This window comes from Pseudomonas sp. HMSC066A08, assembly GCF_001813025.1.
In the GTDB taxonomy this organism is placed as follows: Bacteria; Pseudomonadota; Gammaproteobacteria; order Pseudomonadales; family Pseudomonadaceae; genus Pseudomonas; species Pseudomonas aeruginosa.
Genome location: NZ_KV811290.1, coordinates 375,046 through 429,019 on the forward strand (window position 1 = coordinate 375,046; position 53,974 = coordinate 429,019).

A 53,974-nucleotide genomic window follows, 5' to 3' on the forward strand; every position below is an offset into this window, starting at 1 on the left:
GGTCGGAGGTTCGAATCCTCCTGAGTGCGCCATACCGAAAGGGCCTGCAGCAATGCAGGCCCTTTTTCTTTGCCCGGGATTTTTCGTCCGCCGGAACGCGGCCCCGTCGCCAGGCGGGGCGGGAAGGGGTCAGACCAGCACCGAGTACCAGAACACCCGGCCGATCACGTTGATGTGCTCGGCGGCTTCCTGGGGCTCGTAGCGCTCGTCCGGATGCTCGTCGCTGTTGAAGCTACGAATGCGCAGGCCGCCGCCCGGAAGGCGGTAGAGCAGTTTCACGCGCAGTTGGCCGTCGTGGTCGAAGGCGTACATGTCGCCGTCCTTGATCGTCCGCACGCTAGTGTCCACGCCTACCGTGCTGCCGTCCGGCAGCACCGGCTCCATGCTGTTGCCGCTGACCGTGACGCAGGCGGCGCTGGCCGGATCGATGTTCTTCTTGCGCAGGGTGTACTTGCCGAAGCGCAGCTTGCGCCCGCCGGTCTGCAGGATCACCGTGCTGCCCTTGCCGCCGGACAGCTCGATCTCCTTGTAGAAGGGCAGTTCGATCTCGTCGGCATCCAGGGGCGTTTCGTCGTCCCATGACTCCACCGCGCCGAGCCAGCTGGCGTTGGGTCCGGTCGCCGGCAGGGCGCGCGCACGGCCGGCGAGCATCTCGCCACGGCCTTCCGCCAGCCACAGCGGATTGACTCCGCAAACGCCGGCGATCTGCGCGGCGAAGCTGGTGGCCCGGGACTTGCCGCGCTCCAGATCGGAAATGGAGGTCTGGGTCATGCCTACCGCCTGGGCAAGCTGGACCTGGCTGAGGTTGGCATGCTTGCGCGCTGCCTTGATGCGATCTTTGAGTTCCATGGGGCGCAAGACTAAGGGTGTGCCTGTGCCATTGCAAGTGCTGCTATATGGGTATTACCATATTTTCAGCGCTTTCCCGTCCACAGTGATCGGGGTGGCGACGAAAACAGCCGGGCCACCGAGGGTGGCGATTGCGAGCGGCCAGCCAGGTGGGCCGGCCAAGGAGGGAATACCCATGTTTCAAAGTACCGAGCAGGCGCTGGCGGTGGCCTATTGGATGTTCGAGCAGCAGCCCGGACCGAGATCGTCGACGGCGATGGTGATCGACAGCCTGCGCGAGCGCTTCGATCGCAGCTTCATCGAACACCTGCCCAGCGGTTTGAGTCCGCACGAATGGCAGGCCCAGGCGGTGATGACCGTGCGTTTCGCCCAGCGCCAGCTGGCTACGCACCCACTGGAACTGGCGGTGGTGCGCGCCGAGTTCGCCCGCGGGCGGGATTTCGTCCTTGGCCTGGCGGCTTTGCGTGACTGGCTGAAGCCCGGGGCCGACCCGGTCGAGCAGCGGGCGACCCTGGCCTTGCTGATGCGCATGTTCCGCCGCCCGCCATCGAGCATTCGCGAGATCGAGCGCCTCAGCGGCCTGTCGAAAAGCACCCTGCAACGCTGGGACACGCAGTGGCGCGAGCGGGTGGCTGCCCTGTTGCGCCAGGCCTTGCAGCGACTGGAGGAACCGATGGCGGAGGTGGGGATCGTGTGCGAGCGCTAAAAAAATTTCTGTATGAAAACGGGTTTTCCCATATTGACGCTATGGGACGATAAAGGTATAAATTCTCCACGATTGAAATTCCTCTGGCCGAAGCCCGCCGATGCGAGCTTCGCCCGTTCCGGGCCCGCCTCTTCGGCGGGCCTTTCCATTTCCGGGAGTCATCCATGTCCGAGCCAAGCTCTGCGGCCTCCGCCGCCAGCGCAATGGCTGGCGTCGGCCTGGCCATGTACCTGCCGGGTATCGATGGCAACGCCTTGCTGGGAGGCTTCGGCGGCGCCATCTTCTTTGTCGTGTTCGCCCGCGACTACAACGCCCTGACCCGCCTCGGCTACCTGCTGGTGTCCTGGGTCGGCGGCTATTACGCCGGAATCGAGGCGCTCGGCCGTGGGTTGACCCAGACCAGCGGCATGGCCGCCTTCGTCGCCGCCACCCTGTGCGTGACCGGTGGCATCGGCATGCTCGAGTGGATGCGCGGCGGCGAGATTCCCAACTGGATGCGCGGACTGCTGCGCCGTCGGGGAGGGAAGTCCGATGGTTGATCCGTTGTCCACCCTGACCGTGCTGGTCTGCTCGGCAATCTGTATGCGCCTGATCACTTACCGCCGGGCCGGCGCGCGCTTCCGTCCCGGCGTTTCCCTGTGCGCCTACCTGCTGGCGCTGTGCACCGGCTGCCAGGCACTGGGGATCCTCGCCGGGCTGTACCGCGCCGAGCATCTCTCGCCCTGGATGCTCGGAGTATTGCTGGTGCTGCTGGTCCTGCTGTTGCAGGCGCGCGGCAATCTGGCGCGGGTCCTGCGCCTGTACTGATCGAAGATCGAACGCTTTTCCCTTCGGGCCGGCACGGCGCTCGCTGTCGCCGCGCATGCGCCTGCCCGCCATCCATCCACCTAGAAAAAGGAGTTCGCCATGTCCAGCGCACCTACGCGCCTGGATCACGCCGCCCTGCGTGAAACCCTGCGGCAGTTGTTCGACCTGCCCGCCGGCGGCGTCGTCGACGCCGACCAGGCGCTGGCGCCGCCGGCTACCCCCTATGTGAGCCTGCGCCTGGAAACCTCGAATCTGCTTGGCAACGTGCGCCGGGAGTTTTCCGCCGCCAGCGAGCAGGAATCCCTGCTGGCCAGTTGCGAAAGCATCTTTCGCCTGACCTGGCATGGCCCCGAGGCGCACCAGCGCCTGCAGGACGCCCGCTGCCTGCTGCAGTCGAGCGCCACCATCGATGCCCTGCGTGAGCTGAAGGCCAGTCTGCTGCGCCTGACGCCGGTGGAGAACCTCTCCGCCGCGACGGGCGGCCAGACGCTCGGACAGGCTCGTTTCGACCTGGTCATCGGCCACGAGCACGTGTTGGTCGTCGACCTCAAGCGCATCGCCCTGGCGACGTTGCAGGCCCACGGCAGTTCGGGCCTGTCCGCCGCCGTTACCGTTCAATCCTCGGAGACCTGATATGTCGCTCCCCCTTTCCCAGATCGTCAACGTTCAGCTGAACGTCACCCCGGTATCTTCGCCGCGCCGTGACTTCGGCCTGTTCGCCCTGTTCACCCCGGAAGCCGGCAACGCTTTCGTCGATGCTTCCACCCTGTACATCAATTGCGCCAGCCAGGCGGATGTCGAAGCGGCGTTCGGCAGCCAGTCGGAAACCGCTGCCGCCAGCCGCCCGTTCTTCGCCCAGTCGCCGCGTCCGCGGCAGATGATCGTGGCGCGCTGGCTGAAGAGCGCGCGCGCGCTGCCGGCGCTCAAGGCGGCGTTGGCCGGCGCCCCGCTCAGCGCCGGCCTGGCGCAGTTCAAGGCTATCGCCGACGGCCAGCTGTCGCTCAGCGTCGACGGTGTGCGCGTGGATGTCGCCGGCCTGGACTTCAGCGAAGCCGCCGACCTGCCTGCGGTGGCCGCGACCATCAAGGCCAAGCTCGGTGCCCAGGCGCTGGACTGCCGCTACGACGAAGTCGCCGGCCGCTTCATTCTCGAAGCCAGCGCCGCCGGCAGCGGCAAGTCCATCGGTTATGCCGAGAACCGTATGCTGCCGGGAACCTACCTCGGCGCGCTGCTGCGCCTGGAGGACGGCATGGCGCGGAAGATCGCCGGCCGCGACACGCTGGACCTGCCGGCGCAGAGCCTGGGCGAGGCGTTCGCCGCACTCACCGAAGTCAACCCCGGCTGGTACGCCGCCAGCGTCGCCGCGGCCCTGAGCGACGCGCAGATCCTCGAAGCCTCCGCCTGGGTGCTGGCTGCGGACAAGAAGATTTTCGCCGTCACGACCCATAACGCCGCGCATCTGGAAGCGGTCGCCGGCAATCCCTTCCAGCAACTGCGCGATCGGCAGAGCTACCGCACCGTGGCGGTCTACGACAAGAACGACGCCTATGCGGCGAACAGTTGGCTGGCGCGGGCGCTGGCGGTGAATTTCGCGGCGAACAACTCGACGCTGACGATGAAGTTCAAGCAGTTGCCGGGCATCAGCGCGGACAGCCTGACCCTGAGCGAAGCCGACAAGTGCCGCGCGCTGGGCATCAACTTCTACACCTACTTCGACGACTCGGCGATGGTCGCCGAGGGCACCGTGGTCGGCGGGCGCTTCTTCGATGAGGTGCACATCCTCGACTGGTATGTCGACGCGGTGCAGAAGGAGGTCTTCGCCACACTGTACGGTTCCAGCAGCAAGATTCCGCTGACCGACGCCGGGGTCGCGCGCCTGCTGGCGGCGGTGCGCAAGGTCTGCCGCGAGGGTGTGAACAACGGCGCCTTCGCCCCCGGCGTCTGGAGCGGCGACGGCTTCGGCAACCTGGCCAGCGGCGAGCGTCTGGAAGACGGCTTCTACGTCTGGGCCGACAGCGTCGACAACCTGTCCACCTCCGACCGCGAACTGCGCAAGGCGCCGCCGATCCAGGTGGCGCTGAAGATGGCCGGTGCCGTGCACTCGGTCGACGTACTGGTGAACTTCACTCGCTGATCCCCCTGGCGAACCCTTTGGCCCCGCCCGCACCCTGCGGGCGGGGTTCGTTTTTTCGACGGAGAACCTCATGGCTATTTACGACCACAACCAACTGTCCGTGCTGCTCAACGGCTACGAGATCAAGGACTGGGCCGACGGCGCCGACACGGTCAAGTTCGCCTTCGCCAAGGACGCCGGCGAGATGCTGATCGGCGCCGATGGCGGCGGCGTGTTCGTCGCCAGCACCGATCGCTCGGGCAAGCTGACCCTGAAGGTCAGGCAGCATTCCGAGGACAACAAGTACCTAAACCGCCTGCGCGCCCTGCAGGACGGCAACATCAAGGCCTTCGTGCCGCTGACCCTGGAGATCCGCGACCTGCTCAACGAAGACCTGGTCAGTGCGACCAAGGGCTACTTCACCACACGTCCGGAATACACCCGTGGCGCCGGCCACAACGCCACTACCTGGACCATCGTCTTCGAGCGCGCCAGCGTGAACCTGGAAAAAGGAGTGGCCTGAACATGAACCAGGAGCATCGCCTCACCCTCGACCAGGTCACCTACCTGATGCGCCCGGCCAACGCGCTGCCGGCCTGGAACGCCCTGAAGAAGGCCGCGCGCCTGCTGCAGGGATTGGAGCTGGGCGAGGGCAGCGAGTCTGCGGCGCTCGGCGCGATCCTCGGCAATCTCGGCGACCCGGTGGTGGCCGAGGTGGAGCAGTTGGTCCTGCAGCACATCAACGTGCAGCCGCAGGACGGCCAGGCATTCCGCCTGGTGGATCGCCTGGATACGCACTTCAACCAGCATCGCGCGCACCTGCTGCCGCTGCTCATCGAGGGCGTGAAGTACCAGTTCGCGGATTTTTTCGGCGCCGCCATGCCGGCGCTGGCGAAGGTCCTGCCGGTCCAGGCGCAGGCCTGACCGACTGGTTCGTCTTCGCTCCCGTCATGCGCCAGCTCTGCACGCTGCACGAGCTGCGCGCGCTCTACACCCTGGCCGACCTGTGCGACTTCCACGACGCCCTCAGCGAGTGGGACGAAGCCCAGCGGCAGGCCTACGAGAGACCGCATCATGGAGTCGACTAATCAACCGACCGCCGGACAGGCCAAGGCCTTGCAGGAATACCTTCGGGAGTTCCGCGAGGCGCTGGGCCAGGTCCAGTCGGTCGCCAGGACCGTGCAGGGAACGGTGGCTGCTCTGCTCGGGGGGCTGACCGGCTACCTCGACGACTCGCTGAAGGGGCTGGAGGACCTCGAGGAGGGTGAAGACGCGCTGGGGCCGATCGGTCCCGACGCGATCCGTTCCGCGCAGGACTATCGCCAGGCGGTGCAGGACGTCGATGCGCTGGTCGAGGCGCTGAACCTCCGCGTCGCCCTAGGGCTGGCACCGACCATCGGCAACCTCGCGGAGCGCTTCGAGCGCTTCGTGCAAGGCAACCGCGAGGCGCTGCTCGAAGGGGTGGGAAAGGCGCTGGAAGTGATCGCCCAGGCCATCGACGCGCTGGGTAACTTCGTCTGGGCGCTGGACGAGGTGGTGGGCGCGACCCTCGGTTGGCGCACCACCCTGACCCTGCTCGGCGGCACCTTGCTGTGGCTGGGACGCACGGCACTGCTAGCGTTCGCCAGCAATCCCTTCTCTCTGGTGATCGCCGCCCTGGCGGTGCTGATCCTGCTGGTGGACGACTTCGTCACCTATCTGCGCGGTGGCGACTCGCTGTTCGGCGGCTTCTGGGGAGGGCTGCGTGACGCGGTGGCCGGCGTCAGCGCCTTCATCGAGGAAAACCTGCAAGGCGTGCTGGCGGTGGCGACCTTCGTCGGCACCGCCCTGCTCACGGCGGTTCCGCTTTCCAGCTGGGGAGCGGGTCTGGCCAGGCTGCTCCTTGGCGCGAACCTGGCCATCGGCGGCCTGCTGGGCGGCATCGGGCGCTTCGGCGCGGCGTTGCGCGGTGTCGTGACGGTCATCGGCCTGCTCGGCAATGCGTTGCGCATCGCCTTCCTGGCCAACCCGGTAGGGCTGCTGATCGCCGCGGTGGTCACCCTGGCGGTACTGGTGGCGTTGAACTTCGAGCGGATCAAGGCCGTCGCCGCTGCCGCCTGGGATTTCATCGTGGCCAAGGCGGTCGCTGTATTCGTTGCCTTGCAGGAACTCTTCGCGCCGCTGCTGCAGTGGTACGGCAACCTGTTCGGCCTGGTCGGCGACCTGCTCGGTGGCAATTTCAGCGCCGCGCTGGAGCGCGTCCGGGCGTTGTGGGAGCAGGTACTGGGCTTCTTCCAGAGCGGTATCGAGGCGATCGCCGGCCTGTTCGGCGGGCTGGGCGATTACCTGAGCCTCGACCTGCCCGACCTCGACCCGCGCTCCTGGCTGGAGGCGTTGGGAGAGGCCGCCGCGGCGATGGCTGCGCTGCTCCAGGCGGCCCTCGGCGCGGCCTGGGACGCGTTGCTGGCCAAGGCCGGCGAAGTGCTGGAAGGGCTGCGTGGGCTGTTCGGCTCCTTGGGTGATTGGCTCTCCGGGCTGTTCGGCAGCGTCGGCGAAACGATAGTGCAGGCGCTTGGCGGCGTCTTCGGCAAGCTGCTGCAGCTCTGGGGCGACAGCCTGGCGAGTGCCTCCGGCCTGCTCGGCAAGGCCCTGGACGCGCTTGGCGGGTTGTTCCCGGCAAGCGGGGAGGGCGTGTCGCAGGAGGTTCCGCGCAGCCTGCGGGCGGTCGCCGCGCAGACGCTCGTGCGGGTCGATGCCGCGCAGGTCGGCGCCAGTCCCTACGTCAGCCCGCCGTCGGCCTGGGCGCCGGGTATCGCTCCGGTCGCCGGGGTCAGCCCGGTGAGCAACCAGAACGTGCGGATCGACATCGTCACCAGCGATCCGGTGCAGGCCGGACAGACCGCCGCCGCGGAAATCCAGCGCCTCAATCAGCGCGCCACCCGCAATTACGCCAATCGTTTCAAACAGTGAGGTGAATCCATGGTCATGCTGATCAATCGCCATGTCGGTACCGTGCGTCTGGACGCGGTGATTTCCGAAAACCACGTGTCTACGTTGAAGACCACCGCCAACCCGGTGGAGTCGGGAGCGCAGGTGATCGACCATGCGGTGCTCGAACCGAAGACGATCACTATCACCGGGACCCTGGTGGATCACGCGCCACCCGGAGAACCGCTGCCTTCCCTGTTGGCGGCCGGGGCTCGCCGCGCGCCGGACTTTCTCGACCAGGTGGCGCCGGCCGGCGCTCCCGGTTCGCTCACCGAACAGGCCCGGCGCTATGCCGCCCGCCAGTTGCAAAGTTGGCTGGCGCCCACCGGCCGTCGCGCGGCCGAGGAACTCGCGGCCTGGCTACCGAGCCTGGCGCCGCCGTCGGTCGGCGACCTGTCGCTGAGCAGCCAGCGGGTCCAGCAGATCCATTCCAGCCTGCTGGACTTGCAGAAGTCGGGGGAACCGCTGGACATACAGACCGGTTTCCATCTCTACCGCAACATGCTGCTGACCAGCATCAGCGCGGAACAGGTGGTGGACGGCGCGTTGAAGCTGACCATCGCCGCCCGCGAGTTGCATCTGGTGGAAACCCGCACCATGCGCGTGCCCAGTGCCGGCCGCAGCGGCTCCGGCCGCGCGGCGCGGCAGGCGGCGCCACGCCAGGCGCGCGGGGCGACGCGGCCGGAGCCGGCGGACAAGAGCCTGCTGAAGAGCATCGCGGGGCTGTTCAAATGAACCTGTTGCCGATCGACGACAGTCCATTGCAGGAGCAGCGTTTCGAGTTCGCCGGCCAGCGCCTGCGCCTGACCCTGCGCTACAACAGCGTCGGCGACCACTGGGGACTGGACCTGTTCGACGAGCGCTCCCAGGCCTGGATCGCCCAGGGGTTGGCGCTGGTGGTCGGGGTACCGATGCTCTGGCGCAGCAGCGTGCCGTACTACTTCTGGCTCACCGACGAGAGCGGTGCCGGTCTCGACCCCATCGGCGGGCAGGACCTCGGTAGCCGTTGCCGGTTGTACATCGGCGAGAAATCGGAGGTGGCGCCATGAGACTTTACGGCCGGCGCTACCGGCTGGAGCTGAGCAAGGTCGACGAATACCTGGTGGTGGAAAAGCTGCGGATCGCCTTCGAACTGACCAAGAGTGCCGACAGCGCGCCGAACGAGATCAAGGTGAGTATCTGGAACCTGTCGCGCGAGCGGATCGACCAGTTGCTGCGCGGCGATTTCCAGTCCGCGCGGCTGTGGGCCGGCTACGAGGAACTGCGCCTGCTGTTCCTTGCCGACATCATCAAGGTCGGCGTCAAACGCGAGGGTCTGGACTGGATCGTCGAGCTGGAGTGCGGTGATGGTGATCGCGATTATCACCAGTCCTATGTCAGCCAGACCTTGTCCGCCGGAACCTCCCGCGAGCAGATGGTCGGTGTGGCCCTGGCGAGCATGCCGGACACCTCGGCCGGCCAGCTGGAACTGCCGCGCCCGCAGCGGCTGCCACGGGCGCGGGTGCTGTTCGGGCCGACCCGTGACGTGCTCACCGACCTGGCCGGCTGGCAGGACGCCGACTGGTCGATCCAGGACGGCCAGTTGCAGATGCTGCCCCGTGACCGGGTGCTGGACGACGAACTGATCCTGCTCTCCGAGGAGACCGGCATGCTCGGCTCGCCGCAACTCGGCGACGACGGCCTGACCATCACCTGCCTGCTCAACCCGGCGCTGCGGGTTGGCGGACAGGTGCGCCTGGTGTCGCGCCTCGACTGGCTCAACGGCGACTACAAGATCGTCCGCATCCATTACAAGGGCGATGCCCTCGAACAGGACTGGAAAAGCACGGTCACCGTGGTCAACCAGCAGATCCGTGGCAAACCGGGCAAGGAGCGTGGCAATGACTGATTACGATTGGCAGATGCCTTCCGCCGAACGGACCATGGCACGAGCCCTCGACAGCCGGATCAAGCGTCTGCATACGGCGTTGCCGGGCCGGGTGCTGAGCTTCGATCCGCAGTGGCAGACCGCGAGCGTGCAACCGCTGATCGACCAGGTACTGGTGGACGGTACGCGAGTGGCTTTGCCAGTGCTGGCTGACGTGCCGGTGCAGTTTCCGCGTGGCGGCGGGTTCGTCCTGACCTTTCCGGTGCGGCCGGGCGACGAATGCCTGTTGCTGTTCAACGAACGCTGCATCGACGGCTGGTGGCAGTCGGGCGAGCCGAGCGAGCCGCTGGACTATCGCCAGCACGACCTGTCCGACGCGGTGGCGATCATGGGCATCAGCTCGCAGCCGCAAGCGGTACCCGACTTCGCCGGCGACGCCACCGCATTGCGCCGGCTGGACGGTTCGGCCTTCGTCAGGATCGACGACGGCGGCACGGTGACCATCGATGGTAGCAGGCTGCAGATCAACTGCCCGGTGGTGTTCGCCGCCGGCATGCGCGGCGAGGGGGACGTGGTGTCCGCCGGGATCAGCCTGGAACGGCACCTGCACGGCCAGGTGATGCCGGGCAACGGAGCAACGGGGGTTCCACGATGAGAGTCAGACGAATAGACGAAGAGGGCGACTGGCTGTTCGGTCAGGGCCGTAACAACTACGCCGATACCGGCGAGTCGGTGATGCAGCGGGTCTGCACCCGCCTGCGCTCGTTCGAGGGCGACTGGTTTCTCGACCTCGAGCACGGTCTGCCCTGGTTCGAGCGCATGGCGCGGCCCGCCGACCTGGCCGGCCTGGAGGCCGACCTGAAGCGTTGCATCCTGTTGACCGATGGGGTCAGCGAGATCCTCGACTTCCAACTGGCCGTCGATCCGCGGGACCGTCGGCTGAAAATCGCCATCAGCCTGCGCGATCGCTACGGCGGCACGCAGGCGGCGGAAATCCTTCGCTAGGGGCCTGCGCGGCCGGTCCGCGCAGGCCGCTGGACCTTTCAATCCGAAGCCTCTCGTCCCTTGCGGTCCGAGGGGCTTTTTTCTGGGAGCCCAAACCATGGGACAACTGACTGACAAGGGCTATGTCGGGCAGCGCCTGGACAGCATCCTCGAGGAGCTGGACCGGGGTTTCCGCGCTATCTACGGCAACGATATCGACCTTGCGCCGGATAGCCCGGACGGGCAGATGCTCGGACTGATCGCGCAGATTCGCGCCGATCTCGAAGAGCTGGGCGAGGTGATCTACCGCGCCCTCGACCCGGACCACGCCAGCGGCGCCTGGCTCGAACAGCGCGCCGCGTATGCCGGACTGCTGCGCCGCCGGGCGCGCTACAGCTACCTGCGCGGGGTGCTCCTGAGCGGGCGCCCGGGGGCGGTGCTGCCGGCTGGCGCGGTAGTGCGTGATATCAACCAGGGCCGTTGGCAACTGATCGGCGAAACCCTGCTGGGCGGCGACGGCTCCGCTCGCGGCGACTTCCGCAGCCTGGAGCTGGGCGCCTTTCCTTTGCCGGCGGACAGTCCGCTGACGCTGGAAACGCTGGCGCCGGGCTGGAGCGCGGCGCGCAACCGGCAGCCGGCCGAGGTCGGTGTGGAGGAGGAGACCGACGCCGAACTGCGCGCACGCTTCTTCCGCAGCCGCGCCCGACCGGCGCAGAACAGCCTGGACGGGATGGTCGCCGAAATCCTGCAGTTGGCGGACGTGCGCGAGGTGGTCGGCCTGGAAAATACCGGCAACCAGGCCGACGCCAACGGCGTGCCGGCGCACAGCCTCAACCTGATCGTCGATGGCGGCGACGAGCAGGCCATCGCCACCGTGATTTTCCAGCGCAAGACCGCCGGTACCGGCTTGCATGGCGATGTCGAGGTGACGCTCGCGGACAGCCAGGGCATCGCCCGCAGGCTGCGTTTCGACCGCCCGCAAGTCATCGCTTGCCGGGCACTGATCGAAGTGCAGCGGGATGCGGAGTTCAGCGCGGTGGATGGCGCGGCGATCAAGTCCGCGCTGGCCGCCAGTGATTTCGGCATCGGCCAGGATGTACAGCTTTCGCGGCTCTACAGTCCGGTGAACACGGTCCAGGGCTTCTGGGTCAGCCAACTGAAGATCGCCCGCGTCGGGCAGACCCCGGTCGCCGCCAATATCGAGATCGGCGTTCGCCAGCGGGCACGCTTCGATCCCGCCGATATCGAAGTGGTGGTGCTATGAGCTACGAGCGCCTGCTGATCTGGCAATACCAGGCGCGGCCGCGGGCCGCCGCCACGGCGCAGTTGCTCGACGCCCACTTCGGCAGGACCCGCGAGGGCCTGGCGACGCTGCCCGCGGCGCTGGACATCGACAGTGCCGAAGGCGCCAACCTCGACCTGGTCGGCAAGCACGTCGGCCAATCACGGGTGCTGCGCGGACTGGCGCCGCGCAGCCTGTTCGGCTTCGAAGCGACTCCGGCCGCCAAGGGCTTCGGCCGCAACCGAATGGGCGGCGGCAAGTGGTATCGGCTGGGCGATCCGTTGCGCGATTCGGTGGTGCTCGACGATGACGACTACCGTTTCCTGATCCGCTGCCGGATCGCCCGCAACTACCAGCTCGGCACACTGGCGGACATCACCGCCGCCCTCGACTTCATCTTCGACGGCCAGTCGGTGGCCTACGACCAGTACGACATGACGCTGTCGGTGGTGATCCGCAGCGACGGCATCACCGACTTCAAGCGCTACGCGATCACCACCCTGGATATCCTGCCGCGCCCCGCCGGGGTCGGCATCCGTTTCTATCTCGCCGCCCCCAACCGCGCCTTCGGCTTCCGTGGCGCGCCGGGTGCGCTGGCGTTCAACCAAGGCAAATTTGCGAGGTTCCTATGACTCAGTACAAACGCCCCGATGAAGCGGTGTTCGCTTCCGGCGCCAAACCCGGCGAACTGGAGGCGTTCCCCGATATCGCCCGTGGCTGGGGCGTGGCCTTCGAGCAGACCGCCGGGATTCCGCCGATGGAGTGGTTCAATGCGTTGTTCAAGCGTACCGACGAGGCGATTCGCTACCTGATGCAACGGGGGGTCGCCGAGTGGTCGGCGACCGAGGACTATCCTATCGGAGCCCTGGTCAAATCGGCCGGCAGCCTGTGGTCCGCTCGCCAGGCTTCCATCGGACAACTGCCGGGGAGTGATTCCGTCTACTGGCTGGAGTACGGCAGCAACACCATCGGCACCTACGCATCCGTCCCGACGTTGTTGCGTGAGCGCGTCATCTACGTACCGCCCTATGGTCTGATGGAGTGGCAGACCTCCCAGTCCGGATATCGCTCGCAGCGTTGTGGCGAAATCCTGCTGCAGGCGGCTCCTGTCGCCAAGGCCGGGACGGTGAAAGCCAATGGCGGCACGTTGAGCAAGAAGAACTATCCAGGGCTGTGGGGCTGGGCCGTGGACATGGGGTTGGTCGTCAGCGCCGCCGCCTGGGCTCCGGGCAACCTGGCATATGCCGATCTGGGCGGCGATTCGTTCAGGGTGCCCGACCTGCGCGGGGAATTCCTCAGGGCCTTCGACGATGGACGAGGGGTGGATGCTGGGCGTCGATTCGGGGAGGCGCAGCAGGCGACCGACATTCCTGTCATGACCGTTGCACGGAAGGAAAGTGATCCGAGCACGGGGGTACTGGTTACTCCTCTGTTGTCATCGCTGAAGCCAGATGGAAACGGCCTGATGCCTACCAATGCGGATGGTTTCAAATCCGGTGGTAGTGGTCCCTATCTGGCAGCTCCATTGAGCGCAAGCGGTACGACATGGGCATCGACCTTTACCACTCGCCCAAGGAACTGTGCATTACTGGCGGTGATCTTCGTCTGATCGAGAATTAGCCCTCGATGTGCGTCGGCGGTAGAGGTATCAGCTGCTTCTACCGCCGATAAGGGGGAGGTAAAGGCGGTTTTTTCATTAATTGGATGGCCGTCTTTTCGGACGGCTGCTTCCGGAATCCGCTTTGCCCTTCACACACCCCTCCTGATCGAAGCTCACGCTTCTCGCTCCCCGTCGCTTGTCGGCCTTGTACCGATAGGTCACCTCTGCATTGTTCCCGCTCACCTGGTCCGGCTTGCCCAACGCGCGTTCCACGTCGGCACGGGTCATGCCCGCGACTATCCGTTGCTCCACGATGGCCTTGCGCCGTTCCTGCTCGCCCAGGCGAGCGCCACACTTCTCTTTTCCTTCCCCCACGACCACCACCGACGGAGCCTCCCGCCTGAGGGGCGCGGGTGTGGCCATCGGCGTGACGCTGGTTCCGCCCGGCGGCGGGTTGTCTGCCTCGATGCGTTCGCCGGCCTGCGCGTTCGGACAACCGAGCTGGGTGAAGGTGACATGGCCGCTGGCGTCTTCGCAGCGGAATACCGTGGCGGCCTCGCCGGCGGGGGCGAGCGACAGGGCGAGGAGAAGGGGCAGGGAACGCATGGGCGGCACTCCGGGTCCGATGAGGGTGAGTGCAGGCTAACGCCTTGCCTTTTTCCGCGGGGCCGAGTGTCCTGAGTGAAATTTCCGGCGTCGCAGTCAGGCGTCGAGTGACGATGAACTTTGTGCCGCAAGCGCTTGTTCTTGCCGCCATTTTGTAACGCGCAAAACGCAAGCGGAGTGTTATCATTATCCGTATCTGCCCCGAGAGGGCCCTTGGAACACCCCCATGGACTTACCCAGTAGAAACTCGAACAGTTTCCCGTTTGACCAATCACGTTTCTGATTGACCCCTTTGGCGTGCTCCGCTACTGGGGGTGGAGCGCGCTATGACCGAAGTAGAAGCCAAGAAGCCGCAGGAAAGCCTGCAGGACCGCCTAGCGCAGGTGGTCGAGCTGCTGCATCGCCACAAGGTGGTGGAAGACCTGACCCATCGTCAGGAAGGCCAGCACCATGACCGGGTGGAAAACCTCGTCCACCGGCAGAATCTCGTAGAGCTCCAGCGCAAGCTGGAGGAACTGCACCCCGCCGATATCGCCCACATCCTCGAATCGCTGCCGTTGGACGACCGCCTGACGGTCTGGCAGCTGGTCAAGTCCGAGGACGACGGCGACATCCTCCTCGAAGTCTCCGACGCGGTCCGGGAAACCCTGATCGCGGACATGGATGACCACGAGATCATCGCCGCGACCAAGGACCTGGACGCCGACGAACTCGCCGACCTGGCGCCGGAACTGCCGCGCGACGTGGTCCATGAACTGATGGAAAGCCTCGACGCGCAGCAGCGCGAGCGAGTGCGTTCGGCGCTGTCCTACGAGGAGGACCAGGTCGGCGCGCTGATGGACTTCGAGATGGTCACCATCCGCGAGGACGTCAGCCTGGAAGTGGTGCTGCGCTACCTGCGCCGCCTGAAGGAATTGCCCGGGCATACCGACAAACTGTTCGTGGTCGACTACGACGGCGTGCTCAAGGGCGTGCTGCCGATCAAGCGCCTGCTGGTCAACGATCCGGACAAGCAAGTGCTGGAAGTCATGGCCACCGACCCGGTGACCTTCCACCCGGACGAGGACGGCTACGACGCCGCCCAGGCATTCGAGCGTTACGACCTGATTTCCGCGCCGGTGGTGGATAAGGGCGGCAAGCTGATCGGTCGTCTGACCATCGACGAGATGGTCGACCTGATCCGTGAGGAGAGCGAAAGCGAAGTCCTCAACATGGCTGGTCTGCGTGAAGAAGAAGACATCTTCGCCTCGGTCTGGAAGTCGGTGCGCAACCGCTGGGCCTGGCTGGCCACCAACCTGATCACCGCCTTCGTCGCCTCGCGGGTGATCGGCCTGTTCGAAGGCTCCATCGAGAAACTGGTGGCGCTGGCCGCGCTGATGCCGATCGTTGCCGGCATCGGTGGCAATTCCGGCAACCAGACCATCACCATGATCGTCCGCGCCATCGCGCTCGACCAGGTGCAGCCGACCAGCAACAGTCGCAACCGCCTGCTGCGCAAGGAGCTTGGCGTCGCGCTGGTCAACGGCCTGGCGTGGGGCGGAGTGATCGGCGTGGTGGCCTTCTATCTCTACGGCAACTGGGAACTGGGCGTGGTGATGACCGCCGCGATGACCCTGAACCTGCTGCTGGCGGCGATGATGGGAGTGCTGATCCCGATGACCCTGCATCGTTTCGGACGCGATCCGGCGATGGGCTCCAGCGTGATGATCACTGCGATGACCGACAGCGGCGGTTTCTTCATCTTCCTCGGCCTGGCGACGATCTTCCTGATGTAGCCGGAGCGCCACGCAAGAAGCCGCCCACGGGCGGCTTTTTTCATGGCGGTCGGATCACAGCGGGGAAACCTTCGGTGGCGACCAGGACAGCACGCTCAGGCAGCGATCGCCGCCATTGACGAAATACTCGTCGACGGCCTTGGTCTCGCGGGCGACGAAACCCTCGCGACGGCATTCCTGGTCCAGCCAGCCGCCTTGCTCGACCCGGTACAGCCAACCCTCGGACGTCGCGCAGGCTGGCCAGAATTCCAGCAGGTCGGCAGCGTCGAGCTGGCGCAGGCCTTCGACTTCGACGAACTCGACGCGCCAGGTGCGCTGGTTGGCGAGGTCGCGGACGAGGATGGTGAGGCCGGCGCGATCCTGGTGGCGCTCCAGGAACCAGGGGGCGACGCAGGGCGGCGCCTGGAGCAGAACCGCCAGCAGCGGCTCCGCGCGTTCAGCCACGGACGCGCAGGGTAAGGCCCTTGAGGAAGTTGCGCAGCAACTGGTCGCCGCAGGTCCGGTAGTTGCTGTGGCCGGGCTTGCGAAACAGGGCGCTCAGCTCGGGTTTGGAGACCGGGAAGTCGACGCTGGCGAGGATGGCATGGAGGTCTTCCTCCTTGAGTTCGAAGGCGACCCGCAGCTTCTTCAGGATCATGTTGTTGCTCAACGGCAGCTCCAGCGGCGGTAGCGGACGCGACTCGTCGCGTCCGCGGCGCTGGATGATCAGTCCGTCCAGGCAGCGCGCCAGGTAGCGGTCGGGGCAGGCCTGGAAGCCGTCTTCGTCTTCCTTCTTCAGGTAAGCCTCGAGCAGGTCCGCTTCGACTTGCTCGCCGAACGGGGCGGCCAGTTCGGCCAGATGTGCGTCGGGAAGATCCAGCAGGTAGCGCAGGCTGCGTAGTACGTCGTTGTTGAGCATCGTGCTCTCCGGAACGGTTGGCGATGAAAAAGCCCCGCGGGGCGGGGCTCTTCAGGGGGGGCTCAGACCAGCTCGGCCCAGAGGTCGTACTCGTCGGCATCGGTGATGCGCACGCGGACCTTGTCGCCCGGCTTCAGCTCGTCGCTGTCGACGAACACGTTGCCGTCGATTTCCGGAGCGTCGGCCCAGGAGCGGCCGACCGCGCCCTGTTCGTCGACTTCGTCGATCAGCACTTCGATTTCCTTGCCGACCTTGAGCTGCAGGCGAGCGGCGGAAATCGCCTGCTGGTGGGCCATGAAGCGTTCCCAGCGGTCCTGCTTGACCTCGTCCGGCACCGGCTCCAGGCCCAGCTCGTTGGCCGGAGCGCCTTCGACGGGGGAGTACTGGAAGCAGCCGACGCGGTCGAGCTGGGCTTCCGTCAGCCAGTCGAGCAGGTACTGGAAGTCTTCTTCGGTTTCGCCCGGGAAGCCGACGATGAAGGTCGAGCGGATGGTCAGTTCCGGGCAGATCTCGCGCCACTGCTTGATCCGGGCCAGGGTCTTGTCCTCGAAGGCCGGGCGCTTCATGGCCTTGAGCACCTTCGGGCTGGCGTGCTGGAAGGGGATGTCGAGGTACGGCAGGAGCTTGCCGGCGGCCATCAGCGGGATCACGTCGTCGACGTTGGGGTACGGGTAGACGTAGTGCAGGCGAACCCACACGCCCATGCTGCTCAGCGCCTCGCAGAGTTCCTTCATGCGGGTCTTGACCGGCTGGCCGTTCCAGAAGTCGGTCTTGTACTTCAGGTCCACGCCGTAGGCGCTGGTGTCCTGGGAAATCACCAGGAGTTCCTTGACCCCGGCCTTGACCAGGCGCTCGGCCTCGCTCAGCACGTCGCCGACCGGTCGGCTGACCAGCTTGCCGCGCATGGACGGGATGATGCAGAAGCTGCAACTGTGGTTGCAGCCTTCGGAAATCTTCAGGTAGGCGTAGTGGCGCGGGGTCAGCTTGACGCCTTGCGGCGGGACCAGGTCGACCAGCGGGTTGTGTTCGGTCTTCGGCGGTACCACTTCGTGCACCGCGGTAACCACCTGCTCGTACTGTTGCGGGCCGGTGACCGCCAGTACGCTGGGATGCACGTCGCGGATCGCGTGCTCTTCCACGCCCATGCAGCCGGTGACGATGACCTTGCCGTTCTCGGCGATGGCTTCGCCGATCACTTCCAGGGACTCGGCCTTGGCGCTGTCGATGAAACCGCAGGTGTTGACCACCACGACGTCGGCGTCTTCGTAGGTCGGGACGACCTCATAGCCTTCCATGCGCAGCTGGGTGAGGATGCGCTCGGAGTCGACCAGCGCCTTGGGGCATCCAAGACTGACGAAGCCGACTTTGGGAGTGGGGGTGGACATGGCTAACCTCGGTAGGCGGGCGCGCTTGCTGGCGCCTCTGATCAAAAAGTGCGCAATTCTAGCGGCAGCGCCGCGGCTTTTCCAGTCTCCCGTGCAGCTCTTTTCCGGCCCTGGAAAAACTCTCCGCGGGCGCTCGGCAATCGGCTCCCCGGCCTTCTATAGTCATAGCAGTCCGTGGCCTCGGCGCTTGCATCGCGGACGGCATGGGCGCAGCATTTGCCGAATTTTTCCGGGGGAAAGCGTTTCATGAGTGATGCAGCGACGCGTGCCGAGGAGACGTCGGAGGGGCATTCCAGCTCTGCCATCGGCCTGATGGTCGGGGCGGTTGGCGTCTGCTATGGGGATATCGGCACCAGCCCCTTGTATACCCTGAAAGAGGTCTTCATCGGCGGCTACGGGGTGCAGGCCAACCACGATGGCGTCCTTGGCGTACTGTCGCTGATCTTCTGGTCGCTGGTCTGGGTCGTTTCCATCAAGTACGTGATCTTCGTCCTGCGTGCCGACAACCAGGGCGAGGGCGGGGTGATGGCGCTGTCGGCGCTGGCGCGCCGGGCGGCGGCGCCGTTCGGCAGGCTGCAGACCTTCGTGGTGGTTGCCGGCCTGATCGGCGCGGCGCTGTTCTACGGCGACAGCATGATCACCCCGGCGATCTCGGTCCTGTCGGCGGTAGAAGGGCTGGAGATCGCCTTCGACGGCCTGGAGCACTGGACGGTACCGCTGGCGCTTATCGTGCTGATCGGCCTGTTCCTGATCCAGAAGCACGGCACCGCGCGGATCGGCATCCTGTTCGGCCCGGTCATGGTGCTCTGGTTCGGCGCCCTGGCGGCGCTGGGCATCTACGGGGTGATCCAGCAGCCGGAAGTGCTGCAGGCGATGAACCCTGTATGGGCCGTGCGTTTCTTCAGCTCGCATCCCGGCATCGGTGTCGCCATCCTCGGCGCCACCGTACTGGCGCTGACCGGCGCCGAGGCGCTGTACGCCGACATGGGCCACTTCGGTCGCAAGCCGATCGCCCGGGCCTGGTTCCTGCTGGTGCTGCCGGCGCTGGTGCTGAACTACTTCGGCCAGGGCGCGACCATCCTTTCCAACGCCGAGGCGGCGCGCAACCCCTTCTACCTGCTGGCGCCGGGCTGGGCGCTGCTGCCGATGGTGGCGCTGTCCACCCTGGCCACGGTGATCGCCTCCCAGGCGGTGATCTCCGGCGCCTTCTCCCTGACCCGCCAGGCCATCCAGCTCGGCTACGTGCCGCGGATGACCATCCAGCACACTTCCAGCCACGAGCAGGGGCAGATCTACATCGGCGGGGTGAATTGGGCGCTGATGGTCGGCGTGGTCCTGCTGGTGCTCGGCTTCGAGTCCTCGGCGTCGCTGGCGGCGGCCTACGGCGTGGCGGTGACCGGAACCATGCTGATCACCACCCTGCTGATGGGCGTGGTGATCTGGCGCCTGTGGAAATGGCCGCTGTGGCTGGGCGTCCCGTTCTTCTGCGTGATGCTCGCGGTGGACAGCCTGTTCTTCGCCGCCAACCTGCCCAAGGTGATCCAGGGCGGCGCCTTCCCGGTCATCGCGGGTATCGTCATCTTCATCCTGATGTCCACCTGGAAGCGTGGCCGCCAACTGCTGGTGGAGCGTCTCGACGAGGGCTCGCTGCCGCTCTCGGTGTTCATTTCCAGCATGCGCGTGCAGCCGCCGCACCGGGTCCAGGGTACCGCGGTATTCCTTACCGCGCGTACCGACGCGGTGCCTCACGCGCTGCTGCACAACCTGTTGCACAACCAAGTGCTGCACGAGCAGGTGGTGCTGCTCACCGTGGTCAACGAAGACAGCCCACGGGTCCCACCGGATCGCCGTTTCGAGGTCGAGGCCTATGGCGACGGGTTCTTCCGGGTGATCCTGCACTTCGGCTTCATGGAGGAGCCGGACATCCCGGCGGCCTTGCGCCTGTGCCATCTCAACGAACTGGACTTCAGCCCGATGCGCACCACCTACTTCCTCAGCCGGGAGACGGTGATTCCATCCAAGCGCATCGGCATGGCGCGCTGGCGCGAGGGGCTGTTCGCCTTCCTGCTGAAGAACGCCAACGGCAACCTGCGCTATTTCAACCTGCCGCTCAACCGGGTGATCGAGTTGGGAACCCAGGTCGAGATCTGATCTGTTCCGCTGCAAAAAAGCGCGCCCGATTGGGCGCGTTTTTTTGCACGTTTCTCAGCGCCGTTGCGGCAGCATCCGTACCAGGGTGTTGTCGCGGCTGACGAAGTGATGGAAGAGCGCCGCGGCGGCGTGCAGGCCGATCAGGAAATAACCGGCGTTGCCGATGGTTTCGTGCCATTCCTTGATTTGCCCGGCGAGGTCGGGGTTCTTGTCGACCAGCGGCGGTAGCTCCAGGCCGAAGAACGGTATCGGCTTGCCGGCGGCGCTGAGGATCAGCCAGCCGGCGAAGGGCAGGCCGATCATCATCAGGTAGAGGGCGTAGTGCATCAGCCTGGCCAGCGTCGCCTGCCAGGCGGGGATGGCGGGCTCTATGCGCGGGGTAGGGCTGGCCAGGCGCACCAGCAGGCGCAGCCAGACCAGCAGGAAAACGCTCAGGCCAAGCATGAAGTGCCATTGCTTGAGCAGTTCGCGGGTTTCGCTGCCCTTGGGGAAATTGCCCTTCAGTTCGATACAGGCGTAGACCCCGGCGATCAGCAGCAGGGTCAGCCAGTGCAGGGCAATGGTCAGGCTCCCATAACGGGATTCGGTGTTTTTCCAGCTCATCACGGTTCCTTCTCTTCGGCTCTCGGGAGCCCGCTCTGCGGCGGGTCGGCCGGTATTCTCGGCGGCTCCGCTGAAGCCAGCCTGAATGCCCCCGGCAGGCTCAGTCTAGCTGGTGCCGGCCGGGGACAAGAAGGGCGGAGCGGTGAGAGCTTGATCGCGATCAGGCGTCGGGAGCGTTCTCGCGGTCGCGGATGGCCTGGAGCATCTTCTTCGCCAGGGACAGGTAGTCTTCGTCGAAGTGGTGGCCGCCCGGCAGTTCGAGCTTCTCGCCGACGGCCTGGGGTTGGGTACAGCCGCTTTCGTCCTTTTCTTCGGCGCCATAGATGCAGAACACCTTGGCCGCCGGCAACCTGGCCATTTCCGGGCCGGTGGCGGCTTCCTCGCCGGCCTTGCCCAGCCAGCCTTCCACTTCGATCTCGAAGCTGCCGGTCCGCGCCAGCGCCAGCAGCAGCATGGCTTTCACTTGCTGCTGGTCCTTTCCGGGCAGGCGGTTGTAGATCGCCGGCAGGATGTCAGCGCCGAACGAGTAGCCGGCCAGGACGAAACGTTTCGCGCCCCACTTCTCGCGGTAGTGTTGCATCAGCTTGGAGAGGTCGGCGGCGCTCTGTTCCGGGCTCTTGTGTTGCCAGTAGTAGCGCAGGGTGTCGATGCCGACCACCGGGTAGCCCATGCTTGCCATGTGTTCGGCGGAATCCTTGTCCAGGTCGCGCCAGCCGCCGTCGCCGGAATAGAAGAGGGTAACGATGTCCGACGGCTTCGCGGCCGGTACTTCGAGCACCGGCAGGGCTTCGGCGTTGCCTTGCAGTTGCAGGCGCAACTGGTGGGCGAGTACGTCGGTCAGCGGGGTGTCGTAGTCGCTGATGCTGGTTTCCGCCCTCGATTGCTTGCGGACGAAGACCGCGGTGTCGTCGTCCGGGTTGTCGTTCCAGGCCAGCAGCCATTGGCCGTGCGCCGCCTGGTGCGGCAGCGGGGCATCGCAGTCGCGCTCGGCCAGGGCAATGTCGAAACCGACCGAGAGCGCCTTGGCCTTGTCGTCGTCCTGGCTGGCGAGCCAGCGCCAGGCGGTGGTCGAGCCCGGGCCGATGCCGGCAACCAGGTTCGGCTTGCCGCCGAGGCGGGTAATGACCGCTTCGAGCCGGGATTGCTGCGCCCTGCAATCGCCGTTTTCCGGGGGGAAGTACTGGATCACCCGGGCGGCGCTGTCGTGAGCCAGGTTCAGCATCTGGGCGTCGTTCAGTTGCTGTTCGGGGGCGGCGATCACCACCACCCGCGAGCGCGGCTTCTCGCCGGGTTCGGCAAGGGTGGCGTGGCCGCCGTCGTCGAGGTCCAGGGCTTCCAGTTTCGCCTGGGCCGCCGGTCGGCTCCAGAGCAGCAGGGCGGCACCGACGATCAGTACCAGGGCGGCGACCAGAAAACGGCGCCAGTGACGTTTCACGACAGACATATCAGCGTTTCACCAATCCAGTCAGGCCGCCGGCGATCAGCGCGGCGGTATCGGCCAGGGCCACCAGCGGGTCGAGCCCGGCTGGCACGGCCAGGTAGCGGGGTTCCCAGTCGGGCTGGAACTTGTCCTTGAAGCGTCGCAGCCCCTGGAAATTGTAGAACTGTTCGCCCCGCCGGAAGACCAGCGCGCCCAGGCGCTGGGTCAACGGCGCGCCGCGCCTTGGCTGGAGCCCGGCCAGCGGCACCATGCCGAGGCTGAAGCGGGCGTGACCCTGGGCCTTGTAGTGGAGGATGAGGCCGAGCATGAGGAACTCCATGGTCAGCTTCGGCGCCTCCGGGTGCACGCGCATCAGGTCGAGGCTCGCCAGTTCGCGGCTGTCGGTTTCCAGCAGGTTGGCGAAGGCCACCGGCTTGCCCTGGTGACGGACGATGGCTATGCGGAAGAAGTTCAGGTACTCCGGGGTGAAGCGGCCCAGGGAGAAGCCTTTCTCGCGCACCTGCTTGCCGCCCAGCCAGGCGTCCGATATCGCCTTCAGCTCGTCCAGCGGAGCCTGGCCCGGTTCATGGAACTCCAAGGCGAGGCCGTCGCGCTGGCCGCGGTTCCAGGTGTAGCGCAGGTCTTTCATTTCCTTGCCCTTGTTCTCCAGGTCGAAGCGTAGCAGGTCGACTCGCGCTTCTTCGCCGAGCTTGAGGGCGGTCAGGCCGATGTCCATGTAGAACGGCAGGTTCTCGGCACGCACCTGGTAGAACACCGGGCGGGCATGGTGCAGGTCGCAGAGGTCGCGGAACTGCCAGATCAGTTCGGCGCGCTGCATGGCCGGGCCGATCGGGTCGTACAGGGCGATCATGCTGCGACCGCGGCGGGCGTACATGAGGAAAGCGTCATCGCTCTCATGGAAGAGCAGGGCCTTGTCGCCGGTCAGGGCCAGGCCTCCATCCGGCTGGTCCGAGTGGCGGATGATCCGCGCCGCGCGCTGCAGCTCTTCCGCGTCCGGCTCGCGGATCGCCGGCGGTACTGCGCGCAACAGCCAGCCAAGGGCCAGGGCCAGGAGCAGCAGGCAACTGCCGAGGGCGGCGCGCAGGGCGCGCGGGGCGTCGGCGTCCAGGGCGAACTGCCACCAGAGCTGGTTGCTGTAATGCACGTCCTGGTTGGCGAACAGCAGCAGCCAGACCGAGGCGCCGACCACGCAGATGCTGGCGCCTACGTAAAGCGGCGAGAAGGGTACTTCCATCAGCCGGCTGGGACGGTAGAAGGAGCGGCGGAACATGGCGAGCAGCGCGGCGGTCAGGCTCAGCAGGCTGGCTTCTTCCCAGTCGAAGCCTTTCAGCAGCGAAAGCAGGGCGCCCACCAGCAGCAGCACCAGGGTCAGGGCCCAGGCGGCCGACAGCCGTCGGCGCAAACCTTGCGCGAGCAGGAGGCAGAGCACGCCGATCAGGCTGGCGACCAGGTGCGAGGCATCGATCAGGCGATGTGGAATGAGGAAACCGAGGTGCTCCAGGCGGGTGTCGATCGCCGGTGTGGCGCCGGAAAACAGCAGCACGACACCGGAGAGGAAGACCAGGATCGCCAGGATCGGTGCGGCGAAACCCGAGGCGACGCGGATCGCCTGGCGCGTCACCCACAACCGGCGCGCTTCGAGGAACAGCAACAACAGGCAGGCCAGCAGCAGCGGCAGTACCACATAGATCAAGCGGTACAAGAGCAGGGCCGCGGCCAGCGGCGCGGCGCCGAGTTGGCCGGCGAACGCGGCCAGCAGCACCGCCTCGAACACCCCGACTCCGCCCGGTACGTGGCTGAGTACGCCGGCGGCCAGGGCGAGCAGGTAGACCAGCAGGAACGCCGCGAAGGGTGGGGTTTCCGGTAGCAACAGATAAAGAACGGTAGCGGCGGCGGCGACGTCGAGGGCGGTGATCAGCAGTTGCAGCAGCGATAGGCGCAGGCCCGGCAGGCGCAGGCTGCGGCGGCCGAGGCGGACCAGCAGGCTGTCGGGGGACGGCCGTTCTCCTGGCAGGCGGTGCCGGGCCAGGAACGCCACCAGGCCGACAGCCAGCAACAGGACGGCAATCGCGATGATGGCGACCAGGGCGCGGGGCAGGTGCAGCGCCGACGCCGCATCGTCGAGGTCGCAGAGTGCGGCGAGTGCCGCCAGCACCGGCAGTGCGCAGCCCAGGGAAAGGCTGGCAAATAGCGTCATCCGGGCAATTTCGGCAGCGCCGATGCCATGCCGGGAATACAGTCGGTAGCGTACGGAGCCGCCGGAAAGCAGCGACAGGCCTACCGCATTGCCGATGGCGAAGGCGCTGAAGCCGCCGGTGGCCAGGCTGCGCATGGGCAGCGTGATGCCGGCGAAGCGGCTGGCCGACCACTCGTAGCCGAGCAGGATGACGAAGCCGAGGGCGGTCGCGCCCAGGGCGCCGAGCAGCGCCGGCCTGGGCACCTCGGCGATGGCATCGTGGAGGGCGCCGGGGTCGATCTCCCGCAGCAGGTGGTAGCAGGCCACCAGCGCCAGGCCGAACAGCAGCAAGGTGAAGACCAGGCCGATGGGTTGGCGGTAGGCGGTAATCCGATCGATCAGCCGGATGCGTTGTGGGGACGCGGGAGAGCTGGGTGGAGCGGGATGTTCTGGAACGGGAGCGTCGGTGCGCATCAGCCACCTCATGGGAATTTGCGCGACAGAGTATGGCCTCTCGGGCGAGTTCCCAAGTGGTCGCAGCAGATTTTTTCTGTGCGGGGCGGCGTCCTGTCACAGGGAGAAGACCGCCGGGTTTTTCAGGAGTTGCGTCGGCGAAGTGGCCGAAGGCCATTTGCTGGTATTCGTTCAGCGATGGTTCAGCTTGCCGTGGGCATAGTGGCGGCTTGCACTGTCCGACCATTTCCGAGGGGGGAAGGGTGACGATGATCCAGGCGGGCATTCATGTCGGCGCCGGAGTCGTGCTGGGCGTGGCCGCTGGATGGTGGCTGGGGGATTGGGAGCAGTCGTTGCAGGTCAAGGACTCGGTGGCGCGGGTCGATTGCCTGTTGTACGGCGCCCTGCTGGTGGTGTTGCTCCGCCACGACGGTTGGTTGCGCCGCCTGGGCCTGCTGGGCCTGGGGCTGTTCTGCGGTTCCCTGCTGGTCTATTCGGTGAATCCGGCAAGCCTGTTCGCTGCGAAAGAGTCCTGGAGCCTTGCGCGGATCTCCATGCGGGCCTTCGGTCCGCTGGTGATGCTGGTCGTGGGGATGGCCTGCGCGCGCCTGGCACACGAGTTGCGCTGACGCAGGCGTTGCGCTCACGCCGGAGTCAGGTGACGCGATTCCTCGCGGTATTCCTTCAACCAGCGCAGCACTTCCACGGCCTCCCAGCGAGAGGGGTCGTAAAGCGCATAGATCTCGCCCTGGTAGCCGACCACATCGAGCGGCCGGTGGAAGCCGGCGCGCTGGAACAGCGCCTCGATCTCGGCGAAGCAGGTGTTGAAGTGCACGCGGGTGAACGGCGTCTTGCCGTCGGTGACCAGGCCGTCCATCTGCAGTTCGTCCACTGCCTGGCGGATGTCGTCGAGTCCCATCCGGTTCACGCTGCGCTTCAATTGTTCGACGTTCAGCATCTGTCTGTCCTTTCCGTATCCGTTACCGAGCATTCATCGAAGGCTGAGCTGGCTGTACGAATATACAGTTAAATGTGCGATGATGCGAGCGAACGGAGGGTGAGGCGATGCAGTGCAGCACGAGGGACGGAATGCAAAAAGCCCCGGCGCTATCGCTAGTGCCGGGGCTTTTCGAATGTGGTTGCGGGAGCTGGATTTGAACCAACGACCTTCGGGTTATGAGCCCGACGAGCTACCAGACTGCTCCATCCCGCGTCTGTGTGGGCGCATTCTACGGACTCTCGTCGGGCTGTCAATCGATTTTTCGAAAAAAGTGTTTTTTCTTCAAATGCTTAGCGCTTGCCCAATGCTAGAATTCAGCGCTCCGGGGCAGGCCCGGCGGGGCTTGTAGCGAGATTCCGGTGCGGAAAATCATCCATATAGACTGCGACTGTTTCTACGCCGCCCTCGAGATGCGCGATGACCCCAGCCTGCGCGGCAAGGCGCTGGCGGTTGGCGGTTCGCCGGACAAGCGCGGAGTGGTCGCCACTTGCAGCTACGAGGCGCGGGCCTATGGCGTGCGCTCGGCGATGGCCATGCGCACGGCGCTCAAGCTGTGTCCCGATCTGCTGGTGGTGCGCCCGCGTTTCGATGTCTACCGGGCGGTGTCGAAGCAGATCCATGCGATCTTCCGCGACTATACCGATCTGATCGAGCCGCTTTCGCTGGACGAGGCCTACCTGGATGTCAGCGCTTCGCCGCATTTCGCCGGTAGCGCCACGCGGATCGCCCAGGACATCCGCCGCCGGGTGGCCGAGGAACTGCACATCACCGTTTCGGCGGGCGTCGCGCCGAACAAGTTCCTGGCCAAGATCGCCAGCGACTGGCGCAAGCCGGACGGGCTGTTCGTGATTACCCCGGAGCAGGTCGACGGGTTCGTCGCCGAGTTGCCGGTGGCCAAGTTGCATGGCGTCGGCAAGGTCACGGCGGAGCGCCTGGCGCGGATGGGCATCCGCACCTGCGCCGACCTGCGCCAGGGCAGCAAGCTGAGCCTGGTGCGCGAGTTCGGCAGCTTCGGCGAACGCCTGTGGGGGCTGGCCCATGGTATCGACGAGCGACCGGTGGAAGTCGACAGCCGGCGCCAGTCGGTGAGCGTCGAATGTACCTTCGATCGCGACCTGCCGGACCTGGCGGCTTGCCTGGAGGAGCTGCCGACCCTGCTCGAGGAGTTGGACGGACGCCTGCAACGCCTGGATGGCAGTTATCGGCCGGACAAGCCGTTCGTGAAACTGAAGTTTCACGATTTCACCCAGACCACGGTGGAACAGTCCGGCGCCGGGCGTGACCTGGAGAGCTACCGGCAATTGCTCGGCCAGGCCTTTGCCCGTGGCAATCGTCCGGTGCGCCTTATCGGCGTCGGCGTGCGCCTGCTCGACCTGCAGGGCGCCCACGAACAACTCAGGCTGTTCTGATGCTCCTCATGGCGTCAACGAAGTCGCGAGGCTCCGCGGCGACGGCTCTTCCCCTACCGGCAAGGCGCTGAAGCGGCCGAGATCCTGCAGCAGTTCCAGGCGTGCTGCACGGAGTGGGCCGCGTATGGCTTCCTGTTGTTCCACGTCGAGCGGGCGGTCGTCGCCATCGCTCACCGGACCGTGGTGACGGTCCGCGCCACGCAGTGGGAAGCTCACCTTGAAGCCTTCGCCCAGGTAGGCGATGCGCGTGGTATCGGCGCTCACCGCATAGTCGCGATGGTAGTCCGCTGCGAGCAGGTCCTGTCCCAGCGAGTAGTCGCGGGGCGGATTGCGTACGCCCAGCAGCGGCAGGAGCGTTGCGGGCAGGTCGATGTGGCTGGTGATGCCGCGGACGGCACGGGGCGCCTGTCCGGGAATGCTCAGCACGGCGACGGTGCCGGTCTGGTAGCGATTGAACTCGGTATTGTGGCCCCAGCGCGAGCGTTCCATGAACTCTTCCCCGTGGTCGCCGAGCACCACTACCACGGTGTTTTCCAGCAGGTGCTGGTTTTCCAGGTGCTGCAGCAGGCGGCCGATCTGTGTATCGACTTCGCGCACGGCATTCAGGTAGCGGTTCTTGATCAGCGGCATCTGCGCCTGGAAATCGGTGGTCAGGTAGTTGAAGTTGACCAGATAGGGGCGGATTTTCGCGGTTTCGTCGCGGAAGCTGTAGTTGGCGTGGCTCGACTCGAGGAACAGGCAGGCGAAGAACGGCCGGTCGGGTAGTCGGCGATCGACGAAGCGCAGCAGGTCGTCGGTGTTCCGGGCGTCGCGCTGCCAGGCAGGCTCCGGGCTATCCAGCACGTGCAGGTCCTGGGAGCGCAGGTTGACGAACACGCTGCGGTCGAAGGGCGGATAGCTGAAACGTTGCGCGGCATTGATCCGGAACTGGTAGTTCTGCTGCCTGAGTACCTCCATGAGCACCGGCGGTTGGCTGGCCTTCAGCACGGCGTCCCAGTAGCCGCCGTGCAGCCCGTAGAACATGCCGAAGACGCCCATCTGGGTCAGGTTGCCGCTGCTGTAGTGGTTGTCCAGGCGGATCGCCCGGTTGGAGAAGTCCCACAGCCTGGGCATGTAGCGCGGATCGAGCATGTCCCCGCGGAGCGACTCGGCGACGATCCAGACGATGTTCAATGGGTGCGCCGGGGCGCTGATCTCCAGCGGCCGGAGCGGATAGTGCAGGTCGCTCTGCTGCTGGAGCAGCTCGCGCTGGGTGGGTGTCGGCTGGATACCCAGGCTCCTCGCCAGGCTGCGGACGGTCAATGGCAGGTACAGCGGATAGCGTTCGCTGGCCAGCAGGATCGGCCGGTAGTCGCGCAGGGAGCTGAACGCATAGGCCAGGCGTTCGCCCAGGGCCAGGCAGAGGACGGTCGCCAACAGGTAGCGCCAGGCGCGCCGAGGGAGCGCGGGAAGGCGTTCGCGGCTGACCTGGCAGGCGCTGTAGAGCAGCACCTGCAGACAGAGCAGGGCCAGTGCCGCCAGGCTTGCGCTGAGCAGGGTGCCGTCGCCGCTGCCGAGGCTGGAGAGGCCGCCGGGCGAGACCAGCAGGCCGATGCTGAAACCGTTGAGGTGGAATCCGTACAGGTCGTAGAGGGTGCGGTCGGCGTAGAGCAGTATCTGTACCGCCGCGCTGCCGACGATGGCCAGCACGCCTGCCAGCCACGGACCGAGGCGCACGGGAAGGCGATCATGGAAATGCAGGAGCAGTCGGCAGGCGAGGTACACCGGGACTATATAAAGGAAGGCGTAGCTCAGGCTGGCAGCGACGCTCCAGAGCGGCAGCCAGGCGTCGTCGAAGACGATCCCGTCCTGCAGGCGCAGCACCTGCCAGAGCACCACCAGCCACGACAACAGAAAGAAGCGGTTGAGTGTCTCGGTGCTGGGTGGGGCGAACATCAAGCGTCTCCGGGCGAGGATGCGGAAGCCTAGGGACGTGGTGGTCAAGCGGGAATGAAATGGATGTCAAAAAAATGTAAACGGGCGGCGCCGGGTAGCGCCGCTTCGGGCTTCAGTCGTGCTCGGGGACCAGGCGCAGCGGCTTGCCTTCGGCCGGCCACAGGCGCAGCTCGTCGGTCGGCGAAATGTCCCAGTGCTGGACGCTCTGCAGCAGGGCCAGGAAGCGCCGTTCCTGCTCCATGATCTCCGCGGCGCACAGGCGGCGGGTACTGCCGATGGCACCGAACTGAAGGAGGTCATCCTGCAGGGTGTAGCTGGCGAACCAGTGGTTGCAGCCGCCATTGCCGAAGGCGCGGCCCTGGCCGTCGAAGGTCAGGCTGATGTGGCTGTAGTCCATTGTCGGTTGTGCCCCGACCCAGTCGACCTGGTAGGCCTGCTCGGTTTCCAGGGTGGTCTCCTGGCTGGCGCAACCGCCCAGGACCAGGGCGGCGGAGGCGAAGAGGGCGAGAGAGGGTTTCATGGCGTTTCCTTTGCGCATTTCGTACGGGCGATAGTTCACAGACCGTCGGTCGGACGGAGCGTTCGCCCTACTGGCATTTCGGGCACAGGTGCTTGCCTTCGCGGCTGCTCCAGCCCAGTTCGTGAATGCGCTCTTCGGCGGCCGGCGCCAGGGCCTTGCGACCGAGACTGGCGTCCACGGCGAACTCGAAGTCGAGACGAGCCTGGCACTGGTCGCAGTCGACCTGCCAGGTATGGATCGCCAGTTCGCGGAATGCCGGGCCACGGGCGACAGCAAGCCACTGGCCGGGCGGGTTGATCAGGTGGCGGACCTTTTCCACGCTCAGGCGCATGCTCAGGGTCTTGCTGCCCTTGAGGCTGACCAGCAGCACGTCGTCGGCCTTGATCGAGCCGCCGGTGCCGGTGACCTGGTAGCGCCCCGGGGAGAGCGCACGGCATTCGTTGAGGGTGTATTGCGGGTTGAGCAGGGTGTAACGGAAATCGTGTTCAGCCATGGAGCCTCCAATCAGCCGCGCATGCTACCACGCCATCAGGCCCGGACCCGATTGCGCGGCGACCCGTCCTGCCAGGCGGCGATGTTGTCCAGGGTGGTGTCGGCGATCGCCGCCAGGGCTTCGCGGGTAAGGAAGGCCTGGTGGGCGGTCACCACCACGTTGGGGAAGCTCAGCAGGCGTGCCAGCACGTCATCCTGGAGGGGCTGGTCGGAGCGATCCTCGAAGAAGATATCCGCTTCCTCTTCATAGACATCCAGGCCGAGGTAGCCCAGTTGTCCGCTCTTCAGCGCCTCGATCAGCGCCGCGGCGTTCACCAGGGCGCCACGGCCGGTATTGATCAGCATCGCGCCGGGCTTCATCGTCGCCAGGCGCTGCGCGTCGATGAGGTGGCGGGTGTCGGCGGTCAGCGGGCAATGCAGGCTGACGATGTCGGCCTCGGCGAGCAGGGCGTCGAGCGCCAGGTAGCGGCCGCCGAGCGCCTGGATACGCGGATTGGGATAGGGATCGTAGGCCAGCAGCTCGCAGCCGAAGCCGGCCATGATGCGGGCGAAGGTCTCGCCGATCTGTCCGGTGCCGATCACTCCCACGCGTTTGCCGTGGAGGTCGAAGCCGGTCAGCCCATGCAGCGAGAAATCGCCCTCGCGGGTCCGGTTGTAGGCGCGGTGCAGGCGCCGGTTGAGCGTCAGGATCAGGCCGACCGCGTGCTCGGCGACAGCGTGCGGCGAATAGGCCGGGACGTGCACCACCGGCAGGCCGAGCGCTTCGGCGGCGGCCAGGTCGACGTGGTTGTAGCCGGCCGAGCGCAGGGCGACCAGGCGCGTGCCACCGGCGGCCAGGCGCTCCAGCACCGGCCGCGAGAGGTCGTCGTTGACGAAGGCGCAGACTACTTCGAAGCCCTGGGCGAGGACCGCCGTGTCCGCCTGCAGGTGGGCCTGCTGGAAGTGCAGTTCGAAGCCGTGCCGGTGGTTGCTGGCCTGGAAGCTCTCGCTGTCGTAGGCCTGGCTGCTGAAGAACAGGATGCGCATGGTCAGAGTTCGCTGGAGTCGAGGCTGGTGGAGGACAGGTGGGTGGTGGCCGAGGCAGTGTCGGCCAGGGCCTCGATGGCCTTGTCCAGCTCGTCCAGGGCCGCGGCCGCCGCCGGATCGTTCTGCTTGAGCAGGGTTTCGCTGGTCTGGCAGGCCGCGCGCAACTGGGGCACGCCACAGTAGCGGGTGGCGCCGTGCAGCCGGTGGACCCTCTCGAGCAAAGCGGTGCGGTCGTCGTTGTCGCGGGCCTGGCGAATCGCCTGGCGGTCCGCCGCCAGCGAGGCCAGCAGCATCGCCAGCATGTCGGCGGCGAGGTCGGCCTTGCCGGCGGCCAGGCGCAGCCCTTCCTCGGGGTCGAGCACGCTCAACTGGCCGAGCTGCGGCGCACGGCTCATGCTGGCCAGCGACTGGCCCAGGCTCAGTCCGGTCCACTTCAGCACTACCTGGGCCAATTGCTGTTCGTCGATCGGCTTGGTCAGGTAGTCGTCCATGCCGGCCTGCAGCAATGCGCGCTTCTCGTTGGAAAGCGCATGTGCGGTGAGCGCGATCACCGGCACCGGGCTGACTTCCCGCTCGGCCTCCCAGCGGCGGATCGCCTCGGTGGCCTGGCGGCCGTCCATGCCGGGCATCTGCACGTCCATGAAGACCAGGTCGAAGCGCTCGCGCTGCACTACCTCGAGGGCCGCGTAGCCGCTGTCCACCGCGGTGACCTGGGCGCCGAGGTCGCTGAGCAGGGTCTGCACCAGCAGCAGGTTGGCCGGGTTGTCGTCGACGCAGAGCAGCCGTGGCGGTCGTCCGGAAACCATGGCGTGGGGCTTGTCGCTGCGCGTCGGGCGAACTTGAAGCAACTCCTGCAGCTTGCGTTGCAGCTTGCGGGTGCAGGCGGGCTTGGCCTCGACCTGTTCGTCGGGCAGGGTCGCGTGGTATTGCGCCTGCTCGGTGGTCGGGCAGAGCACCAGGGTCTTGCAGCCGAGCCGTTCGAATTCCCAGAACGACTGGCTCAACTCTTCCGGCGGATGGATCGCGGCCGAGACGCCGAGCACCGCCAGGCTGATCGGCAACTGGCCGGGCGGCGGGTTGCGCAGGCTTTCCTGGAGGCTGTCGAGGTCGGCGAATTCGCTCACTTCCAGGCCGAAGTCGGTGAGCTGGTGGTGCAGCGAGCGGCGCGTCAGTTCCTGCGGTTCGAGCAGCGCCACGCGTTGGCCCGCGGCCCAGGAGGCGCCCGGCTCCTCGTTGTCGTCGCGACTTTTCGGCAGACTCAGGCTGATCCAGAACTCGGCGCCTTCCCCAGGCGTACTGTCGACGCCGATCTCGCCGCCCATCTGCTCGATCAGGCGCTTGGAGATCACCAGGCCCAGGCCGGTGCCACCGGCTTGCCGCGACAGTGAGTTGTCGGCCTGGCTGAAGGCCTTGAACAAGGCCTGCTGGTCCTCCTCGGAGAGGCCGATACCGGTGTCCTGTACGCTGATCCGCAGTTGCGCGCGGTCGTCGCTTTCGTCCTCCAGCATGGCGCGTACGGCGACGGTGCCGCCCTGGGTGAACTTGATGGCGTTGCCGACCAGGTTGGTGAGGATCTGCTTCAGCCGCTGCGGGTCGCCCTGCAATTGGGTCGGGGTATCCCGGTAGACCAGGCTGACCAGTTCCAGTTGCTTCTCGTGGGCGGCCGGAGCCAGCATGGTCAGGGCGTCCTGGATCAGGTCGCGGAGATTGAAGGGGAGGTTTTCCAGAACCAGCTTGCCGGCCTCGATCTTCGAGAAGTCGAGGATCTCGTTGATGATCCCCAGCAGGCTTTCCGCCGATTTCTGGATGGTCGTGAGGTAGTCCTGCTGGCGCGGGCTGAGCTCGCTCTTCTGCAGCAGGTTGGTGAAACCGAGGATGCCGTTGAGCGGGGTGCGGATCTCGTGGCTCATGTTGGCGAGGAACTCGGACTTGATCCTGCTCGCCTCCAGGGCCTCCTTGCGCGCCAGGTCCAGCTCGATGTTCTGGATCTCGATGGTTTCCAGGTTCTGGCGCACGTCCTCGGTGGCCTGGTCGATGTTGTGCTGCATTTCCTCCTGGGCGCTCTGCAGCGTTTCCGCCATGCGGTTGATGCCGGAGGCCAGTTCGTCCAGTTCGTTGCTGCCCATCGGTGGCAGGCGGGTTTCCATGCGGCCTTCCTTGAGCTGGGCGACGCCCTGGCTGATCAGCTCCAGCGGTGCGTTGATCGCGCGGCTCATGCGCAGGGCGAGGAGGGCGGTGACGCCGAGGCCGGCGGCGATCAGCAAGAGGCTGGTGAACAGGCTGCGATATCCGCGCAGCAGGGTCCCGTGGTGCGACAGTTCCAGTTCGACCCAGCCGAGTACGCGCTCGTCGTCAGGCTCGGTGGCGCCGGACAGGCTGTGGTGGCGGCCAAGAACCGGTAGCAGGAAGTGCGTGGTGTCCAGTTCGGTGGACATGCTCAGATGGCTGGCGTCGCCGGCCGGGGCGACGGTGAGCATGCTTGGCCCGGCATGGGCGAGGCGTTCCTGGCGGGCGTCGAGGAAGGTCACCGCGCGCACGTCCGGTTGGTCCAGCGCCTCGTTGGCAATGCGGTTGAGCACGGCGGTATCCTTTCGCGCCAGTGCGGTGGCGGCCAGCGGTGCCAGTTGTTCGGCGATCAGTTGCCCGCGCTCGATCAACTGGGCACGCATGTCGGACAGCTGGACCCAGGTGAAGTAACCGCCAAGCACCATCGCCAGCAGGCTGGTGGGGAGCAGGGTGAGCAGCAGTACGCGCCCCTTGATGCCGAGATCCTTGAACACACGTCTCTCCGTCGAGCCAGATCGGGATGGCCGACGCTCCCCGGCCATACGTTTATCCCGCGCAGTTTAGCGGGTCGCGGAAGGGGAATCTGCACCGATGTGCGCAGCCCGGCGGATTCGGCTTGCGGCGAAGCGGAAAGATCGTGAATACTGGCACGATTGCTAATCAATCTTATTTGGCTGCCATGCTTCCATCCCTGACGCCCGACCCCCGACTGCTGGCCATCGAGGACGATCCGACACTGGGCGCACATCTGTTCCAGCACCTCAATGGCAGCGGTTTCGAGGTGACCTGGTGCCGAGACGGGGAAGAGGGGTTGGCGGCTGCGCGCAGCGGCGCCTATGACCTGATCCTGATGGACATCATGCTGCCAGGGCGCGATGGCCTCGATATTCTTCGCCAACTCCGCCAGGAGCAGGCGCTGCCGGTGATCCTCATGTCGGCCCTGGGCGCCGAGCAGGACCGCATCGCCGGGTTCAGCCAGGGCGCCGACGATTATCTGCCGAAGCCTTTCAGCCTGGCCGAGCTGCGGGTACGCATCGATGCCATCCTGCGCCGGATCGCCCTGGAGCGGGGGCTCGCGCCGAGCCGTTGCGCCGGACCGCCGGCGCGGCCCTCGTTGCAGTTTTCCGCCGATGTCTGCGATGTCAGCCTTGGCGAGCGGTTCGCCGGCCTGACGCCGACCGAGTACCGCCTGCTGGAAACCTTCCTCGCCGCGGAAGGCGAGACCCTGACCAAGGCCTTCCTTTACCAGCATGTCCTGCACCGTGGTCATACCCAGCATGATCGCAGCCTGGACATGCACGTCAGTCACCTGCGGCGCAAGCTGCAACGCCTCGGTTACGCCGGTCACCAGTTGCATACCGTCTGGGGCAAGGGCTACGTCCTGACACCGGCGCCATGATGCCCAACCGCCATTCGCTGTTCTGGCGCCTGGCCCTCGTGCTGGTGGCGTTCTTCCTGCTGTCGGTATGGCTGTCCTGGACCTGGGGACGCAGTGCCGAACTGAAGGGTTACTACCTGTCCGCCGAAGCCCGCTCCACCTTGGAGGATTATGCGCGGCGAGCCGAGCGTGCCTGGCTCGACGATGGCCGCGAGGGCATCGACCGTTGGCTGGCCGAGCCGCGCCAGCAGGCGCTGGACTGGGTGGTCGTGCTCGACGGGCGGCTGCAATCGCTGGGCAGTCGTCCGCTCTCCACGGAGGAAGCCGAGCGCCTGACTTTCCTGCGGGGCGTCGATTGGCCGATGAGTTCCCGCTCGCTGTCGCGGCCGTTCATCAGCCTGCGCTTCCCCGAACATCCGGAGCAAGGCCGGGTGGTCCTGCGTCTTCCCGCCGAGTTCGTCCCTCCCGGCTTGTCGCCGGCCAAGCGCCTGGTCACCCACGGCCTGGTGCCGGCCGGGCTGGCCCTGCTGCTGGGAGTGTTGCTGTATCGGCGCTGGATAGTGCCGCTGGGACGCCTGCGAGCGCAGGCCAATGCCCTGCGCGGCAACGACTTGACGGCGCGTACGCAGGCAGAGATCAGCCGGCGCAGCGACGAGTTGGGCGATCTGGGGCGGGCGTTCGACCATATGGCCGAGCGACTCGACGAGCACATGGTGTTGCAGCGCCAACTGCTCCGCGATCTCTCCCACGAGCTGCGCACGCCGCTGGCGCGCCTGCAGGTGGCGGCAGAGGGCACGCTGTCCGCGCAGCTCCTGCGCGAGCGCCTGGAGCAGGAGGTACAGGGTATGCAGCAACTGGTGGACAACACCCTGGAGCTGGCCTGGATGGACGCCGAACGCCCGGTATTGGCGCTGGAGGACATTTCCATCCCGGCGTTATGGGACCTGCTGGTGGAGAACGCACGCTTCGAAAGCGGCTGGGCCGTCGAGCGGTTCCGCAGCGATCTGTCCGAGGATTGTGTCGTGCGTGGCAACCTCAATGCACTCGCCCAGGCTCTGGAGAACCTGCTGCGCAACGCCATCCGGCATTCGCCGGAGGGCGGCGTGATCCGCCTGCATGGTCGGCGCGAAGGAAGCTGCTGGTGGCTTTGCCTGGAAGACCAGGGCGAGGGTGTGGCAGGGCACCAGTTGGAGACCATCTTCCGCCCGTTCACCCGACTGTCTTCGGCACGTACCGGCAAGGGCTTCGGCCTGGGACTGAGCATTGCCCGTCGCGCCGTGGTGCTCCAGGGCGGCCGCCTATGGGCGGAAGCCGCCGATCCGGGGCTGCGCCTGTGCCTGGTGCTGCCTTCTGCCTAGCGAGGCCCGGGTGCCTTTACATTTTGCCTGGATGTAAATGATCTTTACTCTCTTTTGTGAATGATTATCATCCGTGCCGATCTCCTCGGCCGGCCTTGTTCCGGGTCTGCGCCCTGTCCTGCCCGTGCCGAGACGTCACCCGCGCAACGCCGGCGACCCAGGCTTCAGAAAAAACGTCAACGTATCCCTCGTGGCTCGCCTGCTACCCGTTTTCCCTCGACAGGAGTAGTCACGCATGTACCCCCAATTCCGTCGCGGCCATCTCGCCGCTGCCGTCCTTTTCGCTTCATCGAGCCTGCTGGGCGGGCAGGCCCTGGCCGAGGACGAGCGCCTGGAAGAACTGGACGAACGTGCCGAATCGGTGGTCCAGCTGGGTGACGAGGTGGTGCTGGGCACCGCCGAACAGGAGCTCAAGCAGGCACCGGGGGTATCCATCATCACCGCCGAGGACATCAGGAAGCGCCCGCCGGTGAACGATCTCTCCGAGATCATCCGCACCATGCCCGGGGTCAACCTCACCGGCAACAGTTCCAGCGGCCAGCGCGGCAACAACCGGCAGATCGACATCCGCGGCATGGGGCCGGAGAACACCCTGATCCTGGTCGACGGCAAGCCGGTCAGCTCGCGCAACTCGGTGCGCTACGGCTGGCGCGGCGAACGCGACACCCGCGGCGACAGCAACTGGGTACCGCCGGAGGAGGTCGAGCGCATCGAGGTCCTTCGTGGGCCCGCGGCGGCACGCTACGGTTCCGGTGCGGCGGGCGGGGTAGTCAACATCATCACCAAGCGCCCGACCGATCGTTTGCGTGGCTCCATGACGGTGTTCACCAACATTCCGGAAAGCTCCAAGGATGGCGCCACGCGCCGCGCCAACTTCAGCCTCAGCGGGCCGCTGACCGAAGCCTTGAGCTTCCGCGCGTACGGCAGTGCGAACAAGACCGATTCGGACGATACCGACATCAACCTCGGACACACCGTCAACCCGAGCCGTACCGTGGCCGGACGCGAAGGGGTACGCAATCGCGATCTCAGCGGGATGCTGTCGTGGCAGGTGACCCCCGACCAGGTCGTCGATTTCGAAGCGGGCTTCAGCCGACAGGGCAACATCTATGCCGGCGATACCCAGAACAACAACGGCACCGCCAATACCCAGGGACTCGCCGACGACGGTGCGGAGACCAACCGCATGTATCGCGAGAACTACGCCATCACCCACAACGGGACCTGGGCGTTCGGTACTTCCAGGTTCGTCGCCCAGTACGACTCCACCCGCAACAACCGTCTCGAGGAGGGGCTGGCCGGTTCCGTCGAGGGGCAGATCGGCGCCGACCGTTCGTTCAGCACCAGCAAGCTGGAGAACTATCGCCTCAGCGGCGAACTCAACCTTCCGTTGCATGCCTTGTTCGAGCAGGTGCTGACGGTGGGCGCGGAGTGGAACAAGGAAACCCTCAACGACCCGTCCTCGCTCAAGCAGGGCTTCGTGGGTAGCGATAGCTTGCCGGGGACCCCCGCGGCCGGCTCGCGAAGCCCGAAAAGCAAGGCGGAGATCCGCGCGCTGTACGTGGAGGACAATATCGAACTGCGTCCCGGCACCATGCTCACCCCCGGGCTGCGCCTGGACGATCACAGCGACTTCGGCCTGAACTGGAGCCCGAGCCTGAACGCTTCCCAGGCGCTCGGCGAATACTTCACGGTCAAGGCCGGTATCGCACGGGCCTTCAAGGCGCCCAACCTGTACCAGAGCAACCCGAACTACCTGCTCTATACCCGTGGCAACGGCTGCCCGATCCAGACCAGCAGCGGCGGCTGCTACCTGGTCGGCAACGAGAACCTGGACGCCGAGACCAGTGTCAACAAGGAACTGGGCATCGAGTTCCGGCGCGATGGCTGGGTCGCCGGGCTCACCTACTTCCGCAACGACTACAAGAACAAGATCGTCGCGCCGCTGGATGTCATGGGGCAGACCGGGACCGGTAACAACATCCTGCAATGGAGCAACGCGAAGAAGGCGGTGGTCGAGGGCCTGGAAGGCAACCTGCTGGTCCCCCTGCACGAGGACCTGAGCTGGAGTACCAACCTGACCTATATGCTGCAATCCAAGGACAAGGACACCGGCAACCCGCTTTCGGTGATCCCCGAGTACACCCTGAACTCGACCCTGGACTGGCAGGCCAGCGAGCGTCTTTCCACCCAGTTGACCAGCACCATCTATGGCCGCCAGGAACCGCCGAAGCATGGCACCAGCCGCAACACGCCGGTGGTCTCGCGAAAAGAGGTGGGTACCTATGGCATCTGGGGCGTCAGCGCCGGCTACACCTTCAGCGAGAACCTGAGTGTACGGGGCGGGGTAAGCAACCTCTTCGACAAGCGCCTGTACCGCCAGGGCAACTCCTTCGACGCCGGGGCGGCGACCTATAACGAGCCGGGTCGCGCCTACTACGTTTCGATGACCACCTCGTTCTGATCGCCGCGCCCGACGCGCTTTCACCGACAGGCGCAACGCCTGTCGGACCTTTCTTTGGCGTTGGTCAGGCTTCGGCTGTCCAACGCCAGGTTTTCTCTTCGGACGCCTCTGGTCATCGCATCGCATGCCGTTTCGGGCGGTCTTTCGGCTGAATCGGCATGCATGACCGGATATTGCGGTGCTAGGGTCCGGCCCCAGTTTCCCGGTATCATGCTCAGCCTTTACCGTCAGTGCCGAACGAGTGCCTCCATGACCGTGCAGTACCCGACTATCGCCGACTGCGTTGGCAATACCCCTCTGGTGCGTCTGCAGCGCCTTCCCGGGGAAACCTCCAATACCCTGCTGGTGAAGCTCGAAGGCAACAACCCGGCGGGATCGGTGAAGGACCGCCCGGCCCTGTCGATGATCACCCGTGCCGAACTGCGCGGCGACATCCGTCCCGGCGATACGCTGATCGAGGCTACTTCCGGCAATACCGGCATCGCCCTGGCCATGGCGGCGGCGATCAAGGGCTACAAGATGATCCTGATCATGCCGGACAACTCCACGGCCGAGCGCAAGGCGGCGATGACCGCCTATGGTGCCGAGCTCATTCTGGTGAGCAAGGAAGAGGGCATGGAGGGCGCGCGCGATCTGGCCGACAAGCTGCAGCGCGAAGGCCGCGGCAAGGTTCTCGACCAGTTCGCCAATGGCGACAACCCGGAAGCCCATTACCACAGCACCGGCCCGGAAATCTGGCAGCAGACCGGCGGCAGCATCACCCATTTCGTCAGTTCCATGGGCACCACCGGGACCATCATGGGCGTATCGCGCTACCTCAAGGAGCAGAACCCGGCGGTGCAGATCGTCGGCCTGCAACCCATGGAGGGCTCGGCCATCCCGGGAATCCGACGCTGGCCGCAGGAATACCTGCCGAAGATCTATGACGCCAGTCGCGTCGACCGGGTCGTCGACATGCACCAGGACGAAGCCGAGGACATCATGCGCCGGCTGGCCCGCGAGGAAGGCATCTTCTGCGGGGTGTCCTCCGGCGGAGCGGTGGCGGCGATGCTGCGCCTGTCCCGCGAACTGGAGAATGCCGTGCTGGTGGCGATCATCTGCGACCGCGGCGACCGCTACCTGTCTTCCGGCGTCTATGACCCGCGCTGAGCATATCCATGGCCAGAAATAAGGGCGGGCTGCGCTTCCAGCCCAGCGGTGGTGCGCGTGGCCCCGCGATACCGGTAGGCAAGAAACAGCGCCTGACCATCGAGCGCCTGGCCCATGACGGCCGAGGTATCGCCCACGAGGCGGGGATGACCTGGTTCGTCAGCGGCGGGCTGCCTGGCGAGGAACTTGAGGCCCGGGTGCTGGGCGCGCGAAGCAAGGTGGTCGACGCGCGCAGCGAGCGCCTGTTCAGCAGTAGCGACCTGCGTCGCCGCGAGCCCTGCACTGTAGCGGGTCGCTGCGGCGGCTGCACCCTGCAGCACCTGGAACACGGCGAGCAGTTGGCGCTGAAGCAGCGTACCTTGCAGGAGCAGTTGCAGCGTTTCGCCGGGATCGAGCCGGAAGAATGGGCCGCCCCCCTGGTCGGGCCCGAATTCGGCTATCGGCGCCGCGCCCGGATCGCCGTGCGCTGGGATGCCAGGGCGCGGCGTCTGGATGTCGGCTTCCGTGCCTCGGCCAGCCAGGAGATCGTCGCCTTCGATGAGTGCCTGGTCCTGGTGCCGCCTTTGCAAACGATTGCCCGTGCCCTGCCTGCTCTTCTGCAGGACTTCCGCAAGCCGGAAAGCATCGGCCACGTGGAACTCTTCCATGGCACGGCCAGTGCATTGCTGTTGCGGCATACGACTGCCCTGGCCGACGAGGATCGCCAGCGCCTGGCCGCTTTCTGTTCCGCACACCAGGCCCAGCTCTGGCTGCAAGGCGCGGGAGAGCCCTTGCCGGTGGAGCCGGCCGCCGAACTGGGCTACTCCTTGGGCGACTGGCAACTGACTCTGGCGTACCGACCCGGAGACTTCGTCCAGGTCAATGCGCCGGTGAACGAGTCGATGATCCGCCAGGCCCTTGACTGGCTGGCACCGACCGCCGACGAGCGGGTCCTCGACCTGTTCTGCGGGCTGGGCAATTTCTCCCTGCCGCTGGCGCGCCGGGTGGCGCGGGTAGTCGGGGTGGAGGGCGTGGCGGCGATGGTCGAGCGGGCAAGCGCCAACGCGCTGGCCAATGGCCTTGGCAACGCGCACTTTTTCCAGGCCGACCTGTCCAAAGCGCTTGCCGAAGCGTCCTGGGCGGAGCAAGGTTTTACCGCTGTGCTGCTCGATCCGCCGCGCGACGGCGCGTTCGAGGCGGTACGCGAAATGAGTTCTCTGGGTGCCCGGAGGGTAGTCTATGTATCCTGCAATCCGGCGACCCTGGCGCGCGATGCTGGCGAAATGGCCAGGCAGGGCTATCGTCTGAAGCGCGCCGGAATCCTCGATATGTTTCCGCAGACCGCACATGTCGAGGCCATGGCTTTGTTCGAGGCAGGCTAGGATGCCTGCGTAATCCGACCAGCCCGTTCGAAGGCTGGCGCAGTCATCGGTGGGCTACGCGCACCGTGGTAAAGGGTAGGCAAGATGGTACAGGTGAGAGCGCACCAGCCGGTCAACACCGACGGCAGTATCAACCTCGAGGCCTGGCTGGACCACGTCCAGAACCTCGTCCCCGGGCTCGATCGTCAGGGCTTGCTGGAGGCTTGCGAGTTCGCTCGCGAATCCGAGCAGCGAGCGATCGCCGCACAGAACTCCTGGGCAGAAGGCACGTCCAGCTTCCAGACCGGACTGGAAATCGCCGAGATCCTCGCGGACCTCAAGCTGGATCAGGAGTCCCTGGTCGCCGCGGTCATCTATCGAGGCGTGCGGGAAGGCAAGATCACCCTGGAAGCGGTCAACAAGCATTTCGGACCGGTGGTGGCCAAGCTGATCGAGGGCGTGCTGCGCATGGCCGCGATCAGCGCCAGCCTCAATCCGCGCCATTCCATGGTGCTGGGTACCCAGGCGCAGGTGGAGAACCTGCGCAAGATGCTGGTGGCGATGGTCGACGACGTGCGCGTCGCCCTGATCAAGCTGGCCGAGCGCACCTGCGCCATTCGCGCGGTGAAGAACGCCGACGAGGAAAAGCGCCACCGCGTCGCCCGGGAAGTCTTCGATATCTACGCGCCGCTGGCCCACCGCCTGGGCATCGGGCATATCAAGTGGGAGCTGGAGGACCTGTCCTTCCGCTACCTCGAGCCCGACCAGTACAAGCAGATCGCCAAACTGCTGCATGAGCGCCGGCTGGATCGCGAGCAGTACATCGCCAACGTGATGAGCCAGTTGAAGGAAGCTCTCGCGGCCACCGGCGTACAGGCCGATCTCAGCGGGCGGGCGAAACACATCTATTCGATCTGGCGCAAGATGCAGCGCAAGGGCCTGGACTTCAGCCAGATCTACGACGTTCGCGCCGTGCGCGTGCTCGTTCCGGAGATGCGCGACTGCTACACCGCGCTGGGCATCGTGCATACCCTCTGGCGGCACATTCCCAAGGAATTCGACGACTACATCGCCAACCCCAAGGAAAACGGCTATCGCTCGCTGCATACCGCAGTGATCGGTCCCGAGGGCAAGGTGCTGGAAGTACAGATCCGTACCCACTCCATGCACGAAGAGGCGGAGCTCGGGGTCTGCGCGCACTGGCGCTACAAGGGGACCGACGTCAAGGCCAGCTCCAACCATTACGAGGAAAAGATCTCCTGGCTGCGCCAGGTGCTCGAATGGCACGAGGAACTGGGCGACATCGGTGGCCTGGCGGAGCAACTGCGGGTCGATATCGAGCCGGACAGGGTCTACGTCTTCACTCCCGACGGCCATGCCATCGACCTGCCCAAGGGCGCGACCCCGCTGGATTTCGCCTATCGGGTCCACACTGAAGTCGGGCACAACTGCCGTGGGGCGAAGATCAACGGACGCATCGTGCCGCTGAACTACAGCCTGCAGACCGGCGAGCAGGTCGAGATCATCACCGGCAAGCACAGCGGTCCGAGCCGCGACTGGCTGAACAGCAACCTGGGCTACGTCACCACCTCTCGGGCGCGGGCGAAGATCGTCCACTGGTTCAAGCTGCAGGCGCGGGACCAGAACGTCGCTGCCGGCAAGGCCCTGATCGAACGCGAGCTGTCGCGCCTGGCGCTGCCGCCGGTGGATTTCGACCGGCTGGCGGAGAAGGCCAACGTGCGTACCGCCGAGGATATGTTCGCCGCTCTCGGCGCCGGCGACCTGCGCCTGGCACACCTGGTCAACTATGCCCAGCAACTGGTCGAGCCGGACCGCGACAGCGAGCAACTCGAACTGATCCCGCGCAAGCCGAGCAAGATCGGCCACGGCAAGCGCGGCGACGTGCAGATCCAGGGTGTCGGCAACCTCCTGACGCAGATGGCCGGCTGCTGCCAGCCGCTGCCGGGAGATCCCATCGTCGGCTACATCACGCTGGGCCGTGGGGTCACCATCCACCGCCAGGATTGCGCCACCGCGCTGCAACTGGCGGGACGCGAACCGGAGCGGATGATCCAGGTCAGCTGGGGGCCGGAACCGGTTCGCACCTATCCGGTGGATATCGCGATCCGTGCCTATGATCGTTCTGGCCTGTTGCGCGATGTGTCCCAGGTGCTGCTCAACGAACGGATCAACGTTCTGGCGGTGAATACCCGTTCGAACAAGGAAGACAACACCGCGACCATGCAACTGACCATCGAGATTCCCGGTCTGGACGCTCTTGGACGCCTGCTGGCGCGCGTTTCGCAACTGCCCAACATCATCGAGGCGCGGCGCAACCGTACGCCTTGAGGCAAGGTGAAAACAGGCCACGGGCGCTTGCGGGCTGCCCGTGGCCTTTTCGTTTCCGGAAAGGGCAGAATGCCCGGACCGTTCACTGATGACCCGAGATACCCATGTACCGACTCGACGACCTGCTCCACCTCATGGCGCGCCTGCGCGATCCCGAATTCGGCTGCCCCTGGGATCTCCAGCAGAGCTACGCGACCATCGTCCCGCACACCCTGGAAGAAGCCTACGAAGTAGCGGACGCCATAGAGCAGGGGGATTTCCCGCAATTGCGCGAGGAACTGGGCGACCTGCTGTTCCAGGTGGTTTATTACAGCCAGTTGGCTCGCGAAGAGGATCGCTTCGCTTTCGACGAGGTGGTGGACGGCATCACCCGCAAACTGATCCGTCGACACCCCCACGTATTCCTCGATGGCGATCTCTATGGCAAGCCCGATGCGGCGAAGCTCGCCGAAGCGGCGGTCAAGCAGCGCTGGGAAGAACTGAAGGCCGAGGAGCGTGCCGCCAAGGCCAAGGAGCCGCAGCAGTTGTCGCTGCTGGATGACGTTCCTGTCGCCCTGCCGGCGTTGTCACGGGCGGCGAAGCTGCAGAAGCGCGCGGCGCAGGTCGGCTTCGACTGGCCGGAAGCGCTGCCGGTGGTGGACAAGGTTCGCGAGGAGCTGGACGAAGTCCTCGAGGCGATGGCAGAGGGTGACGAAGGCGCTGTGGGCGAGGAGGTTGGCGACCTGCTGTTCGTCGTGGTCAACCTGGCCCGGCATCTCAAGGTCGATCCGGAGGCTGCTCTGCGCCAGGCCAACGGCAAGTTCGAGCGGCGATTCCGATTCATCGAGCGGAGCCTGCGCGAAGCCGGGCGGAAAGCCGAAGAATGTTCGCTGGAGGAACTGGACAGCCTCTGGGGCGAGGCTAAGAAAGCGGAGAGGAGGGCGCCCGGCTGTTGATGGGGAAAATTACCGTGGCAGCCGGGCTGCCACGGCATCTGAATCAGCCGAAGATCCAACGATAGAGGATGACCAGCAGGATCACCGCCAGCACCGGGCGGAGGACTCGGTAGGCCTTCGGGTAGGCGCGTTTGAAGCGCTTCACCTGGGCGCCGATGGCATTGCCGCCGCGAATGGCGACCGAGTAGGCCTGGTTGATGCTGCCGACGCGTTCGCCTTCGACGTTCTGCGGTGCGGTCGCACGCCCGAGAATGCCGCTGATCCAGCGATTGAGGCGGGTCAGCAGGCGGGAACGGAGCGGCCGCTCGATATCGCAGAAGAGAATCACCCGGGTCTGCTCGGTCTCGTTCTTCACCCAGTGGACGAAGGTTTCGTCGAACATCACGTCTTCGCCATCACGCCACGCGTAGGGCTGGCCGTCGACGTAGATGCGGCAGTTGTCCGAATTCGGCGTGGACAGGCCGAGGTGATAGCGCAGCGAGCCGCCGAAGGGGTCGCGGTGCGGATTCAGGTGGCTGCCGCCGGGAAGCAGGGTGAACATCGCGCCCTTGACGTTGGGGATACGGCTCACCAGCTCTACGGTCTTCGGGCAGAGCTGCTGGGCGGAGGGCAGCGGGCCGTCGTACCAGGTCAGGTAGAAGCGCTTCCAGCCTTTCTTGAAGAACGAGCCGAAGCCGGCTTCGTTGTTGTTCAGGGCAGCCCGGATATAACCCTCGTCGAACAGATTGAGGGCTTCTTCGCGGATGGTTTGCCAATTGTTCTTCAGTTCGTCCAGCTCCGGAAAACGGCTGCGATCCAGATAGGGCTTCGAGGGGACACTGGAGAACAGGTACATCAGCGAGTTGTAGGGGGCGAACCAGGCGGAGTGGTTGACCAGTTGACGCAGGAAGGGCAAGCGTGCGCGCCCACGGAAATGGACAAACAGGACGCTGGCGACGAACAGGCCTACCAGAGTGACTTTTACCAGGAGAGAAACGCTCATGCCTTGCTTTCCATGCCTTCGATATCAGGGGCCGGGAGGAGTGCCTGCGGGTGCTCGGGACGGTAGGGAGGGGTCTCCAGGGCATGCGTGGCAGTTTGCGAGCCGCCGAGACTTGCGTTGAGGCGGCTGAGGCTGGAGGATTATACCCCCTGCGAGGGCCGGCTGAACCCCAGTCGGCTGGAAGATTATGCCGCACCCCACCGGGCGTGCCACGCGAGCGAGTCGTTGACGAATGAGCATGTCATTGCGTGACCAGTTGCTGAAAGCCGGCTTGGTCAATGAGAAACAGGCCAAGCAGGCCAGCAAGCAGAAACAGAAACAGCAGCGCCTGGAGCACAAGAACCAGGTCGAAAAGGACGACTCCCAGCGCCAGGCGGCGGAGCAGGCCAAGGCGGAAAAGCTGGCGCGCGACCAGGAATTGAACCGCCAGCAGCAGGAAAAAGCCGAGAAGAAGGCCAAGGCGGCGCAGATCAAGCAACTGATCGAAGGGACGCGCCTGCCCAAGCTGGAAAGCGACGATTACTACAACTTCGTCGACGCCAAGAAGGTGAAGCGGATCGCGGTCAACGACCTGATCCGTGACAAGCTGAGCCGAGGCAGCCTGGCTATCGTCAGCTATGACGGGCGCTACGAGATCGTGCCCCGGGATGCGGCGGTGAAGATCCAGGAGCGCGATCCGCGGCGGGTGGTGCTGCTCAACGTACAGAGCCAGGAGCCGGACGAAGACGATCCCTACAAGGACTATGTGGTGCCCGACGATCTCATGTGGTGAGGTCCGCATCCGGATCGTCGCTTGACCGGAACGGATGCCGGTCAACTACCAACTCTGGAATGCGAAGCAGTTCTAAAATAACTACCGATGATTTCGTTTCGATAGCATAATGCCTTTCCTCAGAAATATCCTACAGATGCCTTTGCGTGCATCTGTGGGCTAGCCGCCTATCGAAAAGGACGTTGGTATGCCTTCCTCACAGCTTCCGGGGGCTTCGCCCTCGGAGATCGATATCGTTCAACTGTTCCAGCAATTGTGGGCGTCGAAATGGCTGATAGCGCTGATCGCGGCCTTGGCGACCGCCGCTGCGCTCGCCTACGCGCTGTTGGCCGTTCCGACCTACCAGGTGGATGTCCTGTTGCGGCCGATCCAGACCAAGGCCCTGGAGGCTGTCAATGTCAAGGGGCTTTATGCCCTGACTCCGCGGGAAGCGCTGGATCGCGTCGGCAACGAGTTGGCAGCCTACTCCGGCAGGCTGGAGTATTTCGAAACCCATCCAGAGCTATTTCAGCAATTGAACGCCGAGGGTCTGTCCCCCGAGCAGGCTTTCTGGAAGTTCAATCAGGATGCCTTCAGCATGCAGCAGGCGGACTTGAAGAAGGACCCCCAGGCGGCGCCTTTCTTCCGCTTGTCCATGCAGTATCCCCAGGGCATGGATGGTGCCGCCATTCTCAACGGCATGCTCGCTTCGACCATCGAGAACGAGCGTCAGCGAATCCTGGACGACCTCCAGGCGCGTATCGACGGTCGCCTGCAATTCCTCGAGCAGGATATCGAAGGCAAGCGTGCCAGTTACCAGGCTACCAAGGAAGGCAAGATCGCCCGGTTGCTGGAAGCGGACAGCATCCGGCGGGCTGGCCTGGAGGATGAACTCAAGGCGTTGCGCGGGCGGCTGAAGATGGTGCGCGATTCGCGTATCCAGCAGCTCAACGAGGCTATCCAGATCGCCACCCGGCTGGGGATCGTCAAGCCGACGACCCCGGGCGCACTGGGAGAGGTCGGGCAGGATGGCTCGCGCAGCGTTTTCCGCACCGAGGTGAATAACCAGCAGATTCCCCTGTATTTCATGGGGGTCGATGCCTTGACCGCCGAGCGCGATACCTTGCTCAAACGCAAGGGCGATGACTTCACCGAGCCCCGCGTGGCGAAGATCCAGCAGGAGCTGAAGCAGTTGGAAAACAACCGTGAAGTGCAATACCTGCAGGCTCGAAAGGGCGAGGAGCGCTTCTTCGAAAACATCGACAAGCTGCGTGGAGAGCAGGCACGCCTCAAGACTCTGAAGGCGAGCGAGCCGAAGATCGAACTGGTGCGGATCGACCAGAAGGCTTCGACCCCTCTGAAACCGATCAAGCCGCGCAAGGCCTTGGTGGTGGCCTTGGGCCTCCTGGGTGGGCTGGCGCTCGGCGTGCTGGTGGCTCTGGTTCGGGCGATGTTGCGTGCCCCACGGCAACGGGTACAGGAAAATAGCCTGCCGCCGGGAGTCGTCAGTCTCGACCGGAGCCTTTCCGGGACCTGAGACCAAAGGTGCGCCCCCGAAATACGCGGGGGCGCATGGTTCAGGCCGATTTACCTATCTGCCGCAGTTCTTCTTCTTTCTCCAGCTTGATCCGATAGGCGTGGGCGTCATCCTCGTTATGGAAGACGCCAACCAGCAGTCCCTGCTGATGCACGTCCCAGCAGCGGCGGCCAAGCGCACGCAGTTCGCGGGATTTGTGGTCATCGTCACGCTCGGTCACTGTCACACTCATCTTTTCTGCTCCAGGGTTGATCTGCATCAAGGCAAATCCAGCCTATTTCAATAGCAGGCTAATCAAATAGCCCTGGAATTGAGAAAAACCTTTTCAGTTTCCAAGGTGTGAAGATGGCATGCCGGATGCTCTGGAACAGGCCTCTTCCCTCAGGCGTATACGGCCGAACAAGGCTGCTTCCGTGAGGGCGGTAATCGCCAACAGGCGATCCAGGCGCAGCAGCAGAGTCGCTCCTTCGACGGCCACCTCAAGGTATTCCTCCTTGCCGCCGCCTGGCCGAACGGCCCGGGTATGCGTCGTGCGCGCCTCGGCTTCGAAGCGAACACCGTCCTCGAGTTCGAGGAGCAACCGGTAGCGGTAGAGGCAGGCGATCTCCAGGTAGTCATGGAGATCGCAGGCGATCGGGTGGTAGCTGTCCATTGGCCTCAACAGCCTTCCAGGGGAAGGATGTAATGGCCATGGAGCCGAATGGCTTCGGCAACCTCTGCTGTCGCAATCTCGCTATGGCAGTAGCTGCAATGCCCCTGGCTGATATCGGCCTCGTCTATGCCTCTTCCGGCGAGCCAGCGTCGAGCGAACTCGCCGGCGCGAGCCCCCAGCTCCTCCGTGACCAGGACATCGAAGTGCAGGTAGCGGCCGTCGCGGGTTCGCACATGGGTGTCGAAGATCTTCACCTCCATGGCCGTTCTCCTTATTTCAGGTCGCTGAGTGTCGCACCGAAGTTAAGGTGCAGTACCTGTCCGTCGACAACCAGGGCAGGAACCGACTTGACCCCGGCCTTTTCCGCCTCGGCGATGCGTGCCGATTGTTCGGCGAGATGGACCACTTCGATGTCCACCTGCTTGCGATCGAGCAATGGCAGCAAGGAACGTTCGGCCTCGACACAGATTGCGCAGCCGGCGTGATAGTAGATGGCTTTGGTCATGCTGATTCTCCTGTAGGAATTTAGTATCGATACGATACTTTTTTAGCCTAAACAGGAGGCGGCCTCTTTGTCAAACATGTTTTTAGTCGATACTATATTGGCAAGGAGGTATCCCGTGTCCGCCATCGCCCTTTACGATTACCTGGAAAGACTGACCAGCCTGATGCGTGCCTGGTCCCGCGAGCAGCCGCTGGTGGCTGAGCTGCAGCCGGTGCAATTGAGCGCCTTGCATTACCTGGCGCGTTGTAATCGCTATTCGGATACTCCGCTGGGCGTGACCGAATACCTCGGCTTGACCAAGGGCACAGTGTCGCAATCGCTCAAGGTGCTGGAAGGGAGGGGGCTGATCAGCAAGGTGCCGGATGCGCGGGATCGGCGCAGCGTTCATCTGCGGCTGACCGATGCGGGGCGCTCGCTGATCGAGGCGGTGATTCCGCCGCAGTTCCTCGAGCAGGCCGTCACGGCACTGGGCGAGAAGGGTGAACACTTGCAAGGCTTGTTGCGTGATCTTCTGGTCGTCATCCAGCGTCAGGAGGATGTGCCTGGTTTCGGCCTTTGTCGGTCCTGCCGGTTCCATCAACGGCGTGCGGGTTCGCCCTTCTGCGGTCTAACCGGGGAGCCGTTGAGCGATGCCGATGCCGAACTGATCTGCCGCGAGCACCAGGCCTGCGGCTGATCCGCGGGCAATAAAAAAACCGGGCAATGGCCCGGCTTTTCGTGGGAGAGGGGGAGTCAGCTCTTTTCGCCAGTGACGGTCTTGCCGTCGATGGTGCCTTCCTTGAGCATGATCTGGTATTCCTTGCCGTCGGTTTCCATCTGGTACAGGCGGACCAGCAGATAGTCCCAGTCCTTGGCGAACCAGAGGATGGTCTTGCGGTTGCTCTTGCCCGGATCACGCACGCGCTCGACCTTGATCGCGTTGATCAGGCCGGCCTGGGTGCGTACCTTTTCCTCGCCGAGAACCCGGAAGTCGTAGGTATCGACATCCTCGCCCTCGATGATCTGGTAGCTCATGCTCTTCTTGCCGTCGGCAACGTCATGCTGCAGGACCAGTTGATAGGTGGACTTGTCCAGTTGGCCGCGATTCAGGGGTTGCCGCACCGCATCGCCGCGGTCGCTGCCGAGAACCTGCTTCTGCGACCAGTCGAAGTCCAGCTCGATCTGCTTGCCTTTGCCCAGACCTTGGCGGGCGAAGCGGTAGGTCTGTGGCAGGAAGGTGTCGTTCTCGACCTTGAAGGTGCTGACTTCGTTGAGACTGGCCAGCAGCATGGAGGCCTCGAAGTCCAGTTGCCAGCGGCCGTCGCCGAGAGCCTTCAGGCTGCGGGAGGCATTGCCGCTGATGGGCATCTGTTTCCAGTCGGCGGTATAGCTGGCGGTGAACGGCTTCAGCTCGAAGGCATAGGCCGGCAGGGTCAGCAGCGTCAGCAGGAACAGCATGGCTTTACGCATTGCGAATCTCCTTGGTGCGAATCTGATGGCCGGTGGCAGGCAGGGCCTGGCCATCCAGCAGGGCGCCCTGTTCGCCCAGGCGCAAGCGGCCCTCGGCGAACCAGCGCATGGCCAGCGGGTAGATCCGGTGTTCTTCCTCGTGAACCCGTCTGGCCAGGCGTTCCGGCGTATCTTGCGACTCTACCGGGATTACTGCCTGTACGACCAGTGGCCCCCCATCGAGTTCCTCCGTCACGAAGTGCACGCTGCAACCGTGCTCGCGGTCGCCGGCTTCGAGGGCGCGTTGATGGGTATGCAGCCCTTTGTGGCGCGGCAGCAACGAGGGATGGATATTCAGCAGTCGCCCCTGGTAATGGCGAACGAAATCGGCGCTGAGGATGCGCATGAACCCGGCAAGGATCACCAGGTGCGGGTCATGGGCATCGATTCGTTGTGCCAGGGCCTGGTCGAAGCTTTCGCGATCGGCATAGGCCTTGTGATCGAGCACCTCGGTCTCGATGCCGGCCTGGCGCGCGCGTTCCAGGCCATAGGCGTCCGCGCGGTTGGAGATCACCGCGCGGATCCGGGCCGGCGTGGCGCCGTCCCGGAGGCTGTCGATCAGCGCCTGCAGGTTGCTGCCGGAGCCGGAAATCAGCACCACGACATTGCAGAGTTTCGGCATCAGTGGTTTTTCAGATTGTTCAGGACCACGCGCTCGGCGTCCGCGCCGCAGGTTTCGATGCGACCGATCTGCCAGGGTTGCTCGCCGGCGGCACGCAGGACTTCCAGGGCTTTCTCGGCGTCGCTCTGGGCCACGCAGATGACCATGCCGACGCCGCAGTTGAGTACGCGATGCATCTCGGTCTCGTCGACGTTGCCCTGTTCCTGCAGCCAGTCGAATACCGCCGGACGGTTCCAGCTGGCGACATCGATCACGGCCTGGGCGTTGTCCGGCAGGACGCGCGGGATGTTGTCCAGCAGGCCGCCGCCGGTAATGTGAGCCATCGCCTTGACCGCGCCGGTCTGCTTGATCAGTTGCAGCAGCGGCTTGACGTAGATGCGGGTCGGCGCCATCAGCAGGTCGGCCAGCGGCTTGCCGTCGAGTTGGACCTGCTCGATGTCGGCGCCGGAAACCTCGATGATCTTGCGGATCAGGGAGTAGCCGTTGGAGTGCGGGCCGGAGGAGGGCAGGGCGATAAGCGCGTCGCCGGCCTGGACCCTGGAGCCGTCGATGATCTCGGCCTTTTCCACGACGCCGACGCAGAAGCCGGCCAGGTCATAGTCTTCGCCTTCGTACATGCCGGGCATTTCGGCGGTCTCGCCGCCGACCAGAGAACAGCCCGCCAGTTCGCAACCGGCACCGATGCCGGTGACTACGGTGGCGGCGACGTCGACGTTGAGCTTGCCGGTGGCGTAGTAGTCGAGAAAGAACAGCGGCTCGGCGCCACAGACCACCAGGTCGTTGACGCACATCGCCACCAGGTCCTGGCCGATGCTGTCGTGCTTGTTCAGGTTGAGCGCCAGGCGCAGCTTGGTGCCCACCCCGTCGGTGCCGGATACCAGCACCGGTTGCTTGTAGCCGGCCGGGATTTCGCAGAGGGCGCCGAAGCCGCCGAGGCCGCCCATCACTTCCGGGCGTGCGGTGCGCTTGGCCACGCCTTTGATGCGTTCCACCAGGGCTTCGCCGGCGTCGATGTCCACACCAGCGTCCTTGTAGCTCAACGAGGGTTGCTTGCTGCTCATAAATCCAGGCCTATAGGGGTAATTCGGAGATCGGCCGGCCGCCCAAGCGTGCAACGCTGTTTGCCGGTTTTGAAGGCGCGCGATTTTATCAGGCTTGCCACGCAGCGGCCATCTCGGTTGCCGCTGAACGGACTGCTGTTTAAGGTATAGGTCCACTTGCGCGGCCTTCACAGCTCGTCGCCGCCGTTCCCATCCGTTCGTCGAGAGCCCTCCATGCGCATAGCCCGACTCTTCGTTCTCTATTTTTCCCTGCTAGGCTTGCCCGTCTTCGCGGCAACGGTCCCCAATCTCTACCAGGTCCACGAGCCGGTTTCGTCGCAGCAGCCCGGGGAGCGCGATGCCGGACTGGTGCGAGCCCTACAGACCCTGCTGGTGCGCCTGACCGGCAATCCGCAGGCGCCGCAGAACCCGGCATTGGCGGGGTACCTGAAGGATCCGCAGCAACTGATCAGCCAGTACGCCTTCGAAAATGGTCCGCCGCTGGCGCTGGTGGTCGATTTCGATCCGACCGCCACCGGTAATGCGTTGCGGGCCGCCGGCCTGCCGAGCTGGGGCGCCAACCGGCCAGCGGTGCTGGCCTGGTGGCTGAACGAAAGCGCCGATGGCAGCTCCCTGGTCGGTGACAACCAGGCCTCGGCCGAACCGCTCAAGCGTGCGGCACAGAACCGCGGCTTGCCGTTGCGCCTGCCTCTGGCGGATCTCGACGAACAGATCGTCGGTACCCCGGAGAACCTCACCGCCGCCCAACCCGATGCCCTGCGCGCAGCCTCCGAGCGTTATGCCGTCGATGCCTTGCTGGCAGTGGACGCCAAGGAGGCGGACGGCAAATGGCAGGCGCAATGGCGGCTGTGGATGGGCGATTCGCGAGAGCAAGGCCAGGCTGAAGGCGCTACGCCCGACGCGTTGGCAGACAGCGTGATGCTGGCCGTCGGCAACCGCCTGTCCACTCGTTTCGTTGCCACGCCGGGAGCGGCGACCGGCCTGACCCTCCAAGTCCAGGGCGCGACACTGGCACGCTATGCCGAGTTGCAACGCCTGCTCGATCCGTTCGGCGCGCGCCTGGTAGGCGTGCGGGGCGATCGCCTCGACTATTCCGTGAAGGCCAGTCCCGAGCAATTGCGTGCCCAGTTGGGCCTGGCGCAGTTGCAGGAAGTCCCGGCCGACAGCGTACCGGTGGATGCCTCCGGCCAGCCCGCAGCGCCCAGCGCGGCGGTGCCGTCGTCGACCCAACTGAATTTCCGCTGGCAGTGAGTCGGCGCGCCGATCTGCTCCTATGCAACGGAGCGGGCCGGCGCGCGACCGGCCGATGCTCTGGGCAAGGAGCCTCGGCTATCGGCAAACCTTTGATTTTGCTTGCCTAGTTGCTCATTGTGCGGCCTTGCCGAGGCGTATAAACTTTGCAGCCTTTACGGTGACTCCTGCGGCGTTTTCGGATTGTCCGCCCAGCCTGGCATGAAACCTATTCAGCTTCCCCTCAGTGTGCGTCTGCGCGACGACGCCACCTTCGCCAACTACTATCCCGGTGCCAATGCCGCGGCACTGGGATATGTCGAGCGTTTGTGCGAAGCCGAGGCTGGCTGGGCGGAAAGCCTCATCTACCTCTGGGGGCACGACGGCGTCGGCCGCAGTCACCTGCTGCAGGCGGCCTGCTTACGTTTCGAGCAGTTCGAAGAGCGAACCATCTACCTGCCGATGGCCGATCTGGTGCAGTACGGCCCGGAAATCTTCGACGATCTCGAGCAGTGCGAGCTGGTCTGCATCGACGACCTGGATGTGCTGGTTGGCAAGCGAGAGTGGGAAGAGGGGCTGTTCCACCTGTTCAATCGACTGCGCGATACCGGTCGGCGCCTGCTGCTGGCGGCATCGAAGTCGCCCCGGGAGCTGCAGGTCAAGCTGCCGGACCTGAAGTCCCGCCTCACCATGGCGCTGATCTTCCAGTTGCACGGTCTTTCCGACGAGGACAAGCTTCGTGCCCTGCAACTGCGGGCATCCCGTCGTGGCCTGCATCTGACCGATGAAGTCGGTCGTTTCATCCTCAACCGCGGTTCGCGCAGCATGAACTCTCTGTTCGA

General features: G+C 65.3%; 55 protein-coding genes and 1 tRNA gene (1 of these 56 cut by a window edge). 33 read left to right on the forward strand and 23 right to left on the reverse strand.

Annotated elements, in window-relative coordinates:
• Window positions 1–129: 129 nt before the first annotated feature.
• Window positions 130–849, reverse strand: a complete 720-nt coding sequence (gene alpR / locus HMPREF2886_RS10985; RefSeq protein ID WP_033971181.1) for a transcriptional regulator AlpR — start codon at window positions 847–849, stop codon at window positions 130–132.
• Window positions 850–1,024: 175 nt separating this feature from the next.
• Between alpR and HMPREF2886_RS10990 the strand changes: the two genes are divergently transcribed.
• The 17 genes from HMPREF2886_RS10990 (at window position 1,025) to HMPREF2886_RS11065 (ending at window position 13,184) form a co-directional block, all read left to right on the forward strand.
• Window positions 1,025–1,555: a hypothetical protein gene (locus tag HMPREF2886_RS10990; protein WP_033971179.1), complete on the forward strand. Its 531-nt coding sequence runs from the start codon at window positions 1,025–1,027 to the stop codon at window positions 1,553–1,555.
• Between the two features lie 164 nt (window positions 1,556–1,719).
• Entirely contained in the window at window positions 1,720–2,094 is a 375-nt protein-coding gene (locus HMPREF2886_RS10995) for a phage holin family protein (protein ID WP_033971175.1), read from the forward strand.
• Window positions 2,087–2,362 (forward strand): phage holin family protein, encoded by a 276-nt coding sequence (locus HMPREF2886_RS11000; protein ID WP_033971167.1) that lies wholly within the window; start codon window positions 2,087–2,089, stop codon window positions 2,360–2,362. Before HMPREF2886_RS10995 ends, HMPREF2886_RS11000 begins: the two co-directional genes overlap by 8 nt.
• 99 nt (window positions 2,363–2,461) lie before the next feature.
• Window positions 2,462–2,995 carry a phage neck terminator protein gene (locus tag HMPREF2886_RS11005; protein ID WP_033971166.1) on the forward strand — a complete coding sequence of 178 codons (534 nt, stop codon included), beginning with the start codon at window positions 2,462–2,464 and terminating at the stop codon, window positions 2,993–2,995.
• A 1-nt stretch (window position 2,996) separates the two neighbouring features.
• Window positions 2,997–4,496: a DUF3383 domain-containing protein gene (locus HMPREF2886_RS11010; protein WP_070747351.1), complete on the forward strand. Its 1,500-nt coding sequence runs from the start codon at window positions 2,997–2,999 to the stop codon at window positions 4,494–4,496.
• A gap of 70 nt (window positions 4,497–4,566) precedes the next feature.
• Window positions 4,567–4,998, forward strand: coding sequence for a phage structural protein (locus HMPREF2886_RS11015; protein ID WP_033971161.1), 432 nt, complete (start codon window positions 4,567–4,569; stop codon window positions 4,996–4,998).
• Window positions 4,999–5,000: 2 nt separating this feature from the next.
• A complete protein-coding gene (locus tag HMPREF2886_RS11020; protein ID WP_033971160.1) occupies window positions 5,001–5,399 on the forward strand; it encodes a phage tail assembly chaperone in 399 nt (132 codons plus the stop codon).
• Window positions 5,400–5,425: 26 nt separating this feature from the next.
• Window positions 5,426–5,563, forward strand: a complete 138-nt coding sequence (locus tag HMPREF2886_RS34590; protein ID WP_153574675.1) for a hypothetical protein — start codon at window positions 5,426–5,428, stop codon at window positions 5,561–5,563.
• Window positions 5,550–7,424, forward strand: coding sequence for a phage tail tape measure protein (locus tag HMPREF2886_RS11025; RefSeq protein WP_033971159.1), 1,875 nt, complete (start codon window positions 5,550–5,552; stop codon window positions 7,422–7,424). The genes HMPREF2886_RS34590 and HMPREF2886_RS11025 overlap by 14 nt, the downstream gene beginning before the upstream one ends.
• A gap of 9 nt (window positions 7,425–7,433) precedes the next feature.
• A complete protein-coding gene (locus HMPREF2886_RS11030; RefSeq protein WP_070747353.1) occupies window positions 7,434–8,177 on the forward strand; it encodes a phage baseplate protein in 744 nt (247 codons plus the stop codon).
• Window positions 8,174–8,491 (forward strand): phage baseplate plug family protein, encoded by a 318-nt coding sequence (locus HMPREF2886_RS11035; protein ID WP_033971156.1) that lies wholly within the window; start codon window positions 8,174–8,176, stop codon window positions 8,489–8,491. The genes HMPREF2886_RS11030 and HMPREF2886_RS11035 overlap by 4 nt, the downstream gene beginning before the upstream one ends.
• Window positions 8,488–9,330: a phage protein gene (locus HMPREF2886_RS11040; RefSeq protein ID WP_033971152.1), complete on the forward strand. Its 843-nt coding sequence runs from the start codon at window positions 8,488–8,490 to the stop codon at window positions 9,328–9,330. Before HMPREF2886_RS11035 ends, HMPREF2886_RS11040 begins: the two co-directional genes overlap by 4 nt.
• Complete coding sequence (locus tag HMPREF2886_RS11045) at window positions 9,323–9,964, forward strand: Gp138 family membrane-puncturing spike protein (protein WP_033971149.1); 642 nt, start codon at window positions 9,323–9,325, stop codon at window positions 9,962–9,964. The genes HMPREF2886_RS11040 and HMPREF2886_RS11045 overlap by 8 nt, the downstream gene beginning before the upstream one ends.
• Window positions 9,961–10,314, forward strand: coding sequence for a contractile injection system sheath initiator (locus HMPREF2886_RS11050; protein WP_033971147.1), 354 nt, complete (start codon window positions 9,961–9,963; stop codon window positions 10,312–10,314). The genes HMPREF2886_RS11045 and HMPREF2886_RS11050 overlap by 4 nt, the downstream gene beginning before the upstream one ends.
• A 97-nt stretch (window positions 10,315–10,411) precedes the next feature.
• Complete coding sequence (locus HMPREF2886_RS11055) at window positions 10,412–11,557, forward strand: baseplate J/gp47 family protein (RefSeq protein WP_070747355.1); 1,146 nt, start codon at window positions 10,412–10,414, stop codon at window positions 11,555–11,557.
• Window positions 11,554–12,207, forward strand: a complete 654-nt coding sequence (locus HMPREF2886_RS11060) for a baseplate wedge 1 family protein (RefSeq protein WP_033971143.1) — start codon at window positions 11,554–11,556, stop codon at window positions 12,205–12,207. The genes HMPREF2886_RS11055 and HMPREF2886_RS11060 overlap by 4 nt, the downstream gene beginning before the upstream one ends.
• On the forward strand, window positions 12,204–13,184 hold the full coding sequence (locus tag HMPREF2886_RS11065) for a phage tail protein (RefSeq protein ID WP_070747357.1): 981 nt from the start codon (window positions 12,204–12,206) through the stop codon (window positions 13,182–13,184). Before HMPREF2886_RS11060 ends, HMPREF2886_RS11065 begins: the two co-directional genes overlap by 4 nt.
• 87 nt (window positions 13,185–13,271) lie before the next feature.
• Here HMPREF2886_RS11065 and HMPREF2886_RS11070 read toward each other — a convergent pair whose 3' ends face one another.
• Entirely contained in the window at window positions 13,272–13,781 is a 510-nt protein-coding gene (locus tag HMPREF2886_RS11070) for a DUF4124 domain-containing protein (protein WP_070747358.1), read from the reverse strand.
• A 326-nt stretch (window positions 13,782–14,107) separates the two neighbouring features.
• On the opposite strand from HMPREF2886_RS11070, the gene mgtE reads away from it, so the two are divergent.
• The gene (gene mgtE, locus HMPREF2886_RS11075; RefSeq protein ID WP_003085996.1) at window positions 14,108–15,556 is read left to right on the forward strand and encodes a magnesium transporter; all 1,449 of its coding nucleotides are present in this window, start codon (window positions 14,108–14,110) and stop codon (window positions 15,554–15,556) included.
• Window positions 15,557–15,610: 54 nt separating this feature from the next.
• Here mgtE and HMPREF2886_RS11080 read toward each other — a convergent pair whose 3' ends face one another.
• The 3 genes from HMPREF2886_RS11080 to rimO form a co-directional block, all read right to left on the reverse strand.
• Complete coding sequence (locus HMPREF2886_RS11080) at window positions 15,611–16,000, reverse strand: hypothetical protein (protein ID WP_033976560.1); 390 nt, start codon at window positions 15,998–16,000, stop codon at window positions 15,611–15,613.
• Window positions 15,993–16,454, reverse strand: a complete 462-nt coding sequence (locus HMPREF2886_RS11085; protein WP_003085999.1) for a YehS family protein — start codon at window positions 16,452–16,454, stop codon at window positions 15,993–15,995. Before HMPREF2886_RS11085 ends, HMPREF2886_RS11080 begins: the two co-directional genes overlap by 8 nt.
• Before the next feature lie 62 nt (window positions 16,455–16,516).
• The gene (gene rimO / locus HMPREF2886_RS11090; RefSeq protein ID WP_003086001.1) at window positions 16,517–17,839 is read right to left on the reverse strand and encodes a 30S ribosomal protein S12 methylthiotransferase RimO; all 1,323 of its coding nucleotides are present in this window, start codon (window positions 17,837–17,839) and stop codon (window positions 16,517–16,519) included.
• A 246-nt stretch (window positions 17,840–18,085) separates the two neighbouring features.
• Here rimO and HMPREF2886_RS11095 point away from each other — a divergent pair, with 246 nt between their 5' ends.
• A complete protein-coding gene (locus HMPREF2886_RS11095) occupies window positions 18,086–19,990 on the forward strand; it encodes a potassium transporter Kup (protein ID WP_033976565.1) in 1,905 nt (634 codons plus the stop codon).
• Window positions 19,991–20,044: 54 nt separating this feature from the next.
• On the opposite strand, the gene HMPREF2886_RS11100 is transcribed toward HMPREF2886_RS11095, so the two are convergent.
• The 3 genes from HMPREF2886_RS11100 to mprF form a co-directional block, all read right to left on the reverse strand.
• On the reverse strand, window positions 20,045–20,593 hold the full coding sequence (locus tag HMPREF2886_RS11100; RefSeq protein ID WP_003086007.1) for a cytochrome b: 549 nt from the start codon (window positions 20,591–20,593) through the stop codon (window positions 20,045–20,047).
• A gap of 160 nt (window positions 20,594–20,753) precedes the next feature.
• Window positions 20,754–22,037, reverse strand: coding sequence for a virulence factor family protein (locus HMPREF2886_RS11105; protein ID WP_033976567.1), 1,284 nt, complete (start codon window positions 22,035–22,037; stop codon window positions 20,754–20,756).
• Window position 22,038: 1 nt separating this feature from the next.
• Window positions 22,039–24,684 carry a bifunctional lysylphosphatidylglycerol flippase/synthetase MprF gene (gene mprF, locus HMPREF2886_RS11110; RefSeq protein WP_039027281.1) on the reverse strand — a complete coding sequence of 882 codons (2,646 nt, stop codon included), beginning with the start codon at window positions 24,682–24,684 and terminating at the stop codon, window positions 22,039–22,041.
• A gap of 248 nt (window positions 24,685–24,932) precedes the next feature.
• Here mprF and HMPREF2886_RS11115 point away from each other — a divergent pair, with 248 nt between their 5' ends.
• Window positions 24,933–25,292: a PA0921 family PhoP regulated protein gene (locus HMPREF2886_RS11115; RefSeq protein ID WP_003104747.1), complete on the forward strand. Its 360-nt coding sequence runs from the start codon at window positions 24,933–24,935 to the stop codon at window positions 25,290–25,292.
• Window positions 25,293–25,306: 14 nt separating this feature from the next.
• Here HMPREF2886_RS11115 and HMPREF2886_RS11120 read toward each other — a convergent pair whose 3' ends face one another.
• Both HMPREF2886_RS11120 and HMPREF2886_RS11125 read right to left on the reverse strand, forming a co-directional pair.
• A complete protein-coding gene (locus tag HMPREF2886_RS11120) occupies window positions 25,307–25,621 on the reverse strand; it encodes a transcriptional regulator (RefSeq protein WP_003109929.1) in 315 nt (104 codons plus the stop codon).
• Window positions 25,622–25,799: 178 nt separating this feature from the next.
• Window positions 25,800–25,876: transfer RNA gene (locus HMPREF2886_RS11125), tRNA-Met, on the reverse strand.
• Between the two features lie 146 nt (window positions 25,877–26,022).
• On the opposite strand from HMPREF2886_RS11125, the gene dinB reads away from it, so the two are divergent.
• Window positions 26,023–27,072: a DNA polymerase IV gene (gene dinB / locus HMPREF2886_RS11130; protein WP_003086018.1), complete on the forward strand. Its 1,050-nt coding sequence runs from the start codon at window positions 26,023–26,025 to the stop codon at window positions 27,070–27,072.
• A gap of 6 nt (window positions 27,073–27,078) precedes the next feature.
• Here the strand turns inward: dinB and HMPREF2886_RS11135 are convergent, their stop codons facing one another.
• From HMPREF2886_RS11135 to gacS, 5 genes are all read right to left on the reverse strand, one after another.
• A complete protein-coding gene (locus HMPREF2886_RS11135; protein WP_042164230.1) occupies window positions 27,079–29,007 on the reverse strand; it encodes a DUF3413 domain-containing protein in 1,929 nt (642 codons plus the stop codon).
• A gap of 112 nt (window positions 29,008–29,119) precedes the next feature.
• Window positions 29,120–29,527, reverse strand: coding sequence for an META domain-containing protein (locus HMPREF2886_RS11140; RefSeq protein ID WP_015503409.1), 408 nt, complete (start codon window positions 29,525–29,527; stop codon window positions 29,120–29,122).
• A 67-nt stretch (window positions 29,528–29,594) separates the two neighbouring features.
• Window positions 29,595–30,020: a hypothetical protein gene (locus HMPREF2886_RS11145; RefSeq protein WP_033976571.1), complete on the reverse strand. Its 426-nt coding sequence runs from the start codon at window positions 30,018–30,020 to the stop codon at window positions 29,595–29,597.
• A 35-nt stretch (window positions 30,021–30,055) separates the two neighbouring features.
• Window positions 30,056–31,045: a 2-hydroxyacid dehydrogenase gene (locus HMPREF2886_RS11150; protein WP_033976572.1), complete on the reverse strand. Its 990-nt coding sequence runs from the start codon at window positions 31,043–31,045 to the stop codon at window positions 30,056–30,058.
• A gap of 2 nt (window positions 31,046–31,047) precedes the next feature.
• The gene (gacS, locus tag HMPREF2886_RS11155) at window positions 31,048–33,825 is read right to left on the reverse strand and encodes a two-component system sensor histidine kinase GacS (RefSeq protein WP_033971128.1); all 2,778 of its coding nucleotides are present in this window, start codon (window positions 33,823–33,825) and stop codon (window positions 31,048–31,050) included.
• Window positions 33,826–34,010: 185 nt separating this feature from the next.
• Between gacS and pirR the strand changes: the two genes are divergently transcribed.
• The 7 genes from pirR (at window position 34,011) to mazG (ending at window position 44,304) form a co-directional block, all read left to right on the forward strand.
• The gene (gene pirR / locus HMPREF2886_RS11160) at window positions 34,011–34,730 is read left to right on the forward strand and encodes a response regulator transcription factor PirR (RefSeq protein WP_033971127.1); all 720 of its coding nucleotides are present in this window, start codon (window positions 34,011–34,013) and stop codon (window positions 34,728–34,730) included.
• Window positions 34,730–36,067, forward strand: a complete 1,338-nt coding sequence (pirS, locus tag HMPREF2886_RS11165; RefSeq protein ID WP_083318546.1) for a sensor histidine kinase PirS — start codon at window positions 34,730–34,732, stop codon at window positions 36,065–36,067. The genes pirR and pirS overlap by 1 nt, the downstream gene beginning before the upstream one ends.
• A 235-nt stretch (window positions 36,068–36,302) precedes the next feature.
• Complete coding sequence (gene pirA, locus HMPREF2886_RS11170) at window positions 36,303–38,531, forward strand: TonB-dependent siderophore receptor PirA (protein WP_042164238.1); 2,229 nt, start codon at window positions 36,303–36,305, stop codon at window positions 38,529–38,531.
• A gap of 249 nt (window positions 38,532–38,780) precedes the next feature.
• Window positions 38,781–39,680 (forward strand): cysteine synthase B, encoded by a 900-nt coding sequence (gene cysM / locus HMPREF2886_RS11175; protein ID WP_003102419.1) that lies wholly within the window; start codon window positions 38,781–38,783, stop codon window positions 39,678–39,680.
• Window positions 39,681–39,688: 8 nt separating this feature from the next.
• Window positions 39,689–41,041: a 23S rRNA (uracil(1939)-C(5))-methyltransferase RlmD gene (gene rlmD / locus HMPREF2886_RS11180; RefSeq protein WP_042164240.1), complete on the forward strand. Its 1,353-nt coding sequence runs from the start codon at window positions 39,689–39,691 to the stop codon at window positions 41,039–41,041.
• An 84-nt stretch (window positions 41,042–41,125) separates the two neighbouring features.
• Window positions 41,126–43,369: a GTP diphosphokinase gene (gene relA, locus HMPREF2886_RS11185; RefSeq protein WP_003086042.1), complete on the forward strand. Its 2,244-nt coding sequence runs from the start codon at window positions 41,126–41,128 to the stop codon at window positions 43,367–43,369.
• Window positions 43,370–43,473: 104 nt separating this feature from the next.
• Window positions 43,474–44,304: a nucleoside triphosphate pyrophosphohydrolase gene (mazG, locus tag HMPREF2886_RS11190; protein ID WP_033971122.1), complete on the forward strand. Its 831-nt coding sequence runs from the start codon at window positions 43,474–43,476 to the stop codon at window positions 44,302–44,304.
• A 43-nt stretch (window positions 44,305–44,347) separates the two neighbouring features.
• On the opposite strand, the gene lpxO2 is transcribed toward mazG, so the two are convergent.
• Window positions 44,348–45,286, reverse strand: a complete 939-nt coding sequence (gene lpxO2, locus HMPREF2886_RS11195) for a lipid A hydroxylase LpxO2 (RefSeq protein ID WP_003140793.1) — start codon at window positions 45,284–45,286, stop codon at window positions 44,348–44,350.
• 232 nt (window positions 45,287–45,518) lie between these two features.
• Between lpxO2 and HMPREF2886_RS11200 the strand changes: the two genes are divergently transcribed.
• Both HMPREF2886_RS11200 and HMPREF2886_RS11205 read left to right on the forward strand, forming a co-directional pair.
• Entirely contained in the window at window positions 45,519–46,058 is a 540-nt protein-coding gene (locus tag HMPREF2886_RS11200; RefSeq protein WP_033971121.1) for a DUF2058 domain-containing protein, read from the forward strand.
• Between the two features lie 187 nt (window positions 46,059–46,245).
• Window positions 46,246–47,574, forward strand: coding sequence for a Wzz/FepE/Etk N-terminal domain-containing protein (locus HMPREF2886_RS11205; RefSeq protein ID WP_070747362.1), 1,329 nt, complete (start codon window positions 46,246–46,248; stop codon window positions 47,572–47,574).
• A gap of 40 nt (window positions 47,575–47,614) precedes the next feature.
• Here HMPREF2886_RS11205 and HMPREF2886_RS11210 read toward each other — a convergent pair whose 3' ends face one another.
• From HMPREF2886_RS11210 to HMPREF2886_RS11225, 4 genes are all read right to left on the reverse strand, one after another.
• Window positions 47,615–47,806, reverse strand: coding sequence for a hypothetical protein (locus HMPREF2886_RS11210; protein ID WP_003454532.1), 192 nt, complete (start codon window positions 47,804–47,806; stop codon window positions 47,615–47,617).
• Window positions 47,807–47,899: 93 nt separating this feature from the next.
• A complete protein-coding gene (locus tag HMPREF2886_RS11215) occupies window positions 47,900–48,226 on the reverse strand; it encodes a Rho-binding antiterminator (RefSeq protein WP_003117105.1) in 327 nt (108 codons plus the stop codon).
• A gap of 5 nt (window positions 48,227–48,231) precedes the next feature.
• Window positions 48,232–48,486, reverse strand: a complete 255-nt coding sequence (locus tag HMPREF2886_RS11220) for a DUF2024 family protein (RefSeq protein WP_003086057.1) — start codon at window positions 48,484–48,486, stop codon at window positions 48,232–48,234.
• A gap of 11 nt (window positions 48,487–48,497) precedes the next feature.
• On the reverse strand, window positions 48,498–48,731 hold the full coding sequence (locus HMPREF2886_RS11225) for a glutaredoxin family protein (RefSeq protein ID WP_033976584.1): 234 nt from the start codon (window positions 48,729–48,731) through the stop codon (window positions 48,498–48,500).
• A 115-nt stretch (window positions 48,732–48,846) separates the two neighbouring features.
• Here HMPREF2886_RS11225 and HMPREF2886_RS11230 point away from each other — a divergent pair, with 115 nt between their 5' ends.
• Window positions 48,847–49,407 (forward strand): MarR family winged helix-turn-helix transcriptional regulator, encoded by a 561-nt coding sequence (locus tag HMPREF2886_RS11230; protein WP_033971116.1) that lies wholly within the window; start codon window positions 48,847–48,849, stop codon window positions 49,405–49,407.
• Between the two features lie 56 nt (window positions 49,408–49,463).
• Here the strand turns inward: HMPREF2886_RS11230 and HMPREF2886_RS11235 are convergent, their stop codons facing one another.
• The 3 genes from HMPREF2886_RS11235 to purM are packed head-to-tail and all read right to left on the reverse strand — an operon-like array spanning window position 49,464 to window position 51,902.
• The gene (locus tag HMPREF2886_RS11235) at window positions 49,464–50,180 is read right to left on the reverse strand and encodes a DUF3108 domain-containing protein (protein ID WP_003086061.1); all 717 of its coding nucleotides are present in this window, start codon (window positions 50,178–50,180) and stop codon (window positions 49,464–49,466) included.
• Window positions 50,173–50,841 (reverse strand): phosphoribosylglycinamide formyltransferase, encoded by a 669-nt coding sequence (gene purN, locus HMPREF2886_RS11240; protein WP_033976586.1) that lies wholly within the window; start codon window positions 50,839–50,841, stop codon window positions 50,173–50,175. Before purN ends, HMPREF2886_RS11235 begins: the two co-directional genes overlap by 8 nt.
• Complete coding sequence (gene purM, locus HMPREF2886_RS11245) at window positions 50,841–51,902, reverse strand: phosphoribosylformylglycinamidine cyclo-ligase (protein WP_003109942.1); 1,062 nt, start codon at window positions 51,900–51,902, stop codon at window positions 50,841–50,843. Before purM ends, purN begins: the two co-directional genes overlap by 1 nt.
• A 213-nt stretch (window positions 51,903–52,115) precedes the next feature.
• On the opposite strand from purM, the gene HMPREF2886_RS11250 reads away from it, so the two are divergent.
• Both HMPREF2886_RS11250 and hda read left to right on the forward strand, forming a co-directional pair.
• On the forward strand, window positions 52,116–53,153 hold the full coding sequence (locus tag HMPREF2886_RS11250; protein ID WP_070747364.1) for a DUF2066 domain-containing protein: 1,038 nt from the start codon (window positions 52,116–52,118) through the stop codon (window positions 53,151–53,153).
• Between the two features lie 201 nt (window positions 53,154–53,354).
• Window positions 53,355–53,974, forward strand: partial view of a DnaA regulatory inactivator Hda gene (gene hda / locus HMPREF2886_RS11255; protein WP_003102398.1) — the 5' portion only. The gene runs 85 nt beyond the window's last position; the window shows 620 of its 705 coding nt (coding positions 1–620); its start codon is at window positions 53,355–53,357; its stop codon lies beyond the right edge, outside the window.

Coding starts and splice junctions, on each gene's coding strand:
- HMPREF2886_RS11045 (WP_033971149.1), top strand. CDS start 9,323: ATGACTGATTACGATTGGCAGATGCCTTCCGCCGAACGGACCATGGCA.
- HMPREF2886_RS11085 (WP_003085999.1), bottom strand. CDS start 16,454: ATGCTCAACAACGACGTACTACGCAGCCTGCGCTACCTGCTGGATCTT.
- HMPREF2886_RS11220 (WP_003086057.1), bottom strand. CDS start 48,486: ATGGAGGTGAAGATCTTCGACACCCATGTGCGAACCCGCGACGGCCGC.
- HMPREF2886_RS11250 (WP_070747364.1), top strand. CDS start 52,116: ATGCGCATAGCCCGACTCTTCGTTCTCTATTTTTCCCTGCTAGGCTTG.
- alpR (WP_033971181.1), bottom strand. CDS start 849: ATGGAACTCAAAGATCGCATCAAGGCAGCGCGCAAGCATGCCAACCTC.
- mazG (WP_033971122.1), top strand. CDS start 43,474: ATGTACCGACTCGACGACCTGCTCCACCTCATGGCGCGCCTGCGCGAT.
- HMPREF2886_RS11050 (WP_033971147.1), top strand. CDS start 9,961: ATGAGAGTCAGACGAATAGACGAAGAGGGCGACTGGCTGTTCGGTCAG.
- HMPREF2886_RS11000 (WP_033971167.1), top strand. CDS start 2,087: ATGGTTGATCCGTTGTCCACCCTGACCGTGCTGGTCTGCTCGGCAATC.
- HMPREF2886_RS11215 (WP_003117105.1), bottom strand. CDS start 48,226: ATGGACAGCTACCACCCGATCGCCTGCGATCTCCATGACTACCTGGAG.
- HMPREF2886_RS11145 (WP_033976571.1), bottom strand. CDS start 30,020: ATGGCTGAACACGATTTCCGTTACACCCTGCTCAACCCGCAATACACC.
- HMPREF2886_RS11100 (WP_003086007.1), bottom strand. CDS start 20,593: ATGAGCTGGAAAAACACCGAATCCCGTTATGGGAGCCTGACCATTGCC.
- HMPREF2886_RS11135 (WP_042164230.1), bottom strand. CDS start 29,007: ATGTTCGCCCCACCCAGCACCGAGACACTCAACCGCTTCTTTCTGTTG.
- purM (WP_003109942.1), bottom strand. CDS start 51,902: ATGAGCAGCAAGCAACCCTCGTTGAGCTACAAGGACGCTGGTGTGGAC.
- HMPREF2886_RS10990 (WP_033971179.1), top strand. CDS start 1,025: ATGTTTCAAAGTACCGAGCAGGCGCTGGCGGTGGCCTATTGGATGTTC.
- rimO (WP_003086001.1), bottom strand. CDS start 17,839: ATGTCCACCCCCACTCCCAAAGTCGGCTTCGTCAGTCTTGGATGCCCC.
- HMPREF2886_RS11025 (WP_033971159.1), top strand. CDS start 5,550: ATGGAGTCGACTAATCAACCGACCGCCGGACAGGCCAAGGCCTTGCAG.
- relA (WP_003086042.1), top strand. CDS start 41,126: ATGGTACAGGTGAGAGCGCACCAGCCGGTCAACACCGACGGCAGTATC.
- pirS (WP_083318546.1), top strand. CDS start 34,730: ATGCCCAACCGCCATTCGCTGTTCTGGCGCCTGGCCCTCGTGCTGGTG.
- HMPREF2886_RS11060 (WP_033971143.1), top strand. CDS start 11,554: ATGAGCTACGAGCGCCTGCTGATCTGGCAATACCAGGCGCGGCCGCGG.
- HMPREF2886_RS11150 (WP_033976572.1), bottom strand. CDS start 31,045: ATGCGCATCCTGTTCTTCAGCAGCCAGGCCTACGACAGCGAGAGCTTC.
- HMPREF2886_RS11205 (WP_070747362.1), top strand. CDS start 46,246: ATGCCTTCCTCACAGCTTCCGGGGGCTTCGCCCTCGGAGATCGATATC.
- HMPREF2886_RS11020 (WP_033971160.1), top strand. CDS start 5,001: ATGAACCAGGAGCATCGCCTCACCCTCGACCAGGTCACCTACCTGATG.
- HMPREF2886_RS11225 (WP_033976584.1), bottom strand. CDS start 48,731: ATGACCAAAGCCATCTACTATCACGCCGGCTGCGCAATCTGTGTCGAG.
- HMPREF2886_RS10995 (WP_033971175.1), top strand. CDS start 1,720: ATGTCCGAGCCAAGCTCTGCGGCCTCCGCCGCCAGCGCAATGGCTGGC.
- HMPREF2886_RS11235 (WP_003086061.1), bottom strand. CDS start 50,180: ATGCGTAAAGCCATGCTGTTCCTGCTGACGCTGCTGACCCTGCCGGCC.
- HMPREF2886_RS11095 (WP_033976565.1), top strand. CDS start 18,086: ATGAGTGATGCAGCGACGCGTGCCGAGGAGACGTCGGAGGGGCATTCC.
- HMPREF2886_RS11140 (WP_015503409.1), bottom strand. CDS start 29,527: ATGAAACCCTCTCTCGCCCTCTTCGCCTCCGCCGCCCTGGTCCTGGGC.
- HMPREF2886_RS11070 (WP_070747358.1), bottom strand. CDS start 13,781: ATGCGTTCCCTGCCCCTTCTCCTCGCCCTGTCGCTCGCCCCCGCCGGC.
- HMPREF2886_RS11210 (WP_003454532.1), bottom strand. CDS start 47,806: ATGAGTGTGACAGTGACCGAGCGTGACGATGACCACAAATCCCGCGAA.
- rlmD (WP_042164240.1), top strand. CDS start 39,689: ATGGCCAGAAATAAGGGCGGGCTGCGCTTCCAGCCCAGCGGTGGTGCG.
- pirR (WP_033971127.1), top strand. CDS start 34,011: ATGCTTCCATCCCTGACGCCCGACCCCCGACTGCTGGCCATCGAGGAC.
- HMPREF2886_RS11105 (WP_033976567.1), bottom strand. CDS start 22,037: ATGTCTGTCGTGAAACGTCACTGGCGCCGTTTTCTGGTCGCCGCCCTG.
- lpxO2 (WP_003140793.1), bottom strand. CDS start 45,286: ATGAGCGTTTCTCTCCTGGTAAAAGTCACTCTGGTAGGCCTGTTCGTC.
- mprF (WP_039027281.1), bottom strand. CDS start 24,684: ATGCGCACCGACGCTCCCGTTCCAGAACATCCCGCTCCACCCAGCTCT.
- HMPREF2886_RS11200 (WP_033971121.1), top strand. CDS start 45,519: ATGAGCATGTCATTGCGTGACCAGTTGCTGAAAGCCGGCTTGGTCAAT.
- HMPREF2886_RS11010 (WP_070747351.1), top strand. CDS start 2,997: ATGTCGCTCCCCCTTTCCCAGATCGTCAACGTTCAGCTGAACGTCACC.
- HMPREF2886_RS11065 (WP_070747357.1), top strand. CDS start 12,204: ATGACTCAGTACAAACGCCCCGATGAAGCGGTGTTCGCTTCCGGCGCC.
- HMPREF2886_RS11120 (WP_003109929.1), bottom strand. CDS start 25,621: ATGCTGAACGTCGAACAATTGAAGCGCAGCGTGAACCGGATGGGACTC.
- HMPREF2886_RS11115 (WP_003104747.1), top strand. CDS start 24,933: ATGATCCAGGCGGGCATTCATGTCGGCGCCGGAGTCGTGCTGGGCGTG.
- HMPREF2886_RS11005 (WP_033971166.1), top strand. CDS start 2,462: ATGTCCAGCGCACCTACGCGCCTGGATCACGCCGCCCTGCGTGAAACC.
- pirA (WP_042164238.1), top strand. CDS start 36,303: ATGTACCCCCAATTCCGTCGCGGCCATCTCGCCGCTGCCGTCCTTTTC.
- HMPREF2886_RS11055 (WP_070747355.1), top strand. CDS start 10,412: ATGGGACAACTGACTGACAAGGGCTATGTCGGGCAGCGCCTGGACAGC.
- HMPREF2886_RS11035 (WP_033971156.1), top strand. CDS start 8,174: ATGAACCTGTTGCCGATCGACGACAGTCCATTGCAGGAGCAGCGTTTC.
- HMPREF2886_RS11015 (WP_033971161.1), top strand. CDS start 4,567: ATGGCTATTTACGACCACAACCAACTGTCCGTGCTGCTCAACGGCTAC.
- HMPREF2886_RS34590 (WP_153574675.1), top strand. CDS start 5,426: ATGCGCCAGCTCTGCACGCTGCACGAGCTGCGCGCGCTCTACACCCTG.
- HMPREF2886_RS11040 (WP_033971152.1), top strand. CDS start 8,488: ATGAGACTTTACGGCCGGCGCTACCGGCTGGAGCTGAGCAAGGTCGAC.
- mgtE (WP_003085996.1), top strand. CDS start 14,108: ATGACCGAAGTAGAAGCCAAGAAGCCGCAGGAAAGCCTGCAGGACCGC.
- purN (WP_033976586.1), bottom strand. CDS start 50,841: ATGCCGAAACTCTGCAATGTCGTGGTGCTGATTTCCGGCTCCGGCAGC.
- cysM (WP_003102419.1), top strand. CDS start 38,781: ATGACCGTGCAGTACCCGACTATCGCCGACTGCGTTGGCAATACCCCT.
- HMPREF2886_RS11030 (WP_070747353.1), top strand. CDS start 7,434: ATGGTCATGCTGATCAATCGCCATGTCGGTACCGTGCGTCTGGACGCG.